The 55,850-nt window shown below is 73.2% G+C and carries 56 protein-coding genes, 2 tRNA genes and 2 pseudogenes (2 of these 60 cut by a window edge); 39 read left to right on the top strand and 21 right to left on the bottom strand.

Annotated elements, in window-relative coordinates; genetic code table 11:
* Positions 1-3, bottom strand: the 5' portion of a protein-coding gene (locus ACR9E3_RS21595; RefSeq protein ID WP_460382579.1) for an APC family permease. 1,638 nt of this gene lie to the left of the window's left edge; only the first 3 of its 1,641 coding nucleotides appear in the window; the start codon lies at positions 1-3; the stop codon falls past the left edge of the window.
* Positions 4-107: 104 nt separating this feature from the next.
* Here ACR9E3_RS21595 and ACR9E3_RS21590 point away from each other — a divergent pair, with 104 nt between their 5' ends.
* On the top strand, positions 108-821 hold the full coding sequence (locus tag ACR9E3_RS21590; protein WP_460382578.1) for a PIG-L deacetylase family protein: 714 nt from the start codon (positions 108-110) through the stop codon (positions 819-821).
* A gap of 95 nt (positions 822-916) precedes the next feature.
* Here ACR9E3_RS21590 and ACR9E3_RS21585 read toward each other — a convergent pair whose 3' ends face one another.
* The 3 genes from ACR9E3_RS21585 to solA form a co-directional block, all read right to left on the bottom strand.
* Positions 917-1,843, bottom strand: coding sequence for a GDSL-type esterase/lipase family protein (locus ACR9E3_RS21585; protein ID WP_460382577.1), 927 nt, complete (start codon positions 1,841-1,843; stop codon positions 917-919).
* Positions 1,844-1,974: 131 nt separating this feature from the next.
* On the bottom strand, positions 1,975-3,162 hold the full coding sequence (locus tag ACR9E3_RS21580) for an aromatic ring-hydroxylating oxygenase subunit alpha (protein WP_460382576.1): 1,188 nt from the start codon (positions 3,160-3,162) through the stop codon (positions 1,975-1,977).
* Positions 3,155-4,345 (bottom strand): N-methyl-L-tryptophan oxidase, encoded by a 1,191-nt coding sequence (gene solA, locus ACR9E3_RS21575; RefSeq protein WP_460382575.1) that lies wholly within the window; start codon positions 4,343-4,345, stop codon positions 3,155-3,157. Before solA ends, ACR9E3_RS21580 begins: the two co-directional genes overlap by 8 nt.
* A gap of 140 nt (positions 4,346-4,485) precedes the next feature.
* On the opposite strand from solA, the gene ACR9E3_RS21570 reads away from it, so the two are divergent.
* Complete coding sequence (locus ACR9E3_RS21570) at positions 4,486-5,367, top strand: LysR family transcriptional regulator (protein ID WP_460382574.1); 882 nt, start codon at positions 4,486-4,488, stop codon at positions 5,365-5,367.
* Between the two features lie 46 nt (positions 5,368-5,413).
* On the opposite strand, the gene ACR9E3_RS21565 is transcribed toward ACR9E3_RS21570, so the two are convergent.
* The gene (locus ACR9E3_RS21565; RefSeq protein WP_460382573.1) at positions 5,414-6,115 is read right to left on the bottom strand and encodes an SDR family NAD(P)-dependent oxidoreductase; all 702 of its coding nucleotides are present in this window, start codon (positions 6,113-6,115) and stop codon (positions 5,414-5,416) included.
* A 113-nt stretch (positions 6,116-6,228) separates the two neighbouring features.
* On the opposite strand from ACR9E3_RS21565, the gene ACR9E3_RS21560 reads away from it, so the two are divergent.
* Genes ACR9E3_RS21560 through ACR9E3_RS21545 form a run of 4 tightly spaced genes read left to right on the top strand, consistent with a single transcriptional unit; the run spans position 6,229 to position 9,703 of the window.
* Positions 6,229-7,425 (top strand): cytochrome P450, encoded by a 1,197-nt coding sequence (locus ACR9E3_RS21560; protein WP_460382572.1) that lies wholly within the window; start codon positions 6,229-6,231, stop codon positions 7,423-7,425.
* Positions 7,426-7,450: 25 nt separating this feature from the next.
* The gene (locus tag ACR9E3_RS21555) at positions 7,451-7,645 is read left to right on the top strand and encodes a ferredoxin (RefSeq protein WP_285654279.1); all 195 of its coding nucleotides are present in this window, start codon (positions 7,451-7,453) and stop codon (positions 7,643-7,645) included.
* A gap of 17 nt (positions 7,646-7,662) precedes the next feature.
* Positions 7,663-8,256: a TetR/AcrR family transcriptional regulator gene (locus ACR9E3_RS21550; protein ID WP_460382571.1), complete on the top strand. Its 594-nt coding sequence runs from the start codon at positions 7,663-7,665 to the stop codon at positions 8,254-8,256.
* A 1-nt stretch (position 8,257) separates the two neighbouring features.
* A complete protein-coding gene (locus ACR9E3_RS21545) occupies positions 8,258-9,703 on the top strand; it encodes a uracil-xanthine permease family protein (protein WP_460382614.1) in 1,446 nt (481 codons plus the stop codon).
* Positions 9,704-9,783: 80 nt separating this feature from the next.
* On the opposite strand, the gene ACR9E3_RS21540 is transcribed toward ACR9E3_RS21545, so the two are convergent.
* The 4 genes from ACR9E3_RS21540 to ACR9E3_RS21525 form a co-directional block, all read right to left on the bottom strand.
* A complete protein-coding gene (locus ACR9E3_RS21540; protein ID WP_460382570.1) occupies positions 9,784-10,068 on the bottom strand; it encodes a hypothetical protein in 285 nt (94 codons plus the stop codon).
* 258 nt (positions 10,069-10,326) lie between these two features.
* Complete coding sequence (locus ACR9E3_RS21535) at positions 10,327-11,235, bottom strand: NADP-dependent oxidoreductase (RefSeq protein ID WP_460382569.1); 909 nt, start codon at positions 11,233-11,235, stop codon at positions 10,327-10,329.
* A gap of 9 nt (positions 11,236-11,244) precedes the next feature.
* Positions 11,245-12,753: a glycan biosynthesis hexose transferase WsfD gene (gene wsfD / locus ACR9E3_RS21530; RefSeq protein WP_460382568.1), complete on the bottom strand. Its 1,509-nt coding sequence runs from the start codon at positions 12,751-12,753 to the stop codon at positions 11,245-11,247.
* 63 nt (positions 12,754-12,816) lie between these two features.
* Positions 12,817-13,368: a DinB family protein gene (locus ACR9E3_RS21525; RefSeq protein WP_460382567.1), complete on the bottom strand. Its 552-nt coding sequence runs from the start codon at positions 13,366-13,368 to the stop codon at positions 12,817-12,819.
* A gap of 75 nt (positions 13,369-13,443) precedes the next feature.
* Between ACR9E3_RS21525 and ACR9E3_RS21520 the strand changes: the two genes are divergently transcribed.
* The 4 genes from ACR9E3_RS21520 to ACR9E3_RS21505 all read left to right on the top strand — a co-directional run bounded on the left by ACR9E3_RS21520 (position 13,444) and on the right by ACR9E3_RS21505 (position 18,575).
* Positions 13,444-14,511 carry an alpha/beta fold hydrolase gene (locus ACR9E3_RS21520; RefSeq protein ID WP_460382566.1) on the top strand — a complete coding sequence of 356 codons (1,068 nt, stop codon included), beginning with the start codon at positions 13,444-13,446 and terminating at the stop codon, positions 14,509-14,511.
* Between the two features lie 73 nt (positions 14,512-14,584).
* Positions 14,585-15,532: a DMT family transporter gene (locus ACR9E3_RS21515; protein WP_460382565.1), complete on the top strand. Its 948-nt coding sequence runs from the start codon at positions 14,585-14,587 to the stop codon at positions 15,530-15,532.
* A gap of 854 nt (positions 15,533-16,386) precedes the next feature.
* Entirely contained in the window at positions 16,387-17,568 is a 1,182-nt protein-coding gene (locus ACR9E3_RS21510; RefSeq protein WP_460382564.1) for a hypothetical protein, read from the top strand.
* Positions 17,569-17,837: 269 nt separating this feature from the next.
* Positions 17,838-18,575 (top strand): GAF and ANTAR domain-containing protein, encoded by a 738-nt coding sequence (locus ACR9E3_RS21505; RefSeq protein WP_460382563.1) that lies wholly within the window; start codon positions 17,838-17,840, stop codon positions 18,573-18,575.
* Positions 18,576-18,786: 211 nt separating this feature from the next.
* Here the strand turns inward: ACR9E3_RS21505 and ACR9E3_RS21500 are convergent.
* Positions 18,787-19,098, bottom strand: a pseudogene (locus ACR9E3_RS21500) (integrase core domain-containing protein); the annotation flags it as partial.
* 97 nt (positions 19,099-19,195) lie between these two features.
* Here ACR9E3_RS21500 and ACR9E3_RS21495 point away from each other — a divergent pair.
* Positions 19,196-20,527, top strand: coding sequence for an IS30 family transposase (locus tag ACR9E3_RS21495; RefSeq protein WP_460382562.1), 1,332 nt, complete (start codon positions 19,196-19,198; stop codon positions 20,525-20,527).
* A 30-nt stretch (positions 20,528-20,557) separates the two neighbouring features.
* Here the strand turns inward: ACR9E3_RS21495 and ACR9E3_RS21490 are convergent.
* Positions 20,558-21,520 (bottom strand): annotated as a pseudogene (locus ACR9E3_RS21490) (IS3 family transposase); the annotation flags it as partial.
* A 70-nt stretch (positions 21,521-21,590) separates the two neighbouring features.
* On the opposite strand from ACR9E3_RS21490, the gene ACR9E3_RS21485 reads away from it, so the two are divergent.
* Positions 21,591-22,748, top strand: a complete 1,158-nt coding sequence (locus tag ACR9E3_RS21485; RefSeq protein WP_460382561.1) for a tyrosine-type recombinase/integrase — start codon at positions 21,591-21,593, stop codon at positions 22,746-22,748.
* A gap of 89 nt (positions 22,749-22,837) precedes the next feature.
* Here ACR9E3_RS21485 and ACR9E3_RS21480 read toward each other — a convergent pair.
* Positions 22,838-22,911 (bottom strand) — tRNA-Gly (locus ACR9E3_RS21480).
* A 539-nt stretch (positions 22,912-23,450) separates the two neighbouring features.
* Between ACR9E3_RS21480 and ACR9E3_RS21475 the strand changes: the two genes are divergently transcribed.
* The 3 genes from ACR9E3_RS21475 to ACR9E3_RS21465 all read left to right on the top strand — a co-directional run bounded on the left by ACR9E3_RS21475 (position 23,451) and on the right by ACR9E3_RS21465 (position 25,295).
* Positions 23,451-23,524: transfer RNA gene (locus tag ACR9E3_RS21475), tRNA-Pro, on the top strand.
* 223 nt (positions 23,525-23,747) lie between these two features.
* A complete protein-coding gene (locus ACR9E3_RS21470) occupies positions 23,748-24,617 on the top strand; it encodes a DUF2127 domain-containing protein (RefSeq protein ID WP_460382560.1) in 870 nt (289 codons plus the stop codon).
* 90 nt (positions 24,618-24,707) lie between these two features.
* Positions 24,708-25,295, top strand: coding sequence for a dihydrofolate reductase family protein (locus ACR9E3_RS21465; RefSeq protein WP_460382559.1), 588 nt, complete (start codon positions 24,708-24,710; stop codon positions 25,293-25,295).
* Between the two features lie 24 nt (positions 25,296-25,319).
* Here the strand turns inward: ACR9E3_RS21465 and ACR9E3_RS21460 are convergent, their stop codons facing one another.
* A complete protein-coding gene (locus tag ACR9E3_RS21460) occupies positions 25,320-26,324 on the bottom strand; it encodes an RNA polymerase subunit sigma-70 (protein WP_460382558.1) in 1,005 nt (334 codons plus the stop codon).
* 184 nt (positions 26,325-26,508) lie between these two features.
* Between ACR9E3_RS21460 and ACR9E3_RS21455 the strand changes: the two genes are divergently transcribed.
* From ACR9E3_RS21455 to ACR9E3_RS21440, 4 genes are all read left to right on the top strand, one after another.
* Entirely contained in the window at positions 26,509-26,718 is a 210-nt protein-coding gene (locus ACR9E3_RS21455) for a hypothetical protein (RefSeq protein WP_460382557.1), read from the top strand.
* Between the two features lie 63 nt (positions 26,719-26,781).
* On the top strand, positions 26,782-27,216 hold the full coding sequence (locus ACR9E3_RS21450; protein WP_460382556.1) for a hypothetical protein: 435 nt from the start codon (positions 26,782-26,784) through the stop codon (positions 27,214-27,216).
* A gap of 103 nt (positions 27,217-27,319) precedes the next feature.
* Entirely contained in the window at positions 27,320-27,721 is a 402-nt protein-coding gene (locus ACR9E3_RS21445; protein ID WP_285654250.1) for a cupin domain-containing protein, read from the top strand.
* Between the two features lie 139 nt (positions 27,722-27,860).
* Entirely contained in the window at positions 27,861-28,226 is a 366-nt protein-coding gene (locus ACR9E3_RS21440) for a DUF4180 domain-containing protein (RefSeq protein WP_460382555.1), read from the top strand.
* Here the strand turns inward: ACR9E3_RS21440 and ACR9E3_RS21435 are convergent.
* Both ACR9E3_RS21435 and ACR9E3_RS21430 read right to left on the bottom strand, forming a co-directional pair.
* On the bottom strand, positions 28,207-28,533 hold the full coding sequence (locus tag ACR9E3_RS21435; protein ID WP_285654245.1) for a YnfA family protein: 327 nt from the start codon (positions 28,531-28,533) through the stop codon (positions 28,207-28,209). The genes ACR9E3_RS21440 and ACR9E3_RS21435 overlap by 20 nt on opposite strands.
* A complete protein-coding gene (locus ACR9E3_RS21430) occupies positions 28,530-29,348 on the bottom strand; it encodes a pentapeptide repeat-containing protein (protein WP_460382554.1) in 819 nt (272 codons plus the stop codon). The genes ACR9E3_RS21435 and ACR9E3_RS21430 overlap by 4 nt, the downstream gene beginning before the upstream one ends.
* A 625-nt stretch (positions 29,349-29,973) precedes the next feature.
* Here ACR9E3_RS21430 and tig point away from each other — a divergent pair.
* From tig to clpX, 4 genes are all read left to right on the top strand, one after another.
* Positions 29,974-31,491 (top strand): trigger factor, encoded by a 1,518-nt coding sequence (gene tig / locus ACR9E3_RS21425; protein WP_460382553.1) that lies wholly within the window; start codon positions 29,974-29,976, stop codon positions 31,489-31,491.
* 208 nt (positions 31,492-31,699) lie between these two features.
* Positions 31,700-32,302, top strand: a complete 603-nt coding sequence (locus tag ACR9E3_RS21420; protein ID WP_285654383.1) for an ATP-dependent Clp protease proteolytic subunit — start codon at positions 31,700-31,702, stop codon at positions 32,300-32,302.
* Positions 32,303-32,316: 14 nt separating this feature from the next.
* The gene (locus ACR9E3_RS21415) at positions 32,317-32,970 is read left to right on the top strand and encodes an ATP-dependent Clp protease proteolytic subunit (RefSeq protein ID WP_285654239.1); all 654 of its coding nucleotides are present in this window, start codon (positions 32,317-32,319) and stop codon (positions 32,968-32,970) included.
* Between the two features lie 254 nt (positions 32,971-33,224).
* On the top strand, positions 33,225-34,511 hold the full coding sequence (clpX, locus tag ACR9E3_RS21410; protein ID WP_285654237.1) for an ATP-dependent Clp protease ATP-binding subunit ClpX: 1,287 nt from the start codon (positions 33,225-33,227) through the stop codon (positions 34,509-34,511).
* 24 nt (positions 34,512-34,535) lie between these two features.
* Here the strand turns inward: clpX and ACR9E3_RS21405 are convergent, their stop codons facing one another.
* Both ACR9E3_RS21405 and fdhD read right to left on the bottom strand, forming a co-directional pair.
* A complete protein-coding gene (locus ACR9E3_RS21405; RefSeq protein ID WP_460382552.1) occupies positions 34,536-35,471 on the bottom strand; it encodes an alpha/beta hydrolase in 936 nt (311 codons plus the stop codon).
* Between the two features lie 120 nt (positions 35,472-35,591).
* A complete protein-coding gene (fdhD, locus tag ACR9E3_RS21400) occupies positions 35,592-36,440 on the bottom strand; it encodes a formate dehydrogenase accessory sulfurtransferase FdhD (RefSeq protein WP_460382551.1) in 849 nt (282 codons plus the stop codon).
* 103 nt (positions 36,441-36,543) lie between these two features.
* Between fdhD and ACR9E3_RS21395 the strand changes: the two genes are divergently transcribed.
* From ACR9E3_RS21395 to ndk, 6 genes are read left to right on the top strand one after another with little or no spacing between them, the layout of a single operon-like run.
* Positions 36,544-37,932, top strand: coding sequence for an OFA family MFS transporter (locus tag ACR9E3_RS21395; RefSeq protein WP_460382550.1), 1,389 nt, complete (start codon positions 36,544-36,546; stop codon positions 37,930-37,932).
* A complete protein-coding gene (locus ACR9E3_RS21390) occupies positions 37,929-38,036 on the top strand; it encodes an MFS transporter small subunit (RefSeq protein ID WP_460382549.1) in 108 nt (35 codons plus the stop codon). Before ACR9E3_RS21395 ends, ACR9E3_RS21390 begins: the two co-directional genes overlap by 4 nt.
* A 4-nt stretch (positions 38,037-38,040) precedes the next feature.
* Positions 38,041-38,316: a DUF6457 domain-containing protein gene (locus ACR9E3_RS21385; protein ID WP_460382548.1), complete on the top strand. Its 276-nt coding sequence runs from the start codon at positions 38,041-38,043 to the stop codon at positions 38,314-38,316.
* An 11-nt stretch (positions 38,317-38,327) separates the two neighbouring features.
* The gene (gene folC, locus ACR9E3_RS21380) at positions 38,328-39,896 is read left to right on the top strand and encodes a bifunctional tetrahydrofolate synthase/dihydrofolate synthase (protein WP_460382547.1); all 1,569 of its coding nucleotides are present in this window, start codon (positions 38,328-38,330) and stop codon (positions 39,894-39,896) included.
* Positions 39,893-40,300 (top strand): DUF4233 domain-containing protein, encoded by a 408-nt coding sequence (locus tag ACR9E3_RS21375; protein WP_460382546.1) that lies wholly within the window; start codon positions 39,893-39,895, stop codon positions 40,298-40,300. Before folC ends, ACR9E3_RS21375 begins: the two co-directional genes overlap by 4 nt.
* A gap of 53 nt (positions 40,301-40,353) precedes the next feature.
* Positions 40,354-40,758 carry a nucleoside-diphosphate kinase gene (gene ndk / locus ACR9E3_RS21370; protein WP_285654225.1) on the top strand — a complete coding sequence of 135 codons (405 nt, stop codon included), beginning with the start codon at positions 40,354-40,356 and terminating at the stop codon, positions 40,756-40,758.
* Here the strand turns inward: ndk and ACR9E3_RS21365 are convergent.
* Positions 40,739-41,602, bottom strand: coding sequence for an alpha/beta fold hydrolase (locus ACR9E3_RS21365; RefSeq protein WP_460382545.1), 864 nt, complete (start codon positions 41,600-41,602; stop codon positions 40,739-40,741). The two genes, ndk and ACR9E3_RS21365, sit on opposite strands and share 20 nt — an antisense overlap.
* A gap of 86 nt (positions 41,603-41,688) precedes the next feature.
* Between ACR9E3_RS21365 and ACR9E3_RS21360 the strand changes: the two genes are divergently transcribed.
* The 9 genes from ACR9E3_RS21360 to ACR9E3_RS21320 all read left to right on the top strand — a co-directional run bounded on the left by ACR9E3_RS21360 (position 41,689) and on the right by ACR9E3_RS21320 (position 53,360).
* Positions 41,689-43,647, top strand: a complete 1,959-nt coding sequence (locus ACR9E3_RS21360; RefSeq protein WP_460382544.1) for a TIGR03960 family B12-binding radical SAM protein — start codon at positions 41,689-41,691, stop codon at positions 43,645-43,647.
* A gap of 34 nt (positions 43,648-43,681) precedes the next feature.
* Positions 43,682-44,248 carry a GNAT family N-acetyltransferase gene (locus tag ACR9E3_RS21355; RefSeq protein ID WP_460382543.1) on the top strand — a complete coding sequence of 189 codons (567 nt, stop codon included), beginning with the start codon at positions 43,682-43,684 and terminating at the stop codon, positions 44,246-44,248.
* A complete protein-coding gene (locus ACR9E3_RS21350; RefSeq protein WP_460382542.1) occupies positions 44,248-45,048 on the top strand; it encodes a TIGR03936 family radical SAM-associated protein in 801 nt (266 codons plus the stop codon). The genes ACR9E3_RS21355 and ACR9E3_RS21350 overlap by 1 nt, the downstream gene beginning before the upstream one ends.
* Before the next feature lie 199 nt (positions 45,049-45,247).
* Positions 45,248-48,496, top strand: coding sequence for a translation initiation factor IF-2 N-terminal domain-containing protein (locus tag ACR9E3_RS21345; RefSeq protein ID WP_460382541.1), 3,249 nt, complete (start codon positions 45,248-45,250; stop codon positions 48,494-48,496).
* A 178-nt stretch (positions 48,497-48,674) separates the two neighbouring features.
* Positions 48,675-48,974, top strand: a complete 300-nt coding sequence (rplU, locus tag ACR9E3_RS21340) for a 50S ribosomal protein L21 (RefSeq protein ID WP_460382540.1) — start codon at positions 48,675-48,677, stop codon at positions 48,972-48,974.
* Positions 48,975-48,985: 11 nt separating this feature from the next.
* Entirely contained in the window at positions 48,986-49,255 is a 270-nt protein-coding gene (rpmA, locus tag ACR9E3_RS21335; protein ID WP_460382539.1) for a 50S ribosomal protein L27, read from the top strand.
* 195 nt (positions 49,256-49,450) lie between these two features.
* Positions 49,451-50,932, top strand: coding sequence for a GTPase ObgE (gene obgE, locus ACR9E3_RS21330; RefSeq protein WP_460382538.1), 1,482 nt, complete (start codon positions 49,451-49,453; stop codon positions 50,930-50,932).
* Positions 50,929-52,071: a glutamate 5-kinase gene (gene proB, locus ACR9E3_RS21325; protein WP_460382537.1), complete on the top strand. Its 1,143-nt coding sequence runs from the start codon at positions 50,929-50,931 to the stop codon at positions 52,069-52,071. The genes obgE and proB overlap by 4 nt, the downstream gene beginning before the upstream one ends.
* Positions 52,068-53,360, top strand: coding sequence for an aldehyde dehydrogenase family protein (locus ACR9E3_RS21320; protein WP_460382536.1), 1,293 nt, complete (start codon positions 52,068-52,070; stop codon positions 53,358-53,360). The genes proB and ACR9E3_RS21320 overlap by 4 nt, the downstream gene beginning before the upstream one ends.
* A gap of 1 nt (position 53,361) precedes the next feature.
* Here ACR9E3_RS21320 and ACR9E3_RS21315 read toward each other — a convergent pair whose 3' ends face one another.
* Positions 53,362-53,820 carry an SRPBCC family protein gene (locus ACR9E3_RS21315; protein ID WP_460382535.1) on the bottom strand — a complete coding sequence of 153 codons (459 nt, stop codon included), beginning with the start codon at positions 53,818-53,820 and terminating at the stop codon, positions 53,362-53,364.
* Between the two features lie 68 nt (positions 53,821-53,888).
* On the opposite strand from ACR9E3_RS21315, the gene ACR9E3_RS21310 reads away from it, so the two are divergent.
* A complete protein-coding gene (locus tag ACR9E3_RS21310; RefSeq protein ID WP_460382534.1) occupies positions 53,889-54,275 on the top strand; it encodes a nuclear transport factor 2 family protein in 387 nt (128 codons plus the stop codon).
* Positions 54,276-54,278: 3 nt separating this feature from the next.
* On the opposite strand, the gene ACR9E3_RS21305 is transcribed toward ACR9E3_RS21310, so the two are convergent.
* Both ACR9E3_RS21305 and ACR9E3_RS21300 read right to left on the bottom strand, forming a co-directional pair.
* The gene (locus ACR9E3_RS21305; RefSeq protein WP_460382533.1) at positions 54,279-55,787 is read right to left on the bottom strand and encodes an acyl-CoA synthetase; all 1,509 of its coding nucleotides are present in this window, start codon (positions 55,785-55,787) and stop codon (positions 54,279-54,281) included.
* A gap of 26 nt (positions 55,788-55,813) precedes the next feature.
* Positions 55,814-55,850: the final stretch of an MOSC domain-containing protein gene (locus tag ACR9E3_RS21300; RefSeq protein ID WP_460382532.1), read on the bottom strand. 857 nt of this gene lie beyond the right edge of the window; the window shows 37 of its 894 coding nt (coding positions 858-894); its start codon lies off the right edge, out of view; it ends in the stop codon at positions 55,814-55,816.

Here is a 55,850-nt window from a genome sequence, read left to right as displayed (position 1 = left end):
CACAGGCTCGTCCCCCGTCCGGGTGCGGTCGGGGAGAGGTGCCCGACGGGCGGCGCGGTCACACCGCGGCTTGACCTCGACGATGGTCGAGGTCCCACGCTGTCGGCATGACCACCGCCCTGCCCGCCCTGCCCGACGACTGGTCGTCCGTGCTGGCGATCGCCGCGCACCCCGACGACCTCGAGTACGGCACCGCCGCGGCCGTCGCCGCGTGGACCGCGGGCGGGCGTCCGGTGTCGTACGTGCTCGTCACCCGCGGCGAGGCCGGGATCCACGACATGCCGCCGGAGAAGGCGGGCCCCGTGCGCGAGGACGAGGAACGGCGCAGCGCGGCCGCGGTCGGCGTGCACGACGTCCGCTTCCTCGGTCACCGCGACGGCATGGTCGTCGAGGGCCTCGACCTCCGCCGCGACCTCGCGCGGGAGATCCGGCGCGCCCGCCCCGAGCTGGTCGTCGTCCCGAGCCACCGCGACACCTTCGGGCCCGGGGCGTGGAACAGCGCCGACCACCGTGCCGTCGGCCGCGCGACCATCGACGCCGTCGGCGACGCGGGGAACCGCTGGGTCTTCCCCGAGCTCGTCGACGACGGGTTCGAGCCGTGGAACGGGGTGCGGCACATCGCCGTGGCCGCGTCCACCGAGCCGACGCACGCCGTCGACGTCACCGGGTGGCGGGAGGCGGCGATCGCCTCGCTCGCCGAGCAGCACGCCTACCTCTCGGCGCTCGATCCCCGGCCCGTCGCCGAGCAGGCGCGGGAGATCGTCCTGATGACCACCGGCGGCGACGGCCCGGCGCGCCTCGCGTTCGAGGTGTTCGGCTGAGGGCCGCCCGCGACCTGTGCGCCCGACGTCCCGGGGTGACGGTCGAGCGTGTGGCGCTTCGGACGCGACGTGTCAGCGGTGGCCCACCGCTGACATCAGCCGGCGAAGAGCGGTGCCTCCAGGTCGGCGAACGCACGGCCGTCGGACGGCTCGCTCGGCGCCGTGGGTGTCGGGGTCGCCGCCGGCGGGGCGGTGGGTCCGGCCGCGGCGAGGGCGGAGAGCACGCCGAGCGCGTGGCCCTCGGCGGACGGGCCGCCGGCGAGCAGCGCCTCGCTGTCGGTCAGCGACGTCAGCCACGGGGCCTGGCTGCACACGCCGTGCCCGGCGAAGGCGGCCCGGACGTCGACGAAGCGCATCCCGGCGGCGGCGACGCGGTCGGCGAGCACGGTGTCCAGCCGGTTGACCGCGTCGTCGACGCGCGCCGCCCGGGCCGCGTCCGCGGGGCCCTTCGGGCACGCCTGGCCCTCGGCGATCAAGGGGTAGCCGGTGAACGTGACCGCGGCGCGGGGCGCCCGGCTGCGGATGTCGGCGAGCGAGGAGTCCAGGGCGCGGGGCAGCGCCGTGACCGCCTTGTCGAAGCGGGCGGCCGCGGCGTCGCAGCGGGCCGGCGTGCCGGCGGTCGAGCAGGCCGCGGCGAGGGTCCCGAGCCCCGTCGCGTCGCCTCCGACGGTCGCGGTGACGACCTCGGTGCCCGCCTCGAGCGAGGTGAACTGCCCGTTGCCGGCGCTGTTCGACGCCGACGCGCAGGCCCGCGACGTCCACGCGGTGTCCCCGGCGGCGCGGGCGAGCAGCGGGGCGTAGGCGAGCGTGCTGCGTCGGCACGGCCCGGACTCCGCCTCGATCCCGCCCGCCGCGGTGCCCGCGGCCCACGAGTCGCCGAGGGCGACGCGTCGCGTCCCGTCGCCGCCGCTCGCCGGGCTCCCGGCGGGCAGGCCCGCCGCCGCCGGCCCCGCACCGAGCACCAGCGCGGTGCTCACCAGCACGCCGCCGAGCAGCCCCGCCACCACCGGTCGCCAGCCCATGTCCGTCCCCGCCCCTCGCTGTGGACAACGGCGTCGAGTCTCGATCTCGGCGACCGCAGCAGGCAGTCTTGTCACCCACATGCGTCACTTCAATCACCCGAGCCGGGGAGGTTCGCGGGTCGCGGAACGGGTCAGGCCGCGCGCGCGGCGCCCCCGAGGGCGTCGACGTACCAGTCGAGGAACGACTCGACGGAGGCCTCGACGACCGGCGAGAGCGGTCCCGGACGGTAACCGCGGGACGCGATGCCCGCGTAGTTGCGTTCGCAGAGCTCCCAGTCCTGCTCCGAGGTCGCGCGCCAGACCGCGGCGAGATCGTCCTCGTCGACCACCGCGTCGCGGGCGACGAGGAAGCAGAGCTCGACGTCGGTGGTCGCGACGTCGACGGGGGTCAGGCGCGTCGTCATCGCGTAGTCGGCGTTGGCGTGCCCCCACATGTTGGGCAGCGACACCACCCGCAGGCTGCCGACGTCGGGGTCGGAGAGCGTCCCCATCGGCGGGGCCAGCGGCTGTCCGTCGAGCGTCTCGCTGACGTAGCCCTCGCGCAGCGGCAGCCGCGCGATCCGGTACCAGGCGCCGCCGGGGAAGCTGACGTCCTCGGCGGGCAGACCCTGGGCGCTCCAGTGGGCGCGCGCCTCGGCGAGGGCGCGGTCGTAGCGGGGGTTGGTGCGCACGTCGCCGTGCACGCCGACGTCGAAGTTCGACAGCGAGAACTCGGGGTGGCTGCCGGCGCAGTGGTAGCACTCGCGGTTGTTCTCCACGAGCGTCTTCCAGTTCGCCGCCACGCGGTAGTGGTGGCGCACGGCGATGCGCGCGTCGGCGAGCCCGTGGGGCCCGAGCCGGGGCTCGAGGGCTGCGGCGAAGGGCTCGAACGCGGGCGGCTCGTCGGCGAGGCAGACGAACACCAGGCCCGCGGTCTCGCGGACGGCGACCGGCGCGAGCCGGTAGGACGCCGTCGCGAAGCAGTCGCCCATGAGCCGTGCCGAGCGCAGCGTCCCGTCCAGCCCGTAGACCCACTGGTGGTAGGGGCAGACGAACGCCTTCACCCGGCCTCGCGGCTCCGACGTCACCCGCGAGCCCCGGTGCGCGCAGACGTCGTGGTGGGCGTGCACGGCGCCGTCCTCGCCGCGGACGACGATCACGCGGTCGCGCCCGACGTCGACGGTGAGGTAGCGGCCGGGCTCGTCGAGCTCCGCGGTGTGGCCGGCGAAGAGCCAGTGGGCGGCGAAGACGCGGTCGAGGTCGGCGTCGTAGAGGTCGGGGTCGGTGTAGGCCGCCTGCGGCAGCGACCAGCCGGGGGAGCGGGTCGGCAGGTCAGACATGGAAGGCGCGCCCCCAGGTCGGGTCGGTCAGGGCGGGGCGGTCGAGGGCGAACGTCGCGATCGGGTGCCGGGTGGCGCCGGTGGTCGCGAGGTCGGCCAGGATGCGCCCGATCAGCGAGGCGAACTTGAACGCGTGCCCGGCCCCGACGGCGACGCTGACGCGCGGCTCGCCGGGCACGGTGTCGATCACGTAGTGCTGGTCCGGCGGGATCGTGTACAGGCAGGTCTTCGTGTACAGCTCGGGCCCCCCGAAGCCCGGGACGTGCTCGGCGAGGAACGCCTCCTGGCGCTTGCGGCGCAACGGGTCCGGGTCGTACGTGCGGGTGTCGGCGGTGACCTCGTGGCCGCCCATGTGCTGGCCGAGCTTGGTGGCGACCTCGCCGTAGACGGGGAAGCCGTAGAAGTTGTCCGAGCCGTGCCACATGAACACCGGGAAGCGGTCGGGCGAGAAGTCGAGCAGGTGCGGCGTCGCGTAGTACGTGACCTGCTCCTGCAGGACGGTCAGGGGCAGGGGGTCGCCGACGCCCTCGAGCACCTCGTTGGTGCGGGCGTCGGCGGCGACGACGACGTGCTCGGCGCGGATCACCTCGTCGTCGAGCACGACCTCGACGTGGTCGCGGCACGGCCGCAGCGCGCGCACGGGGCTGTGCTCGCGGACCTCCGCGCCGTGCCCGCGGGCGAGGGCGACGTGCGTGGCGTTGGCGCGGCGGGCGTCGACGATGCCGGTGCGGCGCTGGTAGAAGGCCTGCTCGGTGCCGGTGAGGTGGAACTGCGGCCAGCGGCGCTCGACGGCGCGGGCGTCGAGCAGCTCGAAGTCGACGCCGTGCCGGTCGGCGACGGCCGCGTAGCCGCCGATGTCGCGGCCGCCCGTGGTGAGCCCCTGGCGGCTCTCGACGTCCTCGATGACGAGGCCGCCGGTCTCGGTGACGAGCGGCTGGGCGGAGACGCGCTCGACGTCGCGCCAGGCGGCGTAGGCGGCCGGGGCGAGCGCGGCGTAGGCGTCCTGGTGCTGGGCGTAGCGGATGATCCGCGAGTGGTCCTGGCTGGCGCCGTGGTCGTGGCCCAGCGCGTGGCGCTCGAGGGCCAGGACCCGGCCTCCGACGGCGCGGGAGAGCCAGTAGGTCGCGGCGGAGCCGAGGCCTCCGCAGCCGATGACGACGTAGCGGAGTTCGGGGTGGGGCACGGTGTCGCTCCGGGGTGGGTCTCGGATGTGCCCTTCCGACCCTGCTCGCCGGGCGGCGCGCGTGGTGCGGATCCGCGATCGACCCTGCCACTGCTGTCATCAGCTGCGACTTATGCCCGGCGGCGGGCAGGATCGTCGCCATGGACGTCGAGCTGCGCCAGCTGCGGGTGTTCCTCACCGTGGCCTCGGAGCTGCACTTCAGCCGCGCGGCCCGGCGCCTGCACGTCAGCCAGCCCGCGCTCTCGCAGCAGATCCGCCTGCTGGAGAAGAACCTCGGTGCGGCGCTGTTCGACCGCACGAGCCGGGCCACCGAGCTCACCCCCGCCGGGAGGGTGCTGCTCGACGCGGCGCCGCGGGTGCTCTTCGAGGCCGAGCGGGCCCAGTCGCTCGTGAGCCAGGCGGCGAACGGGGCGGTGGGGCTGCTGGTCGTCGGGTCGGTCGGCACGGCCCTGGCCTCGATCACCCCGCGGATCCTGCGGGCGATGCGGGCGTCGTTCCCCGACCTGCAGCTCGAGGTCTCCCAGCAGGACACCGCGGCGCAGCTGGTCGCGCTCGCCGACGGCCGCCTCGACGTCGGCCTGGTGCGGGCCGCCTCGCCGACCGCCGCGGTGTCGGTGGAGCACCTCGTCTCCGAGCCGCTGATCGTCGCGCTGCCCGGCGACCACCCGCTGTCCGCGCAGACCGAGGTGACGCCGGAGTCGCTCGCCGAGGAGCCGTTCGTGCTCTGGCCGCGTCCGCTGGGCATGGCGTTCTTCGACATCATCACGGCCTACTGCCGCGAGCACGGGTTCAGCCCGCGCATCGTGGCCGAGGGTGCCGACATCGAGACCCAGCTGGGGCTGGTCGCCGCGGGCCTCGGGGTGTCGCTGCAGCCGGCGTACTACGCGAACCTGCGCCTGCCGGGCGTGGAGTTCCGCCCGCTCTCCGGCGACGTCCCGATGATCGCCCTGCAGGTCGCCTGGCGCACCTCTGACCGCTCGCCCGCCGTGGCGCACTTCGTGGACACGGCCCGGGGTATGTGAGCGAACTTTGGGCCTATAGGCCCAAAGTTCGCTCACATACCGATGCTCACCACGGGACGTGCCGGCCGTCCTGGAGGAACGAGCCGGAGGGGAACGAGCCGGGGGAGCGGACGACGTCGACGATGCCCGCCGCCCCGTCGGCGACCGGACGCCCGCCCGCGCCGCCCATGTCGGTGGCGGTCCAGCCCGGTGACACCGCGTGCACCGCGATGCCGTCGCGGGTCAGGGCGTCGGCGAACACGCGGGTCAGCGCGTTGATCCCGGCCTTCGAGACGCTGTAGGCGGGGGAGTGCGCGCCCATCCCCGTCAGCGAGCCGAGGCTGCTGGTCACGTTGACGACCACCGCGTCGTGCCCGGCGCGCAGCAGCGGCACGAACGCCTGGGTCAGCCGCCACGGCGCGAGGACGTTGGTCCGCCACGCCCCGTCGGCGACCGACAGGTCCTCGGTGACGGGGTCGGTGCCGGGGTCGAAGTGCGCGGCCGCGTTGTTCACCAGCGCGTCGAGCCGCCCGTGGCGGCGGTCCACGGCCTCCACCGCGGCCTGCACCGACGCGGGATCGGTGACGTCGAGGGTCAGCGGCCACGCCCGGTCGCCGAGCTCCTTCGCCGTCGACGCGCCCGCCTCGGGGTCGCGCGCGCCGACGACCACCGACACGCCGGCGTCGACCAGCTGGCGCGCGATCTCGACCCCGAGCCCGCGGCCCGCCCCGGTCACGAGGACGACGCGCTCACCGTTCGCTCCGCTCATGCCCCCCGACTATCCGCCCGGGCCGATCCGCAGACGTGAGATCGACGTAAATGGCAGTTCTCTCCCATTTAGGGGTACGGTCGGCGGCGTCCGACCCCGAGGACGGGAGCGACATGAGCACCACCACCGAGCAGGGCCCGCCGCGGATCCCGCGCCACATGCAGCGCGACGGCTTCTCCCCGCTGCCCGACACCCAGGCCACCCGCGACGAGCCGGGCCTCCCGGAGTTCCGGACCCCCCTGGGCATGGCGGCGCGGTTGGTGACCCGCTACGCCGACGTGCGGGAGGTCCTCGGCGATGCCCAGCGTTTCTCCAACGACAGCCTCCCGCCGCTCCCGTCGCCCGACGGCGAGGGCGACCGGCGCGTCGGCAACCTGCTCGGTACCGACCCGCCCGAGCACACCCGCCTGCGCCGGCTGCTGACCGGCGAGTTCACGGTCAAGCGCATCCGTCGCCTCGAGCCGCGGATCACCGAGATCGTCGACGACCACCTCGACGCCATGGCGGCCGCCGGGCCTCCCGCGGATCTGGTGAGCGCGTTCGCCCTGCCCGTCCCGAGCCTGGTGATCTGCGAGCTGCTGGGCGTCCCGTACGAGGACCGCGAGGAGTTCCAGGGCCGCGCGGCCCGCCAGATCGACCTCAGCCGCTCCCTCGAGGAGCGCGGGCGCGTGGCCGCCGAGTCGCGGGCCTACATGGGCGAGCTCGTCGATCGCGCGTGGGCCGACCCCGGCGACGACATGCTCGGCATGCTCATCCGCGAGCACGGCGACGACCTCACGCGGGCCGAGCTCATCGGCATCGCGTCGCTGCTGCTCATCGCCGGGCACGAGACGACGGCCAACATGATCGGGCTGGGCACGCTGGCCCTGCTGCGCGAGCCCGACCAGCTCGCCCTCGTGCGCGACGAGCCCGGCGCGGTTGCGCCCGCGATCGAGGAGCTGCTGCGCTGGCTGTCGATCGTGCACTCCGGGGTCCCTCGCCTCGTGCGGCAGGACACGACGGTGGGCGACGTCCCGGTCGCCGCGGGCGAGCTGCTCGTGCTCTCGCTGCCCTCGGCCAACCGCGACCCCGCGGCCGTCGACCGCCCCGACGACCTCGACGTCACCCGCGAGATCGCTCCGCACGTGGCGTTCGGGCACGGTGTGCACCACTGCCTCGGGGCCCCGCTGGCCCGCGCCGAGATGGCCGTCGCGTTCCCGGCCCTGTTCCGGCGCTTCCCGACGCTCGCACCGGGCATACCGTTCGAGGACGTCGAGTTCCGCTCGGCCACCTTCGTGCACGGGCTGCGCGCGCTGCCCGTCACCTGGTGACCCACCACCACCGAGGGAGAACGCCGTGAAGATCGAGGCCAACCGGGACATCTGCATCGGCGCGGGCAACTGCGTGCTCGCCGCCGAGGACGTCTTCGACCAGGACGACGACGCGATCGTCGAGGTGCTCGAGGACCACCCGTCGCCCGACCAGGAGACCGAGGTCCGCAACGCCGTCGCGCAGTGCCCGTCGGGCGCGCTGAGCCTCGTCGACGACTGACCCCTAGGCTGACGCCGATGTCCGCGACGTCGGGTTCGACGGCACAGCCGGTGCTGCGTCCCGACCGGCGCCTGCGCGCCGACGCCGCCCGCAACCACGCCGCGATCCTCGCCGCCGCGCGCGCGGCGATCGAGGCCGGCGGGGCGGAGGTCGCCCTCGAGGAGGTCGCCCGCCGGGCCGGGGTGGCGCCGTCGACGCTCTACCGCCGCTTCGCGGGGCGCGACGAGCTCGTGGCGGCGGTGCTCGAGGACTACGTCGCCGAGTCCGTCGAGCCGCTGCTCGCCCACGCCGCCGACGTCGAGGACCCGTGGGCGGCGCTGACCGGCGTGCTCGAGGGCCTCGTCGACGGTGTCACCCGCCACCGCGGGCTGCTCACGGCGGCGAAGGCGACCGGTGCGTTCACCCCCGAGCTGACGGCCCGCACGCTCGCCCCGCTCGGTGAGCTGCTGGCGCGCGGGCAGGCGGCCGGCGTGGTCCGCGCCGACCTCGAGCCCGCCGACCTCCCGGTGATCGTGCACATGGCGGTCGTCACCGCGGAGCACGACTCGGGACGCTGGCCGCGCTACCTCACCCTGCTGCTCGACGGGATGGCGCACCGCCCGACGCCCTAGCCTGTGCGCCGTGATCACCGGATGGACGGTCCACGGCGACGGACGCGCACCCGCCCCCGGCGAGGTCGTGCGGCCCGACGAGCGGCTCTCGTGGGGGCGCACGGTCGGCCTCGGCGCCCAGCACGTGCTGGCGATGTTCGGGGCGACGTTCGTCTTCCCGGTGCTGATGGGCCTCGACCCGAACCTCGCGATCCTGCTCTCCGGGCTCGCGACGATGCTGTTCCTGCTGATGACGCGCGGGCGCATCCCCAGCTACCTCGGGACGAGCGCGTCGTTCGTCGGGGTGGTCGCTGCGGTCCGGGCCGACGGGGGCACGAGCGCCGAGGTCACGGGTGCGATCGCGGTGTGCGGCGTCGTCGTCGCCCTCGTCGGGCTCGCCGTGCACCTCGGCGGGGGACGGGTGGTGTCCGCCGTGCTGCCGCCCGCCGTGACGGGCGCGGTGGTCATGCTCATCGGCTTCAACCTCGCCCCGGTCGTGGCCGGGACCTACTGGCCGCAGGACGAGGCCGTCGCGCTGGTGACGATGCTCGTCGTCATGGGCACCGCCGTCGCGGGGCGCGGGATGCTCTCGCGGCTCGGCGTGCTCGTCGGCCTGGTCGTCGGGTTCGCCCTCTCGCTGCTGCTCGACGCCACGCTCGGCCCCATCACCGGGCCGGACGCCTCCGGTGCCGTCTCGACGCACCCGCGCGTCGACCTCTCCGGGGTCGGCGACGCCTCCTGGATCGGGCTGCCGCTCGGGACGCCGGAGGCGCCCGGCCTGCACCTGCCGGCGTTCAGCGCCTCGGCGATCCTGATCATCGTGCCGGTGGCGATCGCGCTGATCGCCGAGAACACGGGACACGTCAAGGGCGTCGCCAGCATGACCCGGGAGGACCTCGACCCGTACCTGGGCCGCGCCCTCGCGGCCGACGGCATCGCGACCGCCGTCGCCGGCGGCGTCGGTGGCTCGCCGACCACCACCTACGCCGAGAACATCGGCGTCATGGCCGCCACGCGCGTGTACTCGACGGCGGCCTACTGGGTCGCCGCGACCGTCGCGATCCTCATCGGGTTCTGCCCCAAGTTCGGCGCCGTCGTCGCGGCCACGCCGGGCGGCGTGCTCGGCGGCATCACCGTCGTGCTCTACGGGATGATCGGGCTCCTCGGGGCGCGGATCTGGGTGGAGAACCGGGTCGACTTCTCCCGCCCCGAGGTCCTCGTGCCCCTGGCCGCCGGGATCGTCATCGGCATCGGCGACGTCGCGCTCTCGATCGGCGGCGGATCGCTGTCCGGCATCGCCCTGGGCTCGATCGTCGTCATCGTCGGCTACCACGTGCTCCGGCGCCTGGCGCCGGCGAGCGGCACCATGACCGAGGGTGCGGGGCCCGGTGGCGATTCCGGCGCCACCGGGACCCGCACCTCCGGCGCGAACCCGTCCCGCTCCGACTCCCCCGAGGAACCGGAGTGAGGCCGGTGCGCTGCGCGCTCGTGAGCACTTCGAAGTGCCGGAGCACCTCGTTCTGCTCACACGGCGCGGAGCGCCACCGGCTAGATCAGGCCGTCGACCACGTCGCCGACCGCGTCGCTCCCCAGCACGCTGCCGACGGCGCCGCCGACGCCTCCCACGAGCCCGCCGACCCCGCCGGCGAGCTCGCCGCCCGCGCCGGCCAGGCCGGTGACCAGGCCCTTGCGGTCGCCGTGGCTGCTCGAGTGGCCGGACTCGCCGTCGCCGTGGGAGGGGTGCGACTCGGACGCGCTCGCGACGCCGGACAGCGCGAGGCTGCCCGCGCCGGCGATCGCGGCCGCCGCGGCGAGGCGCTGCAGTCGGGTCATGATGGATCTCCTTCCGGTGCGTGTCACCGCGGTGATCGCGGCGCGGAGGAGTCTCCCGAAGGCATGAACGCCCACTCATCGAGGGTGCGTTCACTGAATACTCGCTCAGTCAAACGGACGGGGGTCACGACACCGCCGATCGGTCCATCGTCAGCGTGCGGACGGCCCCAGATGCCGCTCGATGGAGTGAGGACCCACTCGTTGAGGTGAAACTCCATCGATGGAGTTCGCGCACCGTGACATCAGCAGCTCCGGCGGTCAGTCGTCCGCCATGGTGATCACGACCTTGCCCAGCGCGTGACCGTCCTCGACCGTCGCGAGCGCCTCGGCGACACGGTCGAACGGCAGCACGGTGCGCACGAACGGATCGAGCGCGCCGTCCGCCACCAGTCCCGCCAGCGCGTCGAGCACCCGGGTGCTGCGGTCGCGGGCGACGTCGCGCCCGCCGAGCTCGGCGACCAGTGGTTTGTCGGCGACGGAGAACAGGTGCGCCGGGTCGGTCAGGGGCGCGACGGCCCGCAGCGCGTCGCCGCCGACGAGGTCGAAGACCCCGTCGACGCCGTCCGGGGCCGCCGCGCGGACGTGGTGCGCGACGTCGCGGCCCCCGACGACGGCCGTGGCCCCGAGCTCGACCAGCAGGTCCTGCTTGGCCTCGCTCGCGGTGCCGACCACCCGCAGGCCGCGGGCCCGGGCTAGCTGGACGGTCGGGATGCCGACGCCGCCGCCGGCGCCGTTGACGAGCAGGGTGGCTCCCGCGGGCAGCGCGAGGTTGTCCAGGGCGTCGAACGCGGTGCCCGCCGCGACGGGCAACGCCGTAGCGTCCCGGGCCGAGACCCCGGGCGGGCGGTGCGCGGCGAACGACGCCGTCACCAGCGCCTGCTCCGCCCAGCCGCCGACCATCCCGGGACAGCCGCCGAAGACCTCGTCACCGGGACCGACGCCGGTGACGTCGGGCCCCACCGCGACGACGGTGCCCGCGACCTCGCGCCCGAGCACCGCCGGGCCGACGGTGCCGTACTCGCCGTTGCGCATCCGCCAGTCGCCGGGGTTGACCCCGGCGGCGCGCACCCGCACGAGCAGCTCCCCGGGGCCCGGCTCGGGCACCGGGACGTCGAGGAACGCCTGTTGATCCGGACCACCGACACCGACGAACCCGTAGCCGCGCACGGGTCCTTCCTACCCCCGGCGCCGCCGCACCAGCCCCGCGACGCCCGTGGTCGCCGCCCCGGCCAGGCACAGCCCCGCCAGGGCGAGCAGGTAGGCCGCGAGCCAGACGTGCTTGAACACCTCGTAGTAGCCGTCCCCGGCGACCGCGACGACGACGAGCGCCAGCGCCGTCCCCGCGGCGAGCCCCGCAGCGAGCGACCAGCGGGCCGCGCGGCCCTGCCACCGCGCGGTGGCGGCGGCGGCGAACGCCACGACGACGAGCGCGGTCGGCAGCCACGGGGGCCGGCCGGTGTCGCTCAGGGCGCGGGACAGGTCGGGCTGGCGGGAGCCCGACATGCCCAGGTCCCCCGACGTCGTCGAGAGCATCGACGCCGGCGTCGGCGGTGAGTCGAGGTAGCGGAGGTCGGCGAACGTCGTCGCCTGCAGCCCCACGCCGACCGCCCGCGCCGCGGCCCCCGGGTGCTCGGCGAGCAGGGCGAGCGCCGCCGTCCGCGTCGCGTCGGGGTGGTCGAGGATCGCGTCCTCCCACCACGCCTCCCCGTCGGGGCGCGGCTCGTCGTTGAAGTAGCCGTCGCCGGTCCTCGCCACGGCCGCGGGCGGCATGCCGAGGTCGGCGGCCGCGGAGGGCCCGAGCTCGAGCAGGACCGTCGTGAAGACGAGGTTGTGCGCGTTGACCGATGCGTAGAACTGCTGCTGGCGCTCCAGCGCGGCGGTCACGGGGAGGGCGGCGACCAGCACGGTCACGACGGCGAGCGCCGGTCCCGCGCGACGCGCGTGCCGGACGCCGATCGCCGTGACCGCGCAGACGAGCACGGCGGCCGCGAGCAGGGGCACGTAGGCGACCTTCGCGGTGGTCGCGAGCAGCCCGCCCGCGGCGGTGAGGACGAGGGCGGTGACGCGCGCGCCCCGGTGCTCGCGGCGGGTGACCAGCACCGCCGCCACGCCGGCGGCGGCCGCGACGGCGCCGAGGAGACCGGCCGGCTCGCTGTAGGTGGAGACGAAGAAGCGCGGGAAGGTCGCGGCGGCCAGCGGCAGCACCGGGATCGCCAGTGCGAGCGCGCGCCGGCGCCCGGCCGCCGAGGCGGCCCACGCCCCGAGGCCCACGGCCACGCCGACCAGGACCGCGTAGATCCAGCCGAGCACCACCGGGGACCACGTCCCGGAGACCAGCAGGGTCGACAGCCGCGCGATCACCAGCGCGGAGGACGGCACCGGGTCGGCGCAGGTCGGCGGCCCGAGGGCGTACGAGGCGATCCACCCGTTCTTCCAGCTGGCGAACCCGTCGAGGGTGTTCGGGGTCAGCCCCGCGCCGCAGAACAGCCGGTAGCCGTCGCCGTTGTCCTCGACCCCGAGCGGCGAGCCGAACGGCAGGCGCGTGGCCAGGACGAGGAGCAGCCAGGCGGCGACGCCCGCGGCGACGCCGACGAGCACCCGGTCCCGCGGGCGGGGCCCGGCGGGGGAGCCCGGTGTCCCGGGAGGCGTGGTCGTCACGGTCGCGTCCGCCGTCCCGGTGGCCATTGCCGCCCATGATGCCGGAGCGCTCCGGAGCGGTCGGGGCCCCCGCCGTCCGCCGCGCCGGGATCAGCCCGACCGGGCGCGGTGGAGGTCGAGCAGCAGCGCGATCTCCGCGCCGTGGTGGAGCAGCTCGCGGTGGATGTGGAGCACGAGCACCGCCATCGGCTCGTCGGCGTACGGGCCCTCGCTCGGGCCGCACGGCCAGGCGAGCCCGGCCTCCCCGAGCTCGCGCACCCCGGCCGTCCACGCCGCGTAGGCGTCGTCGAGCTGCGCGAGCGCCTCCCGGGCCGTCGGCGCGTAGTGGTGGCTGCCGTAGTCGACCGCGGGGCCCCCGAAGTGTCCGGCGACCCGCATCGCCAGCACGCCGACGATGACGTGCCCCAGCCGCCAGGCGATCGTCGTCACCGGTGGCGGGTCCGGCTCCGGGAAGGCGAAGTCGATCACCATGTCGCCGCCGCCCGCCGCCATCGACGACACGGCCTGCCCGCGGGGCCGGACGCTCCAGGCGCCCGGCGCGGGCTCCCAGAAGTACTGCTCGTCGGTCAGGTCGTCGAGCCGCGGCCGGAACGAGCTCCACGGGAACTCGATCTGGTCGCGCAGCAGCGGGTTCCAGTCCACGGCCCCTCCGGTGACGATCTCGATCCCGTCCGTTCGGACAGTGATCCGGAACACAGAGGCTGCCAGGCTGGCGCCATGGCAGCGATCGAGAACCCGTACTACGGCACCGAATACCACGGCGACCACGACCTGATCAGCGTCGGGCGACTCGATCTCGAGGAGGGCGGGTCGATCCCCGACTGCCAGCTCGGCGTGATCACCTTCGGGACGCTGAACGACGCGAAGGACAACGCCGTCCTCGTCACCACCTGGTACTCGGGGACCCACCAGATCTGGCGGGAGCACTACATCGGCGAAGGCCACGCGCTGGACCCGTCGCGCTGGTTCATCGTCGTGGTCGACCAGATCGGCTCGGGCATCTCGACCTCCCCGCACAACGCGGCGGGCGCCAACGCCGACCTCGCCATGTCCGCCTTCCCCCACGTCCGCATCGGCGACGACGTCGTCGCGCAGGAGCGCCTGCTGCGCGAGCACTTCGGCATCGAGAGCCTCGCCCTCGTCGTCGGCGGGTCGATGGGCGCCCAGCAGACCTACGAGTGGGCCGTCCGCTTCCCCGACAAGGTCCGCCGCGCCGCCCCGATCGCCGGCACCGCGCAGAACACCGACCACGACTTCCTGTTCACCCGGACCCTCGTCGAGGCGATCACCAGCGATCCGGGCTTCAACGGCGGCGAGTACCGCAGCCCCGCCGACGTCGCGGCCGGGCTCGAGCGCCACGCCCGGATGTGGGGCGTCATGGGCTTCTCCACCGAGTTCTGGAAGCAGAAGGTGTACACGGCCGTCGGGTTCGACGACATGGACGCCTTCCTCGCCGGCTTCCTGCAGCCCTACTTCGCGGTGATGGACCCGAACGACCTGCTGTGCATGGCGTGGAAGTGGCAGCGCGGCGACGTCGCACGGCACACCGGCGGCGACCTCGCCGCGGCTCTCGGACGCATCACCGCGACGACGTTCGTCATGCCCATCAGCGAGGACATGTTCTTCCCCGTGCGCGACTGCGCGGCCGAGCAGGCGATGGTCAAGGGATCCGAGCTGCGGGTCGTCGACGACGTGCTGGGGCACCTCGGGCTCTTCGACGTCAACCCGGACTACATGCCCCAGATCGACCGGCACCTGCGGGAGCTGCTCGACCAGCCCGCCTGAGCGGCCGGTCCGTCACGGCGGTGTGAGCCACGACGGTTTGCGTTGTCGTTAGCCGTGCTATGGACTGGCGACCATGCTCGGTGGCGCGCGGGTCGACACGGTCGCGCCCGCGACGAGCGACGAGGTCGGGGACGCGGGGTCTCCCGCGCGGTGGCTCGTGGTGCTGCTCAGCATCGCGTTCGTCCCCGTCTACGCGTCCGGCTTCATCGTCGGGAAGATCGCCACCGCCCACATGGCCGTGCCGACGGTGCTGTTGTGGCGCTTCCTCATCGCGCTGGCCGTGGTGCTCGTCGCGATCGCGCTCACCCGGCCCGGCCTGCCCCGGGGACGGGCGTGGGGGCACCTCGCGCTGACCGCGTTGCTCCTGCAGGTGGGTCAGTTCGCCTTCGTCTACACGGGTCTCGCCGCGGGGGTGCCGGCCGGGCTGAACAGCCTGATCCTCGGCATGGCGCCGCTGCTCGTGGGACTGCTGACCCCGCTCGTCCTCGGCACGCGGCTGGGCGCGGCACCCGTGATCGGGCTGCTCATCGGCGCCGGCGGCGTCTACATCGTCCTGGCGGGCAAGCTCGGCGGGTCGCTCGGCTCCGCGGTCCTCCTGCCGGTGTTCGGCATGCTCTCGATGGCGTCCGGCACGCTGTACCAGAAGCGGTTCAACGACCGCACGCCCGTCGCCACGAGCGTGGCGGTGCAGATGGCGACCTCGCTGGTGGTCACCGTCGTGGCGATGCCGTTCCTCGGCGCGGGCTGGCTGCCCACCGACGCCGTGGGCTGGGCGGTGTCGGTCTGGCTCGGCGTCATCAACTCCGCCGGCGCGTTCGTGCTCATGTTCCTGCTGCTGCGGTGGCGCTCGACGGTGCACGTGAGCTCGCTGCTCAACCTGGTGCCGGCGACGACCGCCCTGGCGGCCGTCCCGATCCTCGGCGAGCAGCTGACGATCCCCGCCGTCATCGGCCTCGCCGTCGCGCTCGTCGGGATGTATGTCGGGCTGGGGCTGTGGCGACGGCGCCCCGCGGAGGTCTGAGACCCGGGACGGGCGCCGTCGTCCCGTCGCGGTCGCGTCGCCGTGGGGAGCCGGCCGCCTACGTGCCACCGGGACCGGCGCCGAAGCCCACGGCGGCGCCGAGGTCGGCCCACCGGCGGTCCTGCTCCGCCCACCGTCGCGCCGCATCCCGCGCCAGGGCCACCGCGTCGGTGCCGAGCGCGAGCCGCAGCGGTGGGTCGGCGAGCCCGGCGACGGCGACGAGCGCTCGCCGCCGCCCGGGTCGCGCACGCCGGAGCCGTCCGCAGGGCGCTGATCGAGCGGATTCCGACCGAGGACGCCGCAGCCTTCTGGCGAGCCGCCGACCTGCTGCAGAAGTAGCGGTCCCCGTCCGAGGTACCTGACCTGCGACGACGGGCTGGAGCGGGCGACGGGAATCGAACCCGCGTAGCCAGTTTGGAAGGCCGCGCCAAGGGCCCGGTCAGGACGGCTGACCTGGACCGAAACCCGTCGGTTGGTTCCGGTGCTGGCCCAGAGTGACCGCACTTAATCGCACGCCAATCGCACGCCAATGACCGCTTCGTGTTGGTGCTGCCCGACCGCGTGTGGTCGAGGGCGAGCGAGGGTCAGGGAAGCGGTCTGAGTCGAGTTTTCGCACCGAGTGCCCGTGAAGACGAGCGTGGAGGCTCGGACCGCATGTCACCTCGCCGGCTCCGGCGGTACGGCCCGGCAAGATCGATCCTTGACAACTCCATGACGAACGGTCTGGCCATACAGCGCGGGGAGCCCTGGCGAGAACAGGGGAATCGTCCTCACCAGGGTTTGCCGTCCGGGCTGTGCCGTTCATCCCGCCGCCTTCGTTGCCGGCCTGGTGGCGTGGGCGGTCTGGAGGACCGATGACTGACCTCGAACAGGAACAGGGCCCGAGTTCGGTGGCGGCGGGTCGCCGCACGCTGGTGGTGGGCCTGCTCGCCGACCCCGACACCCCTGCGGAGGTCGCGGCGAAGCTGGTCGAGGACCTGCCCGATGAGCTCGCGGCGCGGGTCGACCGCGGGATCACATGGGATGTCCGCACGATGACCCACCCGGTCACTGCCTCGGTGCAGGACCCCGAGGAGGTTATCGGCGCGATCGCCGACCAGACCGCCGACACCGACTGGGACATCGGCATCTACCTCACCGACCTGCCGATGCAGCACGACGACCAGCCGATTCTGGTCGACCTCGACCACGATCGTCGTGTCGCCGGGCTCTCCCTGCCCGGGTTCGGCGCGTTCGGCCAGCACCACAAGGTGCGCCACGCGATCGTGCGGCTGGTCGACGACCTCACCGACGATGACGCCGGCCTCGACCGCGGAGAGGACCAGCCGAGCCGGCTCGCGCGCGCACTCGCGAGTCGCCTTCAGCCGGTGCGCGCTGTCCAGGCCGGCGATGGCGAGCACACCCGGCGCTACGTGACCACCCCGCGACGCGGGCGGGCGCGTCTGCTCGCCGGGATGGTGCGCACCAACCAGCCCTGGCGCCTCCTGGTCGGTATGCGCAGCGCCCTGGCTGCCGTCCTGGCCACCGGTGCGTACCTGATCATCACCTCGACGACGGTCTGGGAACTCTCCACCCTGCTCGGGGCTGGCAAGCTCGTCGTGACCACCGTGGTGTCGGTGGCGCTGATGGTCGCCTGGATCATCGGCGCCCACCACCTGTGGGAACGCGCCCGCGACCAGAGCGAGCGCAAGGAGACCCTCCTCTACAACGCCTCCACCGTGATCACCCTGAGTATCGGGGTGCTGGTCATGTTCGTCGCGGTCTACGTGCTCAGCCTGCTCGGCTCACTGTTCTTCCTCGAGCCCTCGGTGCTCGGCTCCTCCCTCGGGCGACCACCCACATACGGCGACCACTTCCTACTCGCCTGGCTGGCCACCGGCCTGGCCACCGTCGCCGGTGCCCTGGGTTCCGGGCTCGACAGCGAGGACGCCGTGCGCCGCGCGGCCTACGGCTACCGCGAACGCCAGCGCCGAGATGAGGTCGGCCAGGACAGCGGGGACGACGGGAGCACCGACTCCTCCTCCTCGTCGTCGTGATTGCGGCGCTGTGCAGGCGCAACGCTGTTCCGAGCTAGGCCGTGTACGGTCAGGCGACCGGCTCCACCCCTAGGGTCGGCATTGGACTCGGGATGCCGCTGCGATCACAGCGGTGCGTGCCCGGTGGTTTCGTTCTTCATGTGCATCCTCCGTCACCCTGTTCGGGGCGGGGGTGGAACGAATGCATGTTGCTCGGCTCTGCCTCCTCGCTCCACCCCCCAGGTGTCGCGTCCCGTCTCCCACGCCCTCGGCGGATGGAGAGACCGCACATGGAAGCCACCCAGAACGACGAGCTTGTCCTCGCGATGCGCAACGCCGGCCGCGCGCTGGCTCAACAGCCAAGCATCCGCGACCTCGAAGACACCCTCGCCCGGATCGTCATCGCGGCTGTCGACACCATCCCTGCGGTCGACGCCGCCAGCATCTCGCTGACCGTGCACGAACGCATCGAGACCCGCCATCCCACCACCGACCTGATCCGCAAACTCGACGACACCCAGTCCGAGCTACGCGAGGGACCCTGCATCGGGGCCATCGACGACCCGCCGCCCAACGGGATCATCGTCGCCCAGGACCTCGCCGACGAAGATATGCACCGCTGGCCCCGGTTCGCGCCCTATGCGGTCGAGGCCGGCTACCTGGGCCTGATGTCCACCCAGCTGTCCACCGAAACCAGCATGCGCGGAGCGCTGAATCTGTACTCGGCGACGGCCGATGCGTTCGACGAGCAAAGCCGCACCCTGTGCGGGCTGTTCGGTGTGCAAGCCGCTCTCGTGCTCTACGGCGCCAACCACGCCGCGCACCTGCAGAAGGCCGTCGACAGCCGTGACTTGATCGGACAAGCCAAGGGCATCCTTATGGAACGGTTCACGGTCGACGCCCATGCCGCGTTCCAGATGCTGGTCAAATCCTCCCAGGACACGAACGTCAAACTCACCCGCGTCGCGACCTGGCTCACCACCGCGCCGGCGCGCGCCGCCCGACCCAAAGACACCATCGAATTCTGAGGCTGAGGCGGCGCAGCCTCGCATGTCGCCATATGGGCCTCCAACCCAAGCGGCACGGGGCGTCGGCGCGTAGTGGGTGGGGCCCGTTCTTGGCCCCACCGCGCACGCGGGCATTTCGGCCGTCGGAGGCTCGCCAGCAAGGGAGGAAGCAAACGATCTTGAACGGCCCCTCGCGCGGACCGACTTGAACCGCCCCGGCGTGTCCGGAGAGCTACGGGCTTGACTGCACCGGCTCCGGGTGGGGCTGGTGGTGACGGTAGTGGGCGGCTTCGAGTTCGGCGGGTGGGATGTCGCCGCAGGTGGAGTGCAGGCGCCGGTGGTTGAACCAGTCGACCCATTCGAGGGTGGCGATCTCGACCTGTTCGACGGTGCGCCACGGCGCCCTCGGCTTGATCAGCTCGGTCTTGAACAGCCCGATCGTCGACTCGGCCAGGGCGTTGTCGTAGGCGTCCCCCACCGAGCCGACCGAGGGGGCGGCGCCGGCTTCGGCGAGGCGTTCGGTGAACGCGATCGAGGTGTACTGCTCGGGTTCAAGGGGTCGTCGCAACATCCTGGTCGAGGAGGGTGTTGTGGCAGGACGGGCAAGGACGCGGTCCTCGGAGCGTGCGGGGCGGGCGCCGATGCAGTCACCGGGTCGGCCGCCGGCGAATCAGCGTGATGTGGCGCGGAGGTTCTGGCGGTTGATCGCCGAGGGCGCCTCGAGCGAGGACGCCGCGCTGGGGTGCGGTGTGTCGGTTCCGGTAGGGACGCGGTGGTTCCGTGACGGTGGCGGAATGGCGCCGATCACCCTCGACGAGCCCACTGGTCGCTATCTCTCGTTCGCCGAGCGCGAGGAGATCGCGCTGCTGCGGGCCCAGCGTCTCGGAGTGTGCGAGATCGCCCGGCGGACCGGTCGCGACCCCTCGACGATCTCGCGAGAGCTGCGCCGCAACGCCGCAACCCGGGGTGGCCGATTGGACTACCGGGCGTCGGTGGCCCAGTGGCACGCCGAACGGCGGGCTCGCCGCCCCAAGACCGCCAAGCTCGCCGCGAATCCTCAGCTGCGTGAGTACGTGAGCGAGCGGCTGGCCGGAGAGATCAGCGCCCCGGACGGGCGCCCGATCGCGGGCCCGCAAGTTCCGTGGCGCAAGCGTCGGCACGGGCCGCGCCAGGACCGGCAGTGGGCCACCGCGTGGAGCCCCGAGCAGATCGCGCACCGGCTGCCGGTGGAGTTCCCCGACGATGAGTCCATGCGGGTCTCCCATGAGGCGATCTACCAGTCGCTCTACGTGCAGGGCCGTGGCGCACTGCGCCGCGAACTGGCCGCGTGCCTGCGCACCGGGCGGGTGCTGCGGGTGCCCCGGGCCCGAGTGCGTGGGCGGGGCAAGAAGTTCGTCACCCCTGAGGTGATGATCAGCGAACGCCCGGCCGAGGTGGAGGACCGCGCGGTACCCGGGCACTGGGAAGGCGACCTCATCCTTGGAGTGGGCAGCTCCGCGATCGGCACCCTGGTCGAACGCACAACCCGCTTCACGATGCTGCTCGAGCTTCCCCCGATGCCCGGACACCGCCAAGGCGACGACCCGAAGACCAAGAACGGGCCGGCGCTGGCCGGGCACGGCGCTGAAGCCGTCCGCGACGCGATCGCCACCCAGATCACCACGCTGCCCGAGGCGCTGCGCCGGACGTTGACCTGGGACCAGGGCGCGGAAATGGCCCAGCACACGACGCTGCGGATCGACACCGGATTAGAGATCTACTTTTGCGATCCACACAGTCCCTGGCAGCGCGGCACCAACGAGAACACCAACGGCCTTCTTCGTCAGTACTTCCCCAAGGGCACCGACCTGTCCCGGCATCGTCGCGACGAGCTCGACGCCGTCGCCGCTGCGCTCAACACCCGACCTCGCAAGACACTCGGCTGGCGCACTCCTAGCGAGGTCCTCGATGATCACCTACGGTCAGTCCAATAGCTGATGTTGCGTCGACCAGTTGAATCTGGGCTGCGAGCCGGCGTCGGAGTGATGGACCAGCTCGGCGAGCTCGTTGACGCCCTGCTGTTCACGGGTCCACACGGCCTGCTCGAGCGCGTCGAGCACCAGGTCAGTGCGCATGGTGGTGGCCGCGCGCCAGCCGATGATGCGCCGGGAGTAGGCGTCGATGACGAAGGCGACATAGACCATCCCCGACCAGGTCGCCACGTAGGTGAAGTCGGCGACCCAGAGCCGGTCGGGGGCGGGCGGGTTGAACTCGCGCCCGACCAGGTCTTGGGCTCGCGGACCCTGACCACCGATGGTGGTGCGGAACCGGCGTCCGCGGCGCACCCCGGCCAGGCCCTGGGCGCGCATGAGCCGCTCCACGGTGCAGCGGGCCACTTCGATGCCCTCGCGGTTCAGTTGGGCCCAGACCTTGCGGGCGCCGTAGACCCCGTAGTTCTCGGCGTGCACCCGGGCGACCTCGCCGGCCAGATGCTCATCGCGCCTGGCTGTCACAGACGGCGGCCCGGGCACGGCGGGCGTCGTAGTAGGTGGAGGGGGCGATCGACACACCGAGCTCGGTGAGCACGGTGCAGATCGACTCGACGCCCCAACGCCGCCCATCCGAGGTGTGGGCGGCGTGCTGCTCGATGAACCTCACGAGCGACGATGTGGCCGGTCGATCTCGGCCGCGAAGAAAGCCGACGCCGCCTTGAGGATGTCGTTGGCCCGCTTGAGCTCGGCGTTCTCCCGGCGCAGCCGCTTGAGCTCGTCGGACTCCTCAGTCGTCGCGCCTGGCCGGGTCCCGCCGTCAATCTCGGCTTGGCGCACCCAGAGCCGCACGGTCTCGGTCGACCCGATCCCGAGCTTCTCCGCGACCGCGCGCATCGCCTGCCACGGCGACTCGTAGTCGGCCTCGATCTCGCCCACCATCCGCACCGCTCGTTGCTTCAGCTCCGCGGGATACGGCGGCTGGGATCGACGTGACATGACCAGATCTCCTCAGACGATCAGGTCTCCGGACACGCCGGGGCGGTTCAGTGCGACGGGGGGTGGCGTGATGGCGAACAAGAAGGGCCACCGGCGCTTCGGGTCGATCCGTAAGCTGCCCTCGGGCCGCTACCAGGCCAGCTACCTCGGCGAGGACGGCCAGCGACGCGTCGCCCCGGAGACCTTCGAGCGCAAACGCGACGCCGAGCAGTGGCTGTCGGTGCTGGAAGGCGAGATGCTGCGCGGCGACTGGACCGACCCCTACCTCGGAGAGGTCGAGCTGGGGGAGTACGGCCGTCAGTGGATCGCCGAGCACCGGTGCTCTCGCCGGACCCGCGAGGAGTACGCGAGTCTGTGGCGGCTTCACATCGAGCCGTTCCTGTCGGCCGTCGAGCTGGCGAACCTGAGCACCGAGCGGGTCCGAACCTGGCGCGCGTTGCTGCTCGCGTCGGGGCGTTCGGAGGATCGGACGGCAAAGGCCTACCGACTCCTGCACGCGGTGATGGCGACGGCGGTCGACGACGGGCGCGTGAAGCGGAACCCGTGTCGCATCAAGGGCGCCGGCCAGTACCGGACGCCGGAGCGCCCGTTCGCCTCGGTCCCGGAGGTCTTCGCCCTACGTGCCGCCCTTCCGGACCGCTACCGGGCGCTGGTCCTGGCGGCGGCGTTCACCGGCCTGCGGTGGGGTGAGCTGATCGCACTGCGGCGCTGTGACGTGGACCTGACCGCCAAGGTGCTGCGGGTGCACCGCAGCCTCGGACAGACCCAGGGCGGCGAGATGGTCGTGGGGCCTCCGAAGTCCGAGGCGGGCGTCCGGGGCGTCGCGTTGCCTGACGTGCTGATCGAGGAGCTGGCCGAGCACGTCGAGCGCTTCGGCGAGCCGGGACCCGCAGGGTTGTTGTTCACCGGGTCGCGAGGAGGGGCGCTGCGTCGTGGCAACTTCCACCGCGAGACGGCATGGACGAAGACCGTCGTCAACGTCGGGCTCCCGGCCGGGTTCCATTTCCACGACCTGCGGCACACGGGCAACCAGCTCGCAGCGATCTCGGGCGCCAGCACCCGGGAGCTGATGCGGCGCATGGGCCACGCCTCGATGCGCGCGGCGCTGATCTACCAGCACGCGAGCGACGAGCGGGATCGGGCGATCGCGGACAGCCTCAGCGCTCACGTCGAGCGATCACGGCCGGCTGATGAGGACGAGGAGGGCGACGATGCGGCGGCGTCCTAATCGCACGCTAATCGCACGCCGGGGAGTCACGACATCGGGAGGAGTCCCCGGCGTGGGGGTCGACGACGCGCTGACCTGCGGTGTCGCTGTGGAGCGGGCGACGGGAATCGAACCCGCGTAGCCAGTTTGGAAGACTGGGGCTCTACCATTGAGCTACGCCCGCGGCGGGCCGATACGGCCCATGCCCACCGTAGCGGATGGCCGTTCCGTCCTTCTTCCGGTGGCCCCGGACGTGGCTCTGGTCGCGCGAACGTCCTGCCGGCGTGCTCAACCGGATCTTCGTTGCTTCCTGCGCACGAACTCCCCGTCGGTCACGGGGCGGCGGGGGCCGGCTTCGGTGATCACGAGCGCCCCACGCACCTCCGGGCGGGTGCGGCGGTGGATGACGCGCTCCTGATCTCGACCCGTCCGGGTCTTGACCGATCGACTGAAACGATCATTAAGACGTGACCTCTTACCGATACCGGTCGGTAGGGATGTACTCCTCGCCACGATGGGACGACCGGCGAGCATCGAGGAGAGGAGTCGGGGATGAACACCGCAGTGGAGACCATCGACAGTGTCGAGGGCCTCGAGGACGACCACATCGTCCGCGGGCTGGACTGACCCCGCCGGCGCGTCGACCGTGACGCGCCCGCGACACGGGCCGGGAGGCAGCGTCGCCTCCGCGGTCCCCGCGCCTCGCCCCTAGACTCGCCGACACGGGGTGTGGCGCAGCTTGGTAGCGCACTCGCTTTGGGAGCGAGGGGCCGTGGGTTCGAATCCCGCCACCCCGACCGGTCCGACCTGCGAGGACGGGTCCAGGAGACCCGCCGCGGGGTCCTGTGTGCCTGCACCTGCACCCATGACTGCACCAACACCGGTCACGGGTCCTCCTCCCTCGCGATCGGCTCCGTGGCGACCCCCTCGCCGCCGAGGGAGAGATTCACTCGCTACACGCCGTGGCATCGATGCCGCGGTGGTCCTTTGCGCGCTCCGGATGCCGGGTAGGCCCACCTGATGCAGTCGCAGGCTTCGGCCGATGGCTTCGTGCGGCCTCCCGGCACGGGCACCCAACAGCATCGGTCTCGTCTGTGCTTCGAGCTGCTGTCGTGCGCCTGGAACGGCCACGTCCTGATCGGCACCGACGCCGCCTCGGTCACCGACGAGGACGCGCTGATCGTCAGGGACGCCGGCCACGGAGCACGGGCGCATCGATGCTTGCGCTGCGACGCGTGGATCCTGCTGCCGGCCCCGAGCACGCCGATCCGCGGGACCGTGGCGGCTCCTGACGAGGTCGTCCTGCCGACGCGGGGGCGTCCACTCAAGAGCCGTGTCGTCCTGCGTCTGATCGCGCTGACGCGAGCCTTCAACGTGCTCGTTCTGCTGTTCGTGCTCGGCGGCGTGGTCGCCGTCCTGGCCAACCGGACCGCTCTCCGCGAGAGCCTCGTGGGGAGTGCCGCCTCGCTCCAGGAGATCATCGGAGGTCAGACGGTCGCCGGGTTGCAGAGCCTGCTCTCCCGCGGCGCCGGACCGTTGTGGCTCGTCGCCGCCGGGGTCCTCGTCCTGCTCGTGCTGGAGGCCGTCGAGGGAATCGGGCTGTGGCGGGCGACCTGCTGGGGCCAGTACCTCAGCACCGTCCTGACCACCATGCTCCTGGTTCCCCAGGTGCTCCAGCTCAGCAGCTCCGCGAGCCCCGGCACGATCATCGGGATCGTCATCAACGTCGCCGTCGTCGTCTACCTGCTCGTCTCCAAGCGCCTGTTCGGGCTGCGAGGTGGTGCGCCCGCCGAGGCCGCCGAGATCGAGCACGACGTGAGCTGGGACGCCCTCGCGCGCCACCTGCCGGGCGGGACCTCCGGGCCCGGCGCGAGGAACACCGTGGGCTGACGTCAGCCGCGACGTCCGACCCCGCACCGATCAGTTCCCCGCGCCCCGCCCGTCTCTCTGTGTGGGACCGACTCACCGGAGGCTGGCACGATGCGGAAACTGATCTTCGCGATGAACCTGACCGTGGACGGCTACATCGCCGCGCCCGGTGACGACATCGGCTGGAGCGGCGGGGACGCCGAGGCGCACGCCGGGCCGGGCGACGAGCTCTTCGCGTGGTGGCTCGAGCAGGAGCAGGCCCGGGAGCTGTCGCTGTACGGTCGCAAGCTCTGGGAGGAGATGAGCTCCTTCTGGCCGACCGGCGACCAGCGGCCCGGCGCCACCGCGGCGGAGATCGAGTTCGCGCGGAACTGGCGGGACACGCCGAAGGTGGTGTTCTCCTCGACGCTCGGCGAGGTCGCCGGGAACGCCCGGCTGGTCAGCGGCGACGCGGTCGCCGAGATCACCCGGCTCAAGGCCGAGGACGGCGGCTCGATGGGCATCGGCGGTGCCACGCTCGCCGGGGCCGCCATGCGCGCCGGGCTGATCGACGAGTACGCCCTGGTCACCCATCCCGTCCTGGTGGGTGGCGGCACGCCGTTCTTCACGGCGCTGGACAGCTGGGTGACCGTGGACCTGGTCGAGACCCGGTCGTTCCCCGGCGGCGTGACGCTGGCCCGCTACGAGACGCGGCGGTGACCACGGCGGAGATCACGCTGGAGATCACAGGGTCGCGGGCAGGCCCAGCCACGGCTTGTCGGCAGCGGGGAACCCGGTGAGTTCGGCGATCTTCCCGTCGACGATGAGCAGGACGTCGATCGCGAACAGCCGGTACACGGGGTCGTCGGGCGTGCGGAGGTACTCCGCGACGGCGGGCATCCGGTTGACGGTCGTGACGAGGCAGCGCCAGTCGTCGTAACCGGGCCCGCCGAACCCGTTCGCGACCCAGGAGTCCAGGGCGGACCGGGCGGTGACCAGGACGCCGGGGTCCGGCGGCATCGCGAAGCGCAGGTCCTCGCGCATCAGGGACAGGAGCCCCTCGAGGTCGTTGCGCTCGTGGGCGTCCACCCAGGCCGTCACCGTCGCGCGTTCGTCGTCCGACAGGTCGTGCGTCGCGGGGGCGCGCCAGTCGAGCCGGCGGTCGGGCAGCTGTCGGCGCATCGTCGCGCGCGCTCGCTGGAGGGCGCTGGTCACGGAGGCGACGCTGAGCTCGAGCGCGTCGGCGGTCGCCGCCGCCGGCCAGCCGAGGACGTCGCGCAGGATCAGCACCGCGCGCTGCCGTGGCGGCAGGTGCTGCACGGCGACGATGAACGCCAGCTCGATCGTCTCCCGCGCCACCGCCGCGTCGTGCGGGTCCTCGGGAAGCATCCGGTCCGGGTAGGGCTGCAGGTACCGGACCTCGGAGCCCGCACCCGGCAGGTCGGCCGGTACGGGCGTGCGGTGGTTGCGCTTCTCCAGGAAGTCCAGGCAGGCGTTCGTCGCGATCCGGTACAGCCAGGTCCGCAGCGCTGCGCGACCGTCGAACGACGCCCGTTTGTTCCACGCCCGCAGGAACGTCTCCTGGGTCAGGTCCTGGGCGTCCTCGTAGTGCGCGAGCATCCGGTAGCAGTGCACCTGCACCGCACGCCGGTGGCGCTCGGTCAGGAGCGCGAACTGCGCGGAGTCCTCCGCGCGGGCGGTCGCGACGAAGGTGGCCTCGTCGGCGCCTGCCGGTGCGGCGTCGCTCATGGTCATCGATCCTTCCACCGGTGCGAGGGGCTACCGGTACTGACGACGCGGAGGCGCATCGCTGATCGGTGGAGCCGCCGACCGCGGGCTGACGTCCGGCCGAAGGCGTCGAGGGAGATCCCCCGGGGTCCGTGCGTGTGGCAGGGTCCGCGGACCGAGAGGGGGTGGACGCGTGGGTGACTGGATGGTCCTTCTGCTGGGCCCGTTCCTCGTGATCGGGGCCGTGGGCGCGGTCGCCGCGGTGGTCACGTTGCGGGTGCGGGCCCGCGGGCAGTGGTCGACGCGGCCGGCGGACGAGGTGCCCCGTCCCGACGAGCCGGGTGCCCCTGGTGCCGCCGACCATGCCGACCACGCGACCCACCCGCGCCCGCCACGGAGCCCGTACGACCACTGAGCGCGGCCGAACCGACCACTGCCCTCGCGCAGCCGGACGAACCGGAGGCGCGGAGAGCGGCGAGTGACGGCCGCGGATCACGCCGGGTCTAGTTTCGGCCTGGTGATGCCCCCGAACATGCGCATCCTGGCGCGCGGGACCGTGCAGGTCCTGGGGGCGACGACGGCCGCGTCGGCCGTCGCGGGGCTCGTCGCGCTCGACCCGCTGGTGGCGCTGAACGCGCTCGGCTTCATCGGGGTCTGCGCGCTGTCGTGCGTCGCGGTCTTCTACTCCGTGGCGCTGGAACGGATCGGGCTGACGCGTGCCCGCAACGCGGCGTCGACGCTCGTGACCGTGTTCGCCGGGTCCGCCGGGGCGACGGCGGTCCTCTTCGTCGTCCTGTTCACCCAGGCCCGGTTCCGGGACGAGGCCGCGCGGTTCGGGCTGCACTCGGTCGCCGGGATCGCGGTGCTCGCGGTGCTCGGCGCCGTCCTGACGGTGATGTGGCGCGAGCGGTAGCGCCCCACGACCCCTTGCCGCCGTCGCCGGGGCGCAGCAGGGTGAGCCGACTGCTCGCGGCGAGGCGGGTGGCGTCCCCCGTCCCGCGACGCCTGGAGGCCTCGTGACCACCCCGAGCACGCCCGTCGAACTCACGGTCGTCGACACGACCACCGAGCCCTGGCAGGGCTTCCCGGTCGAGTACATCAAGGCGAACCTCGAGCACGTCCCGCTCGTGCAGGACCCGGAGACGGGGATGACCGTGCTCAAGATGGTCTACCGGGCGGGCTTCACCAACCCCTGGCACAGCCATCCCTGCGCGCACGGCGTCTACGTGCTCGACGGGGTGCTCAACACCCACCAGGGCGACTACCCGGCCGGCAGCTTCGTCTGGTTCCCGGAGGGCGGCGTGATGCAGCACGGCGCCACGCAGGACCAGGACGTCACCTTCCTGTTCATCACGAACAAGGAGTTCGACATCCACTTCGTCGGCGACGACAGCGACCCGCAGGCCCCGACGATGTGACGACAGGGCACCATCGTTCCCAGCGGTTCACGCGAGCAGCCGCGGCGGCCCCGCCGTGACAGGTGGCTCTTCATCGGCGGGGCCGCCACCGCACGAAATCGCTCGCGGGAGCGTTCATCGCGCTGATCTCCTCACCCCCGTGACCGCGCAGACCACCGAACGCCACGGCGTGCGGGTCCTCGTCCTCCCCGAGCAGGGCCCGGTGATCGGCGACGAGCAGGGCGCGCTCGACGTCATCGGGCAGGCGTTCGGCGAGGAGGCCGAGGTCGTGGCGGTCCCGGTCGGGCGGCTGGACCCGGCGTTCACGCGGCTGTCGAGCGGGGTCGCCGGCGCGATCGTGCAGAAGTTCGTGAACTACCGCCTGCGCCTCGCGGTCGTCGGGGCGCTCAGCGACACGTCCGGGCCCGTCGACGACTGGATGCGGGAGGCGAACGAGGGACGCGAGCTGTGGTTCGTCGCGGACCTCACCGAGCTCGACGCGCGGCTCAGCGGGGGGCGTACATGATCACGCCGACGCCGACGAGGCAGATGACGGCGCCGAGCACGTCGAACCGGTCGGGCCGGTAGCCGTCGAGCACGACGCCCCAGGCGAGCGAGCCGGCGACGAAGACGCCGCCGTACGCCGCCAGCACACGGCCGAAGGCGGCGTCGGGCTGGAACGCGGCGACGAAGCCGTAGCACCCGAGCGCGAGCACGCCGAGCGCGGCGAGCCACCAGGCGCGCCCCTCGCGCAGCGCCTGCCACACCAGCCAGGCGCCGCCGATCTCGAGGACCGCGGCGAGGACGAACAGCGCGATCGAGCGCAGGGTCACCGGCGCGACGGTAGAGCAGCCCAGTGCGCCGGCCGCCCCAGGTGGGCGGGCACGGTCGTCGCGGCGTCGCCGGCGGCCGCGGTCAGCTGCGGAGCGGTCAGGAGCAGGGCACCGTGCAGCCGCGCCCCGCGGACGTCGGCCCCGCGCAGGTCGGCGCCGAGCAGCTCGGCGCGGTCGAGGTCGACACCGCGGAGGTCGGCGCCGACGAGCAGCGCGCCCCGCAGGCGGGCGGCGCGCAGGTCGCGGCGCCGCAGGTCGGCGCCGACGAGGTCGGCACCGCGCAGGTCCTCGCCTGGCCCGCCGGCCTGGGCGGCGGCGACCAGTTCGTCGAACAGGGCCCCGGCCTCGCGCCGGACCGCGCCGACGTCGATCGCGGCGAGGTCGCCGGCGTCCCCGGCGACCAGCGTCTCGACGCGCGCGACGAGCGCGGCCGCCTCCGTGCCGACCGCCGGGGACCGCCCCGCCTCGTCGAGCAGCGCGAGCACCTCGTGCAGCGGTCGCAGCACCTCGAGGGCGTCGAACATCGCCGGGACGCGGCGCTCCGCCCCGCCGAAGGTCACCTGCACGACCTGCTGGCCGGCGCCGAAGCAGTCGAACACCACACAGCCCGGGAAGCCGCGCTCCCGGAGCCGGTCGTGGATGCCGCACCAGGAGTCGGGGTCGAGGTGCGGGCAGGGGGTGCGGGCCGGCTTGTCGATCGCGAAGTCGGCCGAGGCGGTGAACCCGGGCCCGACGCAGCACAGCGCCAGGCACCGGGAGCAGTCCGCCGACCGCGCGGGAGGTCTCTCGGGGGAGGCCGCCGACCCGCCCGTCACACCGTCAGCGCCGGGCGCGCTTGCGGCGCTTGGTGCCGTATCCGGCGAACATCTCGAAGGTCTCGAGAGCGCGCTCGATGAAGCCACGGGTCTTCTTCATCCGGATCACTGTCCCTCCTCGTCGGGGGCCTCGCCGGGGAGCGGGCGGGGCCACCTGAGCTGCTGGCCTCACCACCGTGCCAGGCCGCGCGGGCGGAGTCCCACGGCGCGGGGAGGAGGCCTGTTGTCCTCCGAACGGTCGCACGTCTCGGCGTGTCGCCGCCCGAACGAGCGACGCGTCGGCGGGTACGGGAGGTGGGCGGTCCCCGATGACGATCGGCGGCCCACGTCGGGCGCCCGTCGATGAGATCGGCGGTCGGCTCCCGGAGACCGGCGGCGACACCACCCGCGCCGTGCCTCGACACGCGGCCGCCGACGGGCGCCACGGCGCGCGGTCGGGGGTCACGTCTAGACTCGCCGCCACGCCCGGGCGGGCGCGTCAGCAGGTGCAGGCACCGGGCCTCCGGTGCTCCTCGACCGTGAGCGGTGAGGGTGGCCTCCCGCGTCACGCCACGGACCGACCCGTCGTACGCCGCAGGGCTACCGGGTCACAGCACGAGCGCCCTGCCCCGAGGAGAGACGACCAGTGAAGTCCACCGTCGAGCACCTGTCGCCGACGCGCGTCAAACTCGCCGTCGAGGTGCCCTTCGACGAGCTCAAGCCCAACTTCGACCGGGCCTACAAGAAGATCGCGCAGCAGGTGCGCATCCCGGGCTTCCGCCCCGGGAAGGCGCCCGCGCGCATCCTCGACCAGCGCCTCGGGCGGGGGGTCGTGCTCGAAGAGGTCGTCAACGAGGCCGTGCCCGCGAAGTACGGCGAGGCCGTGTCCGAGGCCGAGCTCCAGCCGCTGGGTCAGCCCGAGATCGAGGTCACCGAGATCGAGGACGGCGACAAGGTCGCCTTCACCGCCGAGGTCGACATCCGGCCCGAGATCACGGTGCCCGACTACTCGGCGATCTCGGTCGACGTCGACGACTCCGAGGTCACCGACGACGACGTCGACGAGCAGCTCAAGGGTCTGCAGGCGCGCTTCGGCACGCTGACCGGCGTCGACCGCGCGGTGCAGAACGGCGACTTCGTCGTCATCGACCTCTCGGCGACCGTCGACGGCGAGGCCGTCGAGGAGGCCCAGACCACGGGCATGTCCCACGAGGTCGGCTCGGGCCAGCTCATCGAGGGCCTCGACGAGGCGCTCGAGGGCATGACCGCCGGCGAGACCAAGCAGTTCACGACCAAGCTCGTGGCCGGCGACCACGCCGGCTCCGACGCCGAGGTCACGGTCACCGTGCAGACGGTCAAGGAGCGCCAGCTCCCCGAGGCCGACGACGAGTTCGCCCAGCTCGCCAGCGAGTTCGACACGCTCGACGAGCTCAAGGACGACCTGCGCACCCGCTACGGGCGCGTCAAGAAGATGGAGCAGGGCAGCCAGGCCCGCGACCGCGTGCTCGAGGCGCTGCTGGAGGCGGCCGACGTGCCGCTGCCCGAGTCGGTCGTGCAGTCCGAGGTCGACGTCCGCGCCCACGAGGCCGTCCACGAGTTCGACCACGACGAGCAGAAGCTCACGCAGTACGTCGAGTCCCAGGGCCAGACCCGCGAGGAGTTCGACGCGGAGCTGCGCACCAGCGCCGAGCAGGCGGTCAAGACGCAGCTCCTCCTCGACAAGATCGCCGACGACTCCGGCGTCCAGGTCGAGCAGAACGAGCTGATGGAACGCATCATGATGCAGGCCCAGCGCTTCGGGGTGAGCCCCGAGGAGTACATCCAGCAGGCGCAGCAGGCCAACCAGCTCGGTGCGATCTTCGCCGACGTGCGGCGCGGCAAGGCGCTCGCCACCGTCGTGCAGGCGGCCACGGTCAACGGCCCCGACGGCGCGCAGGTCGACCTCTCGGAGCTGTTCGGCACCGGCGACGGGTCCGAGGAGTCCGGGGACGAGCTCACCGTCGAGGGCGCCGACGCGGCCGCCGGGCCGGCCGACGACGCGACCCAGGTCGCCGACGCCGACACCGACGCCAGCGATCCCGACTCCCCGAGCTCGCAGGTGGAGGCCGGTGACGAGGCGGACGCCGAGGTCGTCGGCGCCCCCGACTCGACCACGCGCGCCTGACCGTCCGGACACGCACGGCGCGGTCGCCGAGTCCGCCGTTCGGCCGATCCATCGGCCAGGAGCGAACACGGCCCGTCGACGGACTTCCCGGCCCGTCCCGGTGGTTACTGTCGATGCGACGGGCCCGACCGACGCCAGACCGATCACCTCAGCAGAGAAAGCGGGGACACAGGTGAGCCAGCACCTCTCCATCCCGGCCGGGGCGGTCATGCGCTCCGCCGGGGGATCGATGACCCTCAACGACTCGGTCTACGAGCGCCTCCTGCGGGAGCGCATCGTCGTCCTGGGTCAGGAGGTCAACGACACGATCGCCAACCAGATCTCGGCGCAGCTGCTCCTGCTCTCCGCCGAGGACCCCAAGTCCGACATCACGCTCTACATCAACTCGCCCGGCGGCTCCGTGTCGGCCGGCATGGCCATCTTCGACACGATGCAGTGGATCGAGCCGGACGTGTCGACAGTCGCGATGGGCCTCGCCGCGTCGATGGGGCAGTTCCTGCTCTCCGCGGGGGCCCAGGGCAAGCGCCTCGCGCTGCCGCACGCGCAGATCATGATGCACCAGCCCTCGGGCGGCCTGGGCGGCACGGAATCGGACATCACGATCCGCGCCGAGTCCATGCGCAAGCTCAAGCGCGAGATGGCCGAGCTGATCGCCGAGCACACCGGCCAGACGTTCGAGCGCATCACCGAGGACTCCGACCGGGACCGCTGGTTCTCGGCGCCGGAGGCCCTCGAGTACGGCTTCATCGACCACGTGGTCACCCGCGCGAGCGAGACGCCGTCCAGCAACGGCAACGGCCAGAGTTCCTGAGACAGGAGACGCAGATGAGTGAGCTCCACGTGCCCGGCGGCACGGCTCCGGCCTCGCCGAACGCGCGCTACATCCTCCCCTCCTTCGTCGAGCGCACGAGCTACGGCGTCAAGGAGTCGAACCCGTACAACAAGCTCTTCGAGGAGAGGATCATCTTCCTCGGGGTGCAGATCGACGACGCCTCGGCGAACGACGTGATGGCGCAGCTGCTGTTCCTGGAGTCGAACGACCCGGACCGCGACATCACGATGTACATCAACTCGCCCGGCGGCTCCTTCACGGCACTCATGGCGATCTACGACACCATGCAGTACGTGCGCCCGGACATCGCGACGGTCTGCCTCGGGCAGGCCGCGTCGGCCGCCGCGGTCATCCTCGGCGCCGGGGCGCCGGGCAAGCGCCTCGCCGTGCCGAACGCCCGCGTGATGATCCACCAGCCGGCCACCGAGGGCTTCTACGGCCAGGTGTCCGACCTGGAGATCCAGGCTGCGGAGATCTCCCGCATGCGTCGCCTCATGGAGGAGACGCTCGCGGCCCACACCAACCGCAGCGCCGAGCAGATCCGTCAGGACGTCGAGCGCGACAAGATCCTGACGGCGGCCGAGGCCAAGGACTACGGGCTCATCGACGACGTCGTCGCGAGCCGGAAGCTCTCGGCCAACCGCTGATCCGGCACGCACGTCGGGCCCGTCCGCCGAGGGCGGGCCCGGGGTGCACCGGTCCCCGGCGCACCCGGCGCAGCGGGCCGACCGCCCGTCGCGGGAGCGCCGCACGGTCCGGGGGTCGGCACGCCGTCCCGGGCCCGCGACCTGCACGATCCACTGGGCGCGAACCTCCCCGTCCGACGGGGTGGGCAGGTACGGTCAACCACGAACGAGCGCACCGTCCGAGGTGCGCCGGAGGGGACACGAGGTCTGCTGCGATGGCACGCATCGGTGACGGCGGGGACCTGCTGAAGTGCTCCTTCTGCGGGAAGAGCCAGAAGCAGGTCAAGAAGCTCATCGCCGGCCCCGGTGTCTACATCTGCGATGAGTGCATCGACCTCTGCAACGAGATCATCGAGGAGGAGCTCGCCGAGGCCGGTGAGGTCAAGCTCGACGAGCTGCCCAAGCCGACCGAGATCCACGAGTTCCTCGATCAGTACGTGATCGGCCAGGACGACACCAAGAAGACGCTCTCGGTCGCGGTCTACAACCACTACAAGCGGGTGCAGGCCGGCGAGAAGAACCGCGAGGGCAGCCGCAACGAGGACGTCGTCGAGCTGGCGAAGTCCAACATCCTCATGCTGGGCCCCACGGGCTGCGGCAAGACCTACCTCGCGCAGACCCTCGCGAAGCTACTGAACGTCCCCTTCGCCATCGCCGACGCCACGGCGCTCACCGAGGCCGGCTACGTCGGCGAGGACGTCGAGAACATCCTCCTCAAGCTGATCCAGGCCGCCGACTACGACGTGAAGCGGGCCGAGACCGGCATCATCTACATCGACGAGGTCGACAAGATCGCGCGGAAGTCGGAGAACCCGTCGATCACGCGCGACGTCTCCGGCGAGGGCGTGCAGCAGGCCCTGTTGAAGATCCTCGAGGGCACCACGGCGAGCGTGCCGCCCCAGGGTGGGCGCAAGCACCCGCACCAGGAGTTCATCCAGATCGACACGACGAACGTCCTGTTCATCGTGGCCGGGGCCTTCGCGGGCCTCGAGAAGATCATCGCCGAGCGGGTCGGCCGCGGCGGGCTCGGCTTCGGCGCCGACATCCGGTCCAAGGCCGAGATGGAGTCCGCCGAGTCGTTCGGCGACACGCTGCCCGAGGACCTCATCAAGTTCGGGCTGATCCCCGAGTTCATCGGCCGCGTGCCGATCGTCGCGTCGGTGTCGAACCTCGACCAGCCGAGCCTCGTGCAGATCCTCACCGAGCCGCGCAACGCGCTGGTGAAGCAGTACCAGAAGCTCTTCGAGATGGATGGCGTCGAGCTCGAGTTCGCGCCCGAGGCCCTCGAGGCGATCGCCGATCTCGCGATCCTGCGCGGCACCGGTGCCCGCGGCCTGCGCGCGATCATGGAAGAGGTCCTCAACCCGGTCATGTACGACATCCCGGGTCGTGACGACGTCGCCAAGGTCGTCGTCACCGAGCAGACGGTCAAGGAGAACGTCAACCCGACGATCGTCCCGCGGCAGCCCTCGCGGCGGGAGCGCCGCGACAAGTCGGCCTGAGGCCGCGCCGCACCACCGGGCCGCTCAGCCCACCCGGCGGGTCGTGGCGCCCGCTGAGGTGTCCCGGCTGTGCCGGCCGATGAACGCCCACACGTCGGGCAGCACGCTGCCGTAGTACACGCCGTCGTGGCGGCCGGGGCTGACGCGGCCGATCTCGGGGCGGGCGAGCGCGATGTAGCGGCGCGTGGCGTCGATGAACGGGTCGCGGTCGCCGCACCAGACGCCCGTCGGGACGTCGGCCAGCTCGCGGTAGAAGCGCAGCGGGTCGTTCGCCGCCCAGTCGTCCTCCCCGTCGAACGGGCGGCGCGAGGCCACCCGCCAGTCGGTGAACAGCCCGGGGCTGACGGCGGCCGCGGCCCGGACGGGGCGCCCGAGGTGCACCCTCTCGCGCGCGTACATGAGCGTGCCGGCACCGCCCATCGAGATGCCCGTGACCAGGGCGGGCTCGCCGGGCAGGTCGCCGGTGGCGGGACGCGTCGCGAGCCCCCGCTGCTGCAGCCAGGCGGGGAGCTCCTCGATCAGCATCCGCATCGGGTCGTCGCTCGCGCGGTAGGGGTGCCAGTAGTTGTCGCCCCCGTCGAGGCCGACCACGGCGAACGGCGGCACCCCGTGCGCCCAGGCGTCGCCGAGGACGCCGCGGGTCCCGGCGTCGCCCCAGAACTGCGCGTTCCCCCGCAGGCCGTGCAGGGCGACGCAGACCGGGAGCCCGGCGCGGTCGGCCCCGGGCGGCAGCGTCGTCACGAGGCGCACGGCCCGGTGGCGGGCGGCGGAGCCGACCCACTCGGTCGTCGAGACGGCGTCGGTGGGGGTCGGACGGCGCGGCGGGACCGGCACACGCTGCGGTGGCGGAGCCGGATCCTCCTGGCCCACGAGCAGGCTGCCGACCCCGACGGCGCCGGCGACCCCGAGGGCTCCGGCGCCACCGAGGAGGAACTGCCGTCGCGTGGGTCGGGCGGGCACGGCGGAACCTCCCTCGGGCTCGGGCGATGGCGCACGGCCGGAAGCCGCGCCCACCGTAATCGCCGGGGATGAGTGGTCCCCGGCACGTCCACCTGCGCGTCGCGCCGTGCGGGACGCGCGTCAGCCGCGGACCAGCGGGGCGTCCTCGGTCACGACGCGCCCGGCGCCCGCGTACACGTTCATCGACGACCCGCGCAGGAAACCGACCAGCGTCATGCCCGACTCGCGGGCCATCTCGACGGCCAGCGACGAGGGCGCCGACACCGCGGCGAGGACGGGCACCCCGGCCATGACGGCCTTCTGGGTGAGCTCGAACGAGGCCCGCCCGGACACCATGAGGACGGTGCCGGCCGCCGGGATCGCGTCCTCCAGCAGGGCGTGGCCCAGGACCTTGTCGACCGCGTTGTGGCGCCCGACGTCCTCCCGCGCCACGAGGAGCGTCCCGTCGGCGCGGAACAGGCCCGCACCGTGCAGTCCGCCGGTGCTGTCGAACACCGCCTGCGCCGCGCGCAGGGTGTCGGGCAGGGTCGCGAGGACCTCGGGGGTGAGGGTCACCGGGTCGTCGCCCGGAGCGAAGAGGGTCTTCGTGCGCACCGCGTCCAGCGAGGCCTTGCCGCACACCCCGCACGACGAGGTCGTGTAGAAGCGCCGCTCCACCGAGTCGTCCGGGGGCGCCACGCCGGGGGCGAGGGCGACGTCGAGCACGTTGTAGGTGTTGCGTCCCTGGTCGTCGAGCGAGTCGCAGTACCGCGCGGTGCTGATGTCCTCGCGGCCGCCGATCACGCCCTCGGTGAGCAGGAAACCGTGCGCGAGCTCGACGTCGTGGCCGGGCGTGCGCATCGTGACGGCCAGGGACCGTCCGTCGACCCGGATCTCCAGCGGCTCCTCGGCCGCCAGCGTGTCCGGCCGCCGACGGGTCTCGCCGTCGACGATGCGGAGCACCGGGCGCTTCACCGTGACCCGTCCCATGACCCCGCCTCCGTTCCGTCGCCACGTGTGTTCGGTGTGTGACCCATCCTCCGACCGGGTAGTCGGCCCCTCAACTATCCGTAGTCGCTGAGGGAGGCCAACGGTGGCCGGCGGGTTCTTCGATCGTTCCTCCATCGTCGCACCGCCAGGATGGAGTCGCTGGCTCGTTCCGCCGGCGGCCCTCGCGGTGCACCTGGGCATCGGCCAGGCCTACGCCTGGAGCGTGCTCAAGACCGGTCTCGGGTCCGGGCTGAAGCTCTCGGGCACGGCGACCGCGCTGCCCTTCCAGCTCGCGATCGTGATGCTCGGGCTCTCCGCGGCGTTCCTGGGCACCCAGGTCGAGCGCCGGGGGCCGCGCTGGGCGATGTTCGTCTCGACGGTCTGCTTCGCCGCGGGCTTCCTGATCTCCTCCGGCGGCATCGCGCTCGGGCAGTACTGGCTGGTCGTCGTGGGCTACGGGTTCGTCGGCGGCATCGGCCTGGGCATCGGCTACATCTCGCCGGTCTCGACGCTGATCAAGTGGTTCGCCGACCGTCCGGGCATGGCCACCGGCATCGCCATCATGGGCTTCGGCGGCGGTGCGCTGATCGCCCAGCCCGTGGAGAAGGGGCTGCTCGCGGCCTTCGGGACGACGCAGGCGGGGCTCTCGCAGACCTTCCTCGTCATGGGCATCGCCTATGCGATCTTCATGTCACTGGGCTGGCTGCTCGTGCGCGTGCCGGCCGACGACTGGCAGCCCCCGAACCCGCCGCAGCAGTCTCCGGGCAGCACCGGCAGCGGGCCGGCGGTCTCGGCCGCGACGGCCATCAGGCTGCCGCAGTTCTGGCTGCTGTGGGTGGTGCTCTGCTTCAACGTGACCGCCGGCATCGGGATCCTCGAGCGGGCGCAGGACATCTACCGGGACTACTTCACGGCGAGCAGCGGTCCCCAGATCGCCCTCGCCGCCGCCGGGGCGTTCGTCTCGATCCTCTCGCTGGCCAACATGCTCGGACGCTTCGTCTGGTCGTCGACGTCCGACGTGGTGGGGCGCAAGAACATCTACCGGATGTACCTCGGGGTCGGAGCGCTGCTCTACCTCGTCGTGCTCACCCTCGGCGAGGGCAACAAGGTGATCTTCCTGATCGCCACCCTGCTGATCCTGTCCTTCTACGGCGCCGGGTTCGCGACCATCCCGGCCTACCTCAAGGACCTCTTCGGCACCTACCAGGTCGGCGCCATCCACGGCCGCCTGCTGACCGCGTGGTCCGCGGCGGGCGTGCTGGGGCCGCTGATCGTCAACGCCATCGTCGACGCGCAGAAGGACGTCCCGGGCGCCGCCAAGTACGCGCTGCCCTTCTCGATCATGATCGGGCTGCTCGTCGTCGCGTTCGTCGCGAACGAGCTCATCCGCCCCGTCGACCCGCAGCACTACGTCCCCGACGCCGAGCGCGGGGGCGTCGAGGACGCCGGCGTGAGCGCCTCCGCCGGCCAGACCGAGGAGGTCTCCCGATGACCGCCGGCCGCACCGTGCTCACCGTCGTCGCGTGGGCCTGGGTCGTGATCCCGTTCCTCTACGGGGTCTACTCGCTCCTGATGAACATCGGGGCGCTGTTCTAGGCGATTGAGCACCCTCTCCGACTGGATCACCGAGGTCGCCCGGGAGCTGGGTGTCGACGAGCTCGGGGAGCTCGTCGACCCCGAGGTCGTCGAGCCCCTCGTCCTCGACATGACCCGCGACGTGGCCCACGGCGTCGCCCGCCCGGCGGCGCCGATCACGGCCTACCTGCTGGGTCTCGCCGTGGGCCGCGCCGCGGGGTCGGGCCCGGGGGAGCGGGAGCTCGCCGAGGGCTTCGCGCAGCGGCTGGCGGCGCGGGCCCGGGAACACCCCCGGCCGTAGCATCGGGAGTGATGAGCAGCGACGACCGGTGGGGCGCGATCTCCGCGGACAACGACGCGTCCGGGGACGCGGACGCCGACGAGCTGGCCCAGCTCCTGGCCATGGCCGGGGGTGCCGACGACGCCGGGTCCGGCCCGGGCGGGGGCGCGCTCGCCGACGCCCTGAGCCAGGGCGTCACGACGGGTGCGATCGAGGGAGCGCCCGGCCACGAGCCGGACGACGCCGAGTCGCTGGCCGCGCTGCGCGCCGTGGAGGCCGAGCTCGACCAGCGGTGGCCCGAGACCCGCATCGAGCCCTCGCTCGACCGGATCCGCGCGCTCGTGGAGGTGCTCGGCGACCCGCAGCGCTCCTACCCGGCGATCCACGTCGCCGGCACCAACGGCAAGAGCTCGGTCACCCGCATGATCGACGCGCTGCTCACCCGCATCGGCCCGCGCACCGGGCGCTACACCAGCCCCCACCTGCAGCGGGCCACCGAGCGGATCGCGATCGACGGCGCCCCGATCAGCGCGCGCCGCTACGTCGAGGTCTACCAGGAGATCGCGCCGTTCCTCGGCATCGTCGACCGGGCCCAGGGGGACGGCCCGAAGCTCTCGAAGTTCGAGGTGCTCACCGGCATGGCCTTCGCGGCCTTCGCCGACGCCCCCGTGGACGTCGCGGTCCTCGAGGTCGGCCTCGGGGGGAGCTGGGACGCCACCAACGTCGCCGACGCGGCGGTCGCGGCGATCACCTCGATCGACATCGACCACGTGAACTACCTGGGCCCGGAGCTCGGCGGGATCGCGGCCGAGAAGGCCGGCGTGATCAAGGAGGGCGCCGTCGCCCTGATGGCCGAGCAGGCGCCCGAGGCCGCCAAGGTCCTGCTCGAGCGCGCCGTCGCGATGGACGCCGAGGTCGCCCGCGCGGGCATGGAGTTCGGCGTGCTGGGCCGCGAGGTCGCCGTCGGCGGCCAGCAGCTGCGTCTGCAGGGCCTCGGCGGCGAGTACGACGACATCTACCTGCCGCTGTTCGGCGAGCACCAGGCCAAGAACGCCGCGCTCGCGCTCGCGACCGTCGAGGCGTTCTTCGGCGCCGGCGCCTCGCGCAAGCTCGACGTCATCGCGGTGCGCGACGCCTTCGCCTCGGTCCGCGTGCCCGGCCGGCTGGAGCGGCTGCGCTCCGCCCCGACCGTCGTCGTCGACGCCGCGCACAACCCGCACGGCGCCCGGGCGGCCGCCGCGGCCGTGCGGGACGAGTTCTCGTTCCGGCGGCTCGTCGGGGTCGTCGCGGTGATGGGCGACAAGGACGCCGGCGGCATCCTCGCCGCGCTCGAGCCGGTGCTCGACGAGGTCGTCGTCACCGCCGTCTCCTCGCCGCGGGCGATGGACGCCGACGAGCTCGGCAGCCTCGCCGTGGGCTACTTCGGCGCCGACCGCGTGGTCGTCGAGACCCGGATGGACGCCGCCCTGGAGACGGCGATCGGGCTGGCCGAGGAGACCGACGACGCCGAGGCGCCGGTCGCCGGCGCGGGCGTGCTCGTCGTCGGCTCGGTGGTCGCCGCGGGCGAGGCGCGGACGCTGCTGGGGCGGGAGCCGGCGTGACGGCGGGAGACGACGCGGAGCAGAGCTCGCCCGTCGGCACCGACTACGTCGCCGAGGCCAAGAAGGCGTTCCGCGGGCCGGCCAGCGCCTGCCTGTCCCTCGAGATCATCATCGTGCCGCTCGGCCTGCTCATCATGGACAAGGTCGAGGGCGGGCTGACCCCGGCGAAGATCGCCTGGGTGGTCGTGCTGACCGTCGGGATGATCGTCGCCATCGCGCGGTTCTCCCGTCCCTGGGGACTGCCGCTGGCCCTGGGCCTGCAGGTCCTCATGCTGCTGGGCTGGATCGTCTCGCCGTCGCTCGGCGTGCTCGGCGTCGTCTTCTGCCTCGTCTGGGCGGGGATGCTCTGGATGCGCCACGAGGTGCTGCGGCGTCGCGCCCAGTGGGCGGCCGGGAGCGGCTGAGCGCCCTCGCTACCCTCGGCGCCGACAGCGTGTCGCAACAAGAGGGGAACGACGTGGACGAGCGCACCCTGGTGCTGGTCAAGCCCGACGGCGTGCAGCGTGGCCTCATCGGCGAGGTCATCTCGCGCATCGAGCGCAAGGGGCTGCGCCTCGTGTCGCTGGAGCTGAAGACCGTCGACCGCGGGCTCGCCGAGCAGCACTACGCCGAGCACGAGGGCAAGGGCTTCTACGAGGAGCTCATCGCCTTCATCACCTCGTCGCCGGTGGCGGCCCTCGTGGTCGAGGGCCCGCGCGCCATCGCCGCGTTCCGCCAGATCGCCGGCGGCACCGACCCCGTCGAGAAGGCCGTCCCGGGCTCCATCCGCGGCGACCTGGCCCTCGAGACCGGGTCGAACATCGTGCACGGCTCCGACTCGCCCGAGTCCGCCGAGCGCGAGATCAAGCTCTGGTTCGGGTAGCCACCCGCTCCACCCCGTCGAGCACGGCGGGCCAGGTCGACCGCGCGAGGTCGTGCCCCATGCCGGGGATCTCCAGGAGCTCGGCGCCGGGCACGGCCGCGGCGGTCGCCCGCCCGCCGGACGGACGGATGATGCGGTCGCGGTCGCCGTGGATCACGAGCGTCGGGCAGGTCAGGGCCCCGAGGTCGGCGGTGCGGTCGCGTTCGCCGACGCACGCCGCGAGCTGGCGGTCACCGCCGGCGCCGGTCTCGCGGGCGAACGCGCGGCGGGCCGTGACGCGCACGTCCTCGTCGTCCTCGGGCGTGCGGCCGGCCGAGCCGATCCGGCGGAACGAGGCGACGAGGTCCTCCACCGGGTCGGCTCCCGGTGGGCGCAGGAACTCGGGGACCAGCCGCGGGTGCGTCTTCCCGGTCCGCCGGTCGCCGGGACGGCCCATGATCGAGGTGAGGCTCAGCGTCCGGTCCGGGTGCCGGATCGCGACCTCCTGGGCCACCATCGCACCGAGGCTCGCGCCGACCACGTGCGCGGCCGTGTCGAGGTGGGCGAGCAGGCCGGCCGCGTCGTCGGCCATGTCCCCGAGCGTGTAGACGGGCCGGGCCCGCCGCGTCAGGAACCCCCAGGCGCCCATGCCCCGGCCGCTCAGGTGGGTCGACCGCCCGACGTCGCGGTTGTCGAAGCGGACCACCCGGAAGCCCCGGTCGACCAGCGCGTCGCAGAAGTCGTCGCGCCACCAGTCCATCGACAGCCCGAGGCCCATGATCAGCAGGATCGTGGGCCGGTCCGGCTCGCCGATCACCTCGTAGCAGAGCTCCACGTCACCGACCGCGACGAACTCCTCACGCACGGTCCCGCGTTCGTCGGGGAGATCGTCGCGGTTCGACCGCCCTCCGGGCCGGGAAGGCGTCGGAGGGTGCTCGTTACCCTGGGTCCGTGGTCGAGTCCGTGTTCGAGAGCCTGGAACCCCTGCTGCCCCGGGTGAAGAAGCCGGTGCAGTACGTGGGCGGCGAGCGCAACGCGGGGACCAAGCCGTGGGACTCGGTGCCGGTCCACTGGGCGCTCTGCTACCCCGACGCGTACGAGGTGGGTCTGCCCAACCAGGGCCTGATGATCCTCTACGAGGTCCTCAACGAGCGGGCCGACGCGCTCGCCGAGCGCACCTACGCCGTGTGGCCGGACCTCGCCGCGCTGATGCGCGAGCACGGGGTCCCGCAGTTCACCGTGGACGGCCACCGACCGGTCGGGGCGTTCGACGTGCTCGGCGTCAGCTTCGCCACCGAGCTCGGGTACACGAACCTGCTCTCGATCCTCGACCTCGCGGGCATCCCCCTGCACGCCGCGGACCGCGACACGAGCCACCCCCTCGTCCTCGCCGGTGGGCACGCCGCGTTCAACCCCGAGCCCATCGCCGACTTCGTCGACATCGTCGCGCTCGGGGACGGCGAGGAGGTCGTCGGCGAGATCACCGAGGTGGTGAAGGAGACTCGGGGACTCGGCCGCCGCGAGGTCCTCGAGCGGCTCGCGGCCGTGCCCGGCGTCTACGTCCCGGGGCTCTACGACGTCCGCTACGGCGACGACGGCGCGATCGCGGCGGTGACGCCGACCAGCGAGGCCGCGCCGGCGCGGGTCCACAAGCGCACGACGAGCGACCTCGACGACTGGCCCTACCCGAAGCAGCCGCTGGTCCCGATGGCCGAGACCGTGCACGAGCGGATGAGCGTCGAGATCTTCCGCGGCTGCACGCGTGGCTGCCGGTTCTGCCAGGCCGGGATGATCACCCGGCCGGTGCGGGAGCGGTCGCCGCAGGGCGTGGGGGAGATGGTCGAGCAGGGCCTGAAGACCTCGGGCTACCACGAGGTCGGGCTGCTCTCGCTCTCGAGCGCCGACCACTCCGGCATCGGCGAGATCGCCAAGGGCCTCGCCGACCGCTACGAGGGCACCGGCACCGGGCTGTCCCTGCCGAGCACCCGCGTCGACGCCTTCAACGTCACCCTCGCCGAGGAGCTGACGCGGTCCGGGCGCCGGTCCGGCCTGACCTTCGCTCCCGAGGGCGGCTCGGAACGGCTGCGCAAGGTGATCAACAAGATGGTCTCCGAGGAGGAGCTCATCGCGACGGTCGGCACGGCCTACGAGCACGGCTGGCGCCAGGTGAAGCTGTACTTCATGTGCGGTCTGCCCACCGAGACCGACGAGGACGTACTGCAGATCGCCACGATGGCCCACGGGGTCATCCGTGCCGGTCGGAAGGCCGCCGGCCGCGGCGACGTCCGGGCGACGGTGTCGATCGGCGCGTTCGTGCCCAAGCCGCACACCCCGTTCCAGTGGGCGGCGCAGGCCGACCCGGACGTCGTCGACGCGCGGCTGCGCAAGCTCCGGGAAGCGATCAACAGCGACCGCAGCCTGGGCCGCAACATCGGCCTGCGCTACCACGACGGCCAGCCCAGCCTCATCGAGGGCCTGCTCAGCCGCGGTGACCGCCGGGTCGGCCGCGTCATCGAGCGCGCCTGGCGCGACGGCCAGGAGTTCGACGGCTGGAGCGAGCACTTCTCGTTCGAGCGCTGGGTGGCCGCCGCCGAGGCCGAGCTCGCCGACGTCGACCTCGCGTGGTTCACCACCCGCGAGCGGGACCAGGACGAGATCCTGCCCTGGGACCACCTCGACTCCGGGCTCGACCGCGGCTGGCTCTGGGACGACTGGCAGGACGCCCTGCACGCCGAGGAGCAGGACGACTGCCGCTGGACGCCGTGCTTCGACTGCGGCGTCTGCCCGACGATGGGGACCGAGATCCAGATGGCGCCCCCCGGCAGCGTGCCGCTGTCGATCACGCCCGTCGGGGAGCGCACGTCCACGCCGGTCCGCAACCCGGCCTTCACGGCCGACCGGGGCGCGTGAGGACGGTGGTCCCGGTGGCCGTTGCGACGCGCCCGTGAGCGCCGCCGCGTCCCGACCCGAACCGCCCGGCCGGCCGGAGCAGCCGGACCCGCCCGGACGACCCGCGCCCGAGGTCCGGGTCCGGCGGGCCGGGACGGTGGACGGCGACGCGGTCGCGGCCCTGCGCCGGGCCTGGGTCGAGCAGCGCGGGCAGGTCGAGCCCGGCGCCGACCCGGCCTTCGAGCACGGGTTCGCGACGTGGTGGCGCGCCGAGCTGTCGCACCACGCCGTCTGGGTGGCCGAGGTCGCCCTGGACGCGGGGCGGGGCGGCTGGGAGGTCGTCGGTTCCCTCGACGTCGCGGAGGTCGCCGCGATGCCCGCCCCCGGGCGTCCGGGGGAGCGGTGGGGCTACGTCGGCAGCCTCGTCGCCCTCGGCGCCGCGCCCCGGGGCGTGCCCCGCAAGCTCCTCGGCGCCGCCGTCGCCCACGCCCACGACCACGGGCTGGCGCGCCTGGTGCTGCGGCCGTCCCCGACGGGGGCGGCCTTCTACCGCGCGGCCGGGTTCAGCCCGGCCGGGGACGAGATGATGGTCCTGCCCACGGGCGGACGAGGAGGGACGTGATGGCGACCGCACGCGCGAAGGCCGGCGACGCTCCGCACCCGTCGGCGCCGATCGTGGCCAAGCTGCGGATGCGCTACGCGAAGCGCGGCCGCGCACGCTTCAGCTCGCACCGCGACGTCGCCCGCACCGTCGAGTGGACGCTGCGGCGCGCCGGTGTGCCGGTGGCGCTGTCGCAGGGCTTCAGCCCGCACCCGAGGCTCTCGTGGCTCGGGGCCGCCCCGACCGGCGCGGCGAGCGAGGCCGAGTACCTCGAGATCGGGGTCACCGAGGAGCTCGACCCGGCCGTGGTGGCCCGCGAGGTCGACGCCGCCCTGCCCGACGGGCTCGCGGTGGTCGAGGTGGTGCGGGCCGGTCCGGGCGCGATCGCCGACCGGATCGACGCCAGCCGGTGGGTCATCGACACGCCCGGTGTGCCCGACGAGCGTCTCCGCCCGGCGATCGAGGCGTTCCTCGCCGCTCCGGAGGTGACCGTCGAACGCCTGACGAAGAACGGTCCCCGGCCGCTCGATGTCCGCAGCGCCGTCGCCGAACTGGGGCTCGCGTTCACCCGGACGGACGAACCGGGTGACGCGGACCGGGAGGACCGTGCACGAGCGGCGACGTGTGGGAGACTGACGACGGTCGTACGGCACACCACGCCGGCCGCACGACCCGACGACGTGTGCAGTGCGCTTCGCGCCGTCGCCGGCCTCGAGTTCCCGGAGCCCGTCAGGGCCACCCGGTGGGCGCAAGGTCGGCTCGACGAGCGCGGAGAGCTGGTCGATCCGCTCGCGGCGGACCGCGCGGCACCCACCGCGTAGTTCCCCGGACGGACCCCGGCCGGCCTCGGTACTGTCGACGCCGCCGTACCGCACGATCAGGCGGGTACCGGGCCCACCGGCCCGACCCACCGGCCGTGCCGCAGTCGGCGACCGTCCCCGACGGCCGCCTCGGCGAGACCACGCGAGGTCCCCGTGTGGCCGCGACCCCCGTGTCGCGCCCGGGGACGGAGGAGATCGATTGACCGACACCGACACCCCCACCGGCGGACCCACCGCCGCGGGGGATTCCGTCGCACCCGGACGCCCCGACGAGCAGGCCCTGGCCGCGCTCCCGGACAAGGTGCGAGTCCATGCGCTGGCCCGTGTCGTGGGCACCTCGAGCCGCGAACTGCTCGCGGTGCTCGCCCGGCTCGGGGTGGGTGCGCGCAGCGCGCAGTCGAGCGTCGACCGCGAGGTCGTCGCCCGTGTGGTCGACGACCTGTTCCCGGCGCCGGGCTCGCCGGCCGGTCCGCCCGCGGGTGAGCCGGTGGCCGATGCGACCGCCCCGGCCGACGAGTTGCCGGCCGCGCCCGAGGGCGCCGCCGTCGACGAGTCCGCCACGACGCTGCCGGGGTCCGCGCCGGCCGCCGCCCCCGCCTTCGCGGCGCCGATGTTCCTGGCGCCCGAGTCCGGCTCGGACGGCGAGGGCTCCTCGCGGTCGCGGCGCCGTCGCGGGAGCCGCTCGACCGGGGTCGTCACCCCCGGGGAGCCGACCGAGACCGAGTCCACCGGCGACCACACCCCGGCCGAGGACGGCGAGACCACTCCTGCTCCCCTGGCCACCGAGGACGCCGGCTCCACCACCGGCCCGGAGAGCACGGACCCCTCCGACGACGACGGTGACGACGACGAGGGCGGCCGCCGCCGGCGGCGCCGCGGTCGCCGCGGCCGCGGGCGCGGGCGAGGCGGCAGCGACGACGCCGAGTCCGGCGACGACCAGGCCTCCCGCGAGTCCGGCGAGACCGCGGACGGGTCGTCCTCCGACGACCAGACCTCCGGCGGGTCCGGTGAGGCCGACGACTCCGCCGACGACAGCGGCGACGACGATGGCGAGGCGTCCTCGGGCGGCTCGCGCCGTCGGCGCCGGCGTCGCCGCCGGTCCTCCGAGGGCGACGGCGACGGCGAGGGTGAGGCCGAGCAGGACCCGCCGAACACCGTGACCCACGTGCGCGACCGGGTCGAGCGTCCCGAGGGCGGACGGTCGTCGAACGACGAGGTCAAGGGCGTCAAGGGCTCGACCCGCCTGGAGGCCAAGCGCCAGCGCCGCCGCGACGGCCGCGAGTCCGGCCGCCGGCGGCCCTCGATCCTGTCCGAGTCGGAGTTCCTCGCCCGGCGCGAGGCCGTCGAGCGCACGATGGTGGTGCGCCAGCAGGCCGGCCGCAGCCAGATCGGGGTCCTCGAGGACGGCGTGCTCGTCGAGCACTTCGTCGCCGGCGACGGCCAGAACTCGATGGTCGGCAACGTGTACCTCGGCCGGGTGCAGAACGTGCTGCCCTCGATGGAGGCGGCGTTCGTCGACATCGGGCGCGGGCGCAACGCCGTGCTCTACGCCGGCGAGGTCAACTGGGACGCGTCGGGGCTCGAGGGCAAGCAGCGCAAGATCGAGCAGGCGCTGTCCACCGGCGACCAGGTGCTCGTCCAGGTCACGAAGGACCCGGTCGGCCACAAGGGCGCCCGCCTGACCACCCAGATCAGCCTGCCGGGCCGGTTCCTCGTGTTCGTGCCCGCCGGCGGCGCCACCGGGATCAGCCGCAAGCTGCCCGACACCGAGCGCAAGCGCCTCAAGGAGATCCTCAAGCGGATCGTGCCCGACGAGTCGGGCGTGATCATCCGGACGGCCGCCGAGGGCGTCAGCGAGACCGATCTCGAGCGCGACGTCCGCCGGCTCACCGCGCAGTGGGAGGCCATCGAGTCCTCGGCGGCGGACAACAAGAGCTCGAAGGGCCCGACCCTCGTCTACGAGGAGCCCGACCTGCTCATCCGCGTCGTCCGCGACATGTTCAACGAGGACTTCTCCTCGCTCGTCGTCTCCGGCGAGCGCGCGTGGGAGACGCTGGAGGGGTACGTGGAGCACGTCGCGCCGGAGCTCGCCGGGCGACTCGTGCGCCACACGGGCCCGGAGGACGTCTTCACCGCGCACCGGATCGACGAGCAGCTGATCAAGGCGCTCGACCGCAAGGTGTGGCTGCCGTCGGGCGGCACCCTGGTGATCGACCGGACCGAGGCGATGACCGTCGTCGACGTCAACACCGGCAAGTTCACCGGCTCGGGCGGCAACCTCGAGGAGACGGTCACCCGCAACAACCTCGAGGCCGCCGAGGAGATCGTCCGCCAGCTGCGCCTGCGCGACATCGGCGGCATGATCGTCATCGACTTCATCGACATGGTCCTGGAGTCCAACCGCGACCTCGTGCTGCGGCGGCTCACCGAGTGCCTGGGCCGTGACCGCACGCGCCACCAGGTCTCCGAGGTGACGTCGCTGGGCCTCGTGCAGATGACCCGCAAGCGCGTCGGTCAGGGGCTGCTCGACGAGTTCTCGACCACGTGCGAGCACTGCCGCGGCCGCGGCGTCATCGTCTCGACCGAGCCCGTGATGGGTCACGAGAACGGCGGCAAGGGGAACGGCAACGGCAACGGGCAGGGCGCCTCGGACAAGGGCGACAAGAGCGACAAGAACGAGGGCAAGGACCAGGGCAACGGTTCCGGTTCGGGCTCCGGTTCGGGGCGACGCGGCCGGCGTGGCCGTCGCGGAGAGAAGTCCGACAGCGCCTCGCCCGCGACCGTCGCCGCGGCCTCCGGCCTCGTCGGGGGCCGTGACGCCGACGACGTGGCCGACGACGTGGCCGAGGCCGAGACGGCGGCCGACGCGGCGACCGAGGACGCCGGGGCCGTGACCGCGCCCGTCAGCGAGTCCGTGGCCGAGTCCGTGGCCGAGTCCGTGGCCGAGTCCGTGGCCGAGTCCGTGGCCGAGTCCGTGGCCGAGTCCGTGGCCGAGTCCTCCGAGGACGAGGTCGAGCTCGAGGCCGGTCTCGCCGAGGCGAGCGCGGGATCGGACTCGGAGGACGTCGGCGACTCCGAGGAGGCCGACGAGACGGACGAGTCGGTCGCCGAGACCATCCACGCGGCCGTCCAGGCGGAGGTCGCGCTGGAGGCGGACCAGGCCGAGCACGTGCCGGGGTCGAACGGCGCGGGCCCGGCACCGTCCGAGTCCGCGCCCGCCCCGCGGGTGACGGGCGCGATCGGTGCCACGCCGGCCGGGAACGGCAACGGGAACGGCCACGGCCGCGGCGAGGCGCTGGTGACCCCGGCGGGGTCGCCCGGGGAGGCCGAGGACGAAGCCGCGGAGCCGGCGGCACCCGAGGTGCCCACCGGCGGCGGCTCACGTCCGCGCCGTCGTCGTGCCGCGTCGCGGCCGGCCGGTCCGCCGGTGGGGGGAACGAGCAGTTGATGTCCGTCCGCGCCCCGGGTCGGCACCCGGGGTGCGGACGCCGACCCGCGGGCGGGTACTCTAGGTCGTCGGTGCCCGCCGGGTCAGCAGTTGATGCCCGCGGCACCAGAGCGCCGGGCCCGCTCCGCACGGGCCGCGCCGGAGCCGGAAGTCCACGCAGACAGGAGCACCGCGGAAGATGTACGCGATCGTGAAGACCGGCGGCAAGCAGTACAAGGTCGCGGTCGGCGACGTCATCGACGTGGAGCTCCTCGACGGTGACACGGTCGATCTGCAGCCCGTGCTCGTCGTCGACGGCAGCACCGTGCTGAGCTCGGCGTCCGACCTCGAGAAGGTGTCCATCTCCGGCAGCATCGTCGGGGAGAACAAGGGCCCGAAGATCAAGATCATGAAGTACAAGAACAAGACCGGGTACAAGCGGCGCGTCGGCCACCGCCAGCGCTACAGCCGCCTCGAGGTCACCGACATCTCGAAGTAAGGGGAGCAGTCATGGCTCACAAGAAGGGTGCGTCCAGCTCCCGCAACGGTCGCGACTCCAACGCCCAGCACCTCGGCGTCAAGCGCTACGGCGGCCAGGTCGTCAAGGCCGGCGAGATCCTCGTCCGCCAGCGCGGCACCAAGTTCCACCCGGGCACCGGTGTCGGCCGCGGCGGCGACGACACGCTGTTCGCCCTCGTCGCGGGCTCGGTGACCTTCGGGAACCGCCGCGGGCGCAAGGCCGTCAGCGTCGTCCCGGCGGAGGAGACCGCCTCCGCCTGATCCGGCGGCACGGAGCGCAGCGGAGCTGCCGCGCCGAAGGCCGACGACAGCAGCAGTACCGTCAGGGGTGGGTCCGGGACGCGGACCCACCCCTTTCGTTCGTCCGGACCGCTCTCGAGCGTGTGGTACCGCGGACACTGGATGGCAGCGGTGGCCCACCGCTGGCACGACACACCGGAAAGGACACGCCGCGCGATGGCCCGCTTCGTCGACCACGTGACACTGCACGTCACGGCGGGGGCCGGGGGCCACGGGTGCGCGTCGATCCGGCGGGAGAAGTTCGTCCCCCTCGGCGGGCCGGACGGCGGCAACGGCGGGCGCGGCGGGGACGTCGTGCTGGTCGTCGACCCGGGCGTCCACACGCTGCTCGACTTCCACCACCGCCCGCACGCGACGGCCGGCAACGGCCGCCCCGGGATGGGCAGCTTCCGCAACGGCGGCAACGCCGATGACATCGAGCTCGCGGTGCCCGAGGGCACGGTCGTGCTCGACACGGACGGCGACGTCCTGGGCGACCTCACCGGCGCGGGCACGCGGTTCGTCGCGGTGCGTGGCGGCCGGGGCGGTCTGGGCAACGCGGCCCTCGCGGGGCCGTCGCGCAAGGCGCCGGGCTTCGCGCTGCTGGGCGAGCCGGGGGAGTCCCGCGACCTGGTGCTCGAGCTCCGCTCGATGGCCGACGTCGGGCTCGTCGGATACCCGAGCGCGGGGAAGTCCTCGCTGGTCAGCGCCCTCAGCGCGGCCAAGCCGAAGATCGCCGACTACCCGTTCACCACGCTCGCGCCGAACCTCGGTGTCGTCTCGGCGGGCGGGAGCACGTTCACCGTCGCCGACGTCCCCGGGCTCATCCCGGGCGCCAGCACCGGCAAGGGCCTCGGCCTGGACTTCCTGCGTCACGTCGAGCGCTGCTCGGTGCTCGTGCACGTCGTCGACTGCGCGACCTTCGAGCCCGACCGCGACCCGGTGTCCGACATCCGCGCGCTCGAGGCCGAGCTCGCCGCGTACACCCCGTCGCTGGGCACCGACCTCGCCGCGCGCCCCCGCATCGTCGCCCTCAACAAGATGGACGTCCCCGACGCCGTCGAGCTCGCCGACATGGTCCGCGAGGACGTCGCCGCCTTCGGGTGGCCGGTCGTGGAGATCTCCACCGCCTCACGCCAGGGTCTCCAGGAGCTCGCCTACGCGATGGCCGCGGCGGTCGACGCCGAGCGCGCCGCGGCGGTGCCGTCGACCGCGCCGCGTGTGGTGCTGCGCCCCACCGCCGTCGACGACACCGGCTTCACCGTCGAGCCCGACCCCGAGGAAGGCTTCCTGGTCAAGGGCGAGAAGCCCGAGCGCTGGGTGCGCCAGACCGACTTCGCCAACGACGAGGCCGTCGGCTACCTCGCCGACCGGCTCGCTCGCCTCGGCGTCGAGGAGGCGCTGGCCGAGGCCGGCGCCGAGCCCGGCGACATGGTGACGATCGGCATCCACACCTTCGACTGGGAGCCGTCCACGCCCGCCGGGGTGGCGGCGATGCGCGGCAACCGCGGCACCGACCCGCGCCTCGAGGGCGCCGAGCTGGTCGACCGCCCGTCGGCGTCCGACCGCCGCGCGGCCCGCGACGAGCGCCGTCGCCACCACACCGACGACGAGCTCGGCATCACGCCGTGGCACGAGGACTACGAGGGCCCGGCATGACGGCCCGCGAGACGGTCGCGGGCGCGCGCCGGCTGGTGGTCAAGGTCGGGTCGACCTCGCTGACCAGCGTCGACGGCGGCCTGGACGTGGGCCGCCTCGATGCGCTCGTCGACGCGGTGGCGGCGCGGGCCCGCGCGTCGCAGGTCGTGCTCGTGTCCTCCGGGGCGATCGCCGCGGGCCTGCGCCCGCTCGGGCTCCCGCGCCGTCCCCGGGACCTGGCGACCCAGCAGGCCGCGGCGGGCGTCGGTCAGCTGCACCTCACCCGCGCGTACGCCGAGGCCTTCGCCCGCCACGGCCGCACGGTCGGTCAGGTGCTGCTGACCTCCCACGACGTCGTGCGGCGCCAGCCCTACCGCAACGCGCAGCGGACCTTCGAGCGGCTGCTCGGCCTCGGCGTGGTCCCGGTGGTCAACGAGAACGACACCGTGGCCACCGACGAGATCCGCTTCGGGGACAACGACCGCCTGGCCGCGCTCGTCGCCCACGTGATCTCGGCGGACGCACTGGTCCTGCTCTCCGACGTCGACGGCCTCTACGACGCCGATCCGCGCTCGCCGGGCGCGACCCTCGTCCGGGAGGTCACCGGCGGCGCGGACCTCGCCGGGGTCCGGGTCGGCAAGCCCTCCTCCCTGGGCACCGGGGGGATGGCGTCCAAGCTCGCCGCCGCCGATCTCGCCAGCGGCGCCGGGGTCCCGGTGCTGGTGGCCGCGGCCGCCGACGCGCCGGCCGCCCTCCATGGCGCCGGTGTCGGCACCGTGTTCGCCCCGCACGGCCCGCGGCTGTCGGCCCGCCGGTTCTGGTTGCGGCACATGGCCGGCACCCGCGGGCGGCTGCACCTCGACGACGGCGCGGTCCGTGCGGTCGTTGGTCGCCGCCGCTCCCTGCTCGCCGCGGGGATCACCGGTTCCGACGGCGACTTCGAGTCCGGCGACGTCGTCGACCTCGTCGACCCGCGCGGCGACGTCGTGGCCCGCGGTGTCGTCGCCTTCGACGCCGAGGAGCTGCCCGAGATCTCCGGACGCTCCAGCGAGGACCTCCCGGCCGAGATGCGCCGGGAGGTCGTGCACGCCGACGACCTGGTGCCGGTCGTCCCGGCGATCCCCGATCCCGCCGCCCCCGCCGAGGTGAGCTCGCCGTGACCACCACGTCCCCGACCCCCGCCACCGACACCGGGACGGACCCCACGGAGATCGTGACCGACTGCGGCCGTCGCGCGGCCGCGGCGGCGCCGCGGATGGCCGCGGCGTCGGACCACGAGGTCGCGCAGGCGCTGCGCGGGATGGCGGCCCTGCTCGCCGAGACCGCGGACACGGTGCTCGAGGCGAACGCGGCCAACGTCGAGGCGGCCGAGCGGGCCGGCACGACGTCGGCGCTCGTCGACCGCCTCCGGCTCGACCCGGCCCGGCTCGACGGGCTGGCCCAGTCGCTGCTCGACCTCGCCGACGTCGCCACGCCCCCGGTGGACACCGTCCTCGAGGAGCGGCCCGACGGGCTGCGGCTGATCGAGCGCCGCCGTCCCGTCGGCGTCATCGGGGCGAACTTCGAGGCGCGGCCCAACGTGGTCATCGACGTCGCCTCGCAACTGATCAAGTCGCGCAACGCCGGCGTCCTGCGCACCGGCGGCGCCGCGCTCGCCTCGGCGACCGCGCTGATGGAGGCCGTCGTCGCCCCGGCGCTCGCGGGTGCGGGCCTCGACCCGGACGCGGTCGTGCTCGTCACCGACCCGCGCCGCGAGTGCGCCGTCGAGCTGGTCCGCCACCCGGACCTCGTCCCGCTGGTGATCCTGCGCGGCTCGGGCGACACCACCCGCTCGCTCGGGCTCGAGGCCGCCCAGCACGGCGTGCGCACCCTCGCCCACGCCGACGGCGGCGGCGTCCTCTACGTCGACCGCGCCGCCTCGGTCGAGCTGGCCCACCACATGGTGACCTCGTCGATCGACCGGCTCGGCGTCTGCAACCGCCTCAACCTGCTGCTCGTCGAGCGTCACCGGTGGGACGAGATGCTGCCCGGACTCATCGCGCTGCTCGACGAGCACGGGCTGCGCGTCTCGCTCCCCCCGCACGAGCACGCCCTGGGTCACGAGTGGGCGCTCGACGACGGGAACGAGGCCACCGTCACCGTCGCCCCGGCCGACGGGCCCGCCGATGCCGCGGCGATCGCCAACCGGGAGACCTCGGGGCTCGCGGCCGCCATCGCGACCGCCGACGAGGCCGCGGCCCGGGTGTTCCTCGACACCTACGCCGGCACCGGCGCGTTCTGGAACGCCACCACCCGCCTCCTCGACGGCGTCAAGCTGCGGCGCGTGCCCGAGACCGGCATCAACGTCGACCACGTGCCCGGCCCGCGGGGCCCGGTCGTGTTCACCGACCTGTGCCTGCGCCAGTACGTCGTCGTGCCGGCCTCGACGGCCATCGGGCACCCGGAGTAGGTCAGCCCTCCGACTCGGCGATCGCCTTGATCTTCTGCAGCGTCGCCCGCATGTTGCGGCGGTTCGTCCTGCCGCGGGCCCAGCCGGCGAGGGCCCAGTAGATCCGGGTCGCGGCGCTCGGCGTGAGCCGGAACGACTCGGTGACGTCGGTGCCCTCTCCCGCCGGCTCGAACCGGTAGTGCCAGTTGTTGATCGAGCGGTCGCCGACGACGACCTCGAAGCCGAACTCGCGGCCGGGCTCGCAGGCGGTGATGCGGCAGACCGACCAGTACGTCGGGCCCTTGCCGTTGCGCTTCACGTGCCCCTTGAAGCGGGTGCCGACGGCCGGCCCGGTCGCGCCGTCCATCCACCTCGCCTCGAACGTCTCCTCGCTGTAGCGGTGCGTCTGGGTCACGTCGGCGACGAGCCACCACACGCTCTCCGGGGACGCCTCGATGTGCTCGGTCACCGCGTCCTGCATGGTCCGCCTCCTTGATCGACCCGCGGCACCGTCCCACGGACGGCCGCCCGCGGCGCGACGATGGGGCCATGCTCAGCACCGAGGACGTCCTCGCGATCCAGGCCGTGCTCGCCGACTACGGCCACGTCGTCGACGACCACGACTGGGACCGCGCCCACGAGGTGTTCGCCGAGGACTTCGTGTTCGAGCGCGGCGACGGCCGGCCGGACCTCCACGGCATCGCCGACATCGTGGCGACGTTCAAGGGCCGCAACATGTACGCGCACGTCACGACGAACACCACGCTCCGCGAGGACGACGACGGGACGGTGCGGGCGCACAGCAAGTTCCTCGGCTTCCCCAACGAGGGGTCGCCGGTGACGGGCGACTACCGCGACGTCGTCGTCCGTACGCCCGCGGGCTGGCGGCTGCGGCACCGCCACGCCGAGGTCCGCGCGCGGAAGTTCTTCGACTGACGATCAGGAGGGGACCTGGTCGCGCAGGACGCGCTTGAGCAGCTTCCCCGACTGGTTGCGGGGCAGCTCGTCGACGACGTGGACGTGCTTGGGCGTCTTGTAGCCCGCGAGACGGCCGCGCGCGTGGGCGATCAGCTCGTCCGGCGTCGCCGCCGCCCTGAGGACCACGAACGCCGTCACGGCCTCGATCCAGCGCTCGTCCGGCGTGCCGATCACGGCGACCTCGGCGACGGCGTCGTGGGTGTAGAGCGCGTCCTCGACCTCGCGCGAGGCGACCAGCACCCCGCCGGTGTTGATCACGTCCTTGATCCGGTCGACGACCGTGATGTAACCCTGCTCGTCGATCCGCACGAGGTCGCCGGAGTGGAACCAGCCGTCGCGGAAGGCCTCGGCGGTCTCCTCGGGCTTGTCCCAGTAGCCCTCGCAGAGCTGGGGCGAGCGGTAGACGACCTCACCGGTGCCGCCGGGCTCGACGTCCTCGCCGTCGTCGCCGATCACCCGCAGCTCGACGAACAGCACCGGCCGTCCGCACGAGTCGGGACGCTCGTCGTGCTCCTCGGGCTGCAGCACGGTCGCGAGCGGGCCGATCTCGGACTGGCCGAAGCAGTTGTAGACGCCGAGGGCGGGGAGGGCCTCGCGCAGCCGGTCCAGGATCGGCACGGGCATGATCGACGCGCCGTAGAACGCCTTGCGCAGGCTCGCCAGATCGCGGGTGCCGAAGTCGGCGTGGTTGACCAGCGGCACCCAGACGGTCGGCGCCAGGAAGATCGCGCCGATGCCGTCGGCCTCGATGCGGCGCAGGATCTCCGGGATGTCCGGCGCCTCCATGAGGTGGTTGGTCGCTCCGACCATCAGGTAGGGCATGAGGAAGAGCTGCATGCCGGCCGAGTGGTACAGCGGCATCGCGTGCAGCGGGCGGTCGTCCTCCGACATCTGGAGCGAGTGCACGCCCGAGACGTACTCGTGGACCAGGCCGCGGTGGGTCATCATCGCGCCCTTGGGCCGGGAGGTCGTGCCCGAGGTGTAGAGCAGCTGCACGAGGTCGGTGTCGGCGACGGTGACCGTCAGCTCGGGGATCGGGCCGTCGGACGCCCGCTCCAGCAGCGAGCCCGGCGCGTCACGCAGCGGCACGACCTGCTTGGGCTGCTGGGGCAGGGCGTCGACGGGCCCGGCGAGCGCGGGGTCGACGACGAGCAGCCTGCTGCCCGACTGGTCGATGAGGTAGCCGAGCTCGTCGCCGGTCAGGGCGTAGTTGATCGGCACGTGGATCGCGCCGATCCGCGAGCACCCCAGGAACGCGAGCAGGTACGCGTCGGAGTTCTTCCCGTAGGTGGCGACGCGGTCGCCGGCGGCCACCCCGAGCTCGGTGAGGAAGCCGGCGGCGCGGGTGACGGCGTCGTCGAGGGCGCGGTAGGTCCAGGTGCGGTCGGCGAAGTGCAGCGCGACGCGGTCCGGGGCACGCCGCGCGCTCCGGGTCAGGACGCCGTCGACGGTGCTGGAGCGGGTGTCCACGTGGTCTCCTCGACGGACGGTGCGGGTCAGGCGTGGGCGTCGCCGACCGACACCTCACCACCG

This window comes from Actinomycetospora sp. C-140, assembly GCF_054796175.1.
Note: the sequence above shows the minus strand (reverse complement) of the source record. Positions and strands in the feature narration are given on the sequence as shown.

Coding starts and splice junctions, on each gene's coding strand:
- ACR9E3_RS21590 (WP_460382578.1), top strand. CDS start 108: ATGACCACCGCCCTGCCCGCCCTGCCCGACGACTGGTCGTCCGTGCTG.
- ACR9E3_RS21585 (WP_460382577.1), bottom strand. CDS start 1,843: ATGGGCTGGCGACCGGTGGTGGCGGGGCTGCTCGGCGGCGTGCTGGTG.
- ACR9E3_RS21580 (WP_460382576.1), bottom strand. CDS start 3,162: ATGTCTGACCTGCCGACCCGCTCCCCCGGCTGGTCGCTGCCGCAGGCG.
- ACR9E3_RS21570 (WP_460382574.1), top strand. CDS start 4,486: ATGGACGTCGAGCTGCGCCAGCTGCGGGTGTTCCTCACCGTGGCCTCG.
- ACR9E3_RS21565 (WP_460382573.1), bottom strand. CDS start 6,115: ATGAGCGGAGCGAACGGTGAGCGCGTCGTCCTCGTGACCGGGGCGGGC.
- ACR9E3_RS21560 (WP_460382572.1), top strand. CDS start 6,229: ATGAGCACCACCACCGAGCAGGGCCCGCCGCGGATCCCGCGCCACATG.
- ACR9E3_RS21550 (WP_460382571.1), top strand. CDS start 7,663: ATGTCCGCGACGTCGGGTTCGACGGCACAGCCGGTGCTGCGTCCCGAC.
- ACR9E3_RS21540 (WP_460382570.1), bottom strand. CDS start 10,068: ATGACCCGACTGCAGCGCCTCGCCGCGGCGGCCGCGATCGCCGGCGCG.
- wsfD (WP_460382568.1), bottom strand. CDS start 12,753: ATGGCCACCGGGACGGCGGACGCGACCGTGACGACCACGCCTCCCGGG.
- ACR9E3_RS21520 (WP_460382566.1), top strand. CDS start 13,444: ATGGCAGCGATCGAGAACCCGTACTACGGCACCGAATACCACGGCGAC.
- ACR9E3_RS21515 (WP_460382565.1), top strand. CDS start 14,585: ATGCTCGGTGGCGCGCGGGTCGACACGGTCGCGCCCGCGACGAGCGAC.
- ACR9E3_RS21510 (WP_460382564.1), top strand. CDS start 16,387: ATGACTGACCTCGAACAGGAACAGGGCCCGAGTTCGGTGGCGGCGGGT.
- ACR9E3_RS21505 (WP_460382563.1), top strand. CDS start 17,838: ATGGAAGCCACCCAGAACGACGAGCTTGTCCTCGCGATGCGCAACGCC.
- ACR9E3_RS21495 (WP_460382562.1), top strand. CDS start 19,196: ATGCAGTCACCGGGTCGGCCGCCGGCGAATCAGCGTGATGTGGCGCGG.
- ACR9E3_RS21485 (WP_460382561.1), top strand. CDS start 21,591: ATGGCGAACAAGAAGGGCCACCGGCGCTTCGGGTCGATCCGTAAGCTG.
- ACR9E3_RS21470 (WP_460382560.1), top strand. CDS start 23,748: ATGCAGTCGCAGGCTTCGGCCGATGGCTTCGTGCGGCCTCCCGGCACG.
- ACR9E3_RS21465 (WP_460382559.1), top strand. CDS start 24,708: ATGCGGAAACTGATCTTCGCGATGAACCTGACCGTGGACGGCTACATC.
- ACR9E3_RS21460 (WP_460382558.1), bottom strand. CDS start 26,324: ATGAGCGACGCCGCACCGGCAGGCGCCGACGAGGCCACCTTCGTCGCG.
- ACR9E3_RS21455 (WP_460382557.1), top strand. CDS start 26,509: ATGGTCCTTCTGCTGGGCCCGTTCCTCGTGATCGGGGCCGTGGGCGCG.
- ACR9E3_RS21420 (WP_285654383.1), top strand. CDS start 31,700: ATGCGCTCCGCCGGGGGATCGATGACCCTCAACGACTCGGTCTACGAG.
- ACR9E3_RS21415 (WP_285654239.1), top strand. CDS start 32,317: ATGAGTGAGCTCCACGTGCCCGGCGGCACGGCTCCGGCCTCGCCGAAC.
- clpX (WP_285654237.1), top strand. CDS start 33,225: ATGGCACGCATCGGTGACGGCGGGGACCTGCTGAAGTGCTCCTTCTGC.
- fdhD (WP_460382551.1), bottom strand. CDS start 36,440: ATGGGACGGGTCACGGTGAAGCGCCCGGTGCTCCGCATCGTCGACGGC.
- ACR9E3_RS21390 (WP_460382549.1), top strand. CDS start 37,929: ATGACCGCCGGCCGCACCGTGCTCACCGTCGTCGCGTGGGCCTGGGTC.
- folC (WP_460382547.1), top strand. CDS start 38,328: ATGAGCAGCGACGACCGGTGGGGCGCGATCTCCGCGGACAACGACGCG.
- ACR9E3_RS21350 (WP_460382542.1), top strand. CDS start 44,248: ATGGCGACCGCACGCGCGAAGGCCGGCGACGCTCCGCACCCGTCGGCG.
- rplU (WP_460382540.1), top strand. CDS start 48,675: ATGTACGCGATCGTGAAGACCGGCGGCAAGCAGTACAAGGTCGCGGTC.
- rpmA (WP_460382539.1), top strand. CDS start 48,986: ATGGCTCACAAGAAGGGTGCGTCCAGCTCCCGCAACGGTCGCGACTCC.
- obgE (WP_460382538.1), top strand. CDS start 49,451: ATGGCCCGCTTCGTCGACCACGTGACACTGCACGTCACGGCGGGGGCC.
- proB (WP_460382537.1), top strand. CDS start 50,929: ATGACGGCCCGCGAGACGGTCGCGGGCGCGCGCCGGCTGGTGGTCAAG.
- ACR9E3_RS21315 (WP_460382535.1), bottom strand. CDS start 53,820: ATGCAGGACGCGGTGACCGAGCACATCGAGGCGTCCCCGGAGAGCGTG.
- ACR9E3_RS21310 (WP_460382534.1), top strand. CDS start 53,889: ATGCTCAGCACCGAGGACGTCCTCGCGATCCAGGCCGTGCTCGCCGAC.